This is a genomic window from Thermoanaerobacter sp. YS13, assembly GCF_000806225.2.
Classification (GTDB): Bacteria; Bacillota; Thermoanaerobacteria; order Thermoanaerobacterales; family Thermoanaerobacteraceae; genus Thermoanaerobacter; species Thermoanaerobacter uzonensis.
This window is the reverse complement of record NZ_JOOI01000002.1, coordinates 450172-507043: the sequence shown is the minus strand read 5'-3', so window position 1 is coordinate 507043 and position 56872 is coordinate 450172. Positions and strand designations below refer to the sequence as shown.

Here is a 56872-nt window from a genome sequence, read left to right as displayed (position 1 = left end):
TATCAAAGCAAAGCTTAAAGCTCTTTTCATGTCTTACCTACCTCCTCAAAATTTATTTTCACTCAAAAGACAAAGCTCCATATTTTATCTATTTCCTTATTAATGCTCTATTAATGCTCTCAACCACTTTGTACTGTAAATTCAGCTCCCTTGCGTACTTTTTAAAATCTCTCGCTGGCCTCACAAATACTGTCAAAAACTCATAAGGGAACTCCTTCATTCTTACAAACTCTCCTTCTGTCCCTCTCGATAGCACAACTATTTTTGTGGCATTATCAAGCGCAGCTTTAACAATTTCATTAAACTCATCTGGAAGGTCAAAAATTATCACATCAAACCTGCTTCTTGCAAACTTCACAATCGCATCAACATCGCCTTCTTTAATATTTTTTACAAGGCTTACTTTAGGCGGAGACTGAAGTACAGATACATTTGAGCTATACTCAATTAAATTTTCAAAAAAGCTCTCTTTTGTTCTTTCTTTAAGCCACATTCCGATGTGGGGGAGGACGGGAAGGTCCAGCATAAAGCTTAAATCCGAACCCCCATCACGAAAGTTTAAATCTATTACAAGCACTTTTATGTCTTTATCTAAACTTTCAAGAAGAGTTTTCACCAAAGTGGTTTTCCCTACACCGCCCTTAAAAGAATACACCGCAATAACTTCCTGCTTTAAAGGCAGTATTTTCCCTTTTCTTTTTTCTTCATCCAGCTTCTTTACTGCATATCCGTTAAAGCTGTCTTTTACTAAATCGCTCACAATAAAATCGTACTTTTTCTTACTCAGCATAACCTCTGCGCTCTCTATAGATAAAGCTACATCAGCATCTTCATAAATTTCTTTTGCTTTTTTAATGTATTCCCTATCATTTGAAACAATCAGCACCTTCATCTTACATCCCTCGCTTTTGCTATGCCTGTAACAGTTATATCTCTTGAAGTTTCGTACATCTCTCCTGAAACCGAAGCAGTGACATAAATATATCTGTTTTTGACAGCTATACTTACATCTTTAACAGGTATGCCTAAATCTTTAAATGTATTTAGAGCTAAAGAGTAAGCCTTATTTGCGTCTATGACCAAATCTCCTGTCTGAGTATACTGCATGTCTACAGCAGATACTGCAATATTTAAAGCTATCTCATCGCACACCTTAACAAGCTCCTCCCTTGCACCAACTCCTCTTGAAATGCTGAGATTGGCGTACAAAAGAAGGAGAGATGCCACTACCAAAAACACCATAAAAAGAAGGACAGCATCTCCTCTTTTGTCCTGAAAAAATCTTTTTAGAACACTCACGGCGTATCACCTATCCTTAAAGAGCTTTTACCCACAAGAGTCTTATGCTGCCCTCCCAAAAGGTAGAAAGTATACCTCACTTCTACTGTGAGCATGTCATTTTTAAGTGATGTAATAACAGAAAGCCTGTCTCCTATTTTCCATCCAGTTATTCCATCCCCAAAGTTTACTACAGCCATCTGAGCAGTCTGCTCTGGGGTGTCTGACTTAATTCCTATTCTTGCTCCTTCGAAAGCTGCTTCATTCACCAGCGTCTGCATGTTGCTCACAACAGAAATATTAGCTATAGAAGCTACAATAAAAAGAAGAATAGGAATAAGGGCAGCTGAGGAAATTAGCTGTGAAGCTGCCCTTCTGTCTTTTAAAAACTTTCTTATCATCTTAATCACTTGCCCTGAACGGCATTGGAGAAGAAGTTTGAAGCGTAGTCCAGTGCGTGCTGCACCATGTCTACAATGCTTGTTCTGAAAGTAGGGGATATAACCGCAAGCACACCCACAACAATTGCCACCATACCTATTGTTGATAAAAGGTTGTGGTCTCCCTTTCTGTCCTTTAAAAATTTCATCACTATCTCTTCAGCTTTTGCTAATAAAGCCTTTACCATAAAATATCTACCTCCTCAAAAAAATTTTTATTTAAAACAGATTAAAGAAGCTTCTCAAAGACAGAACAAAAGGCAGTGCAAATATGATTAAAACCGGGATGAAATACCCCAGAAAAATAGGGAAGAACAGGCTGTTGTCAAGCACAGCAGCCCTTTCAATCTTCTGGTTGTAGTTTTTCTCTTCAACTTCTTCTAAAAGCTCTTCTAAATTTTCTCTCATATCTTTTACTGACTCATACTCTCCTGTTACAGCCTTTACAAATCTTTTAAAGTGGTCATTTAAGCTTTTATCTGCTGCAAAAGTCAGCGCATCTTTTAAAGAGCTTCCTGTATCAATTCTCACCTGTGCCTCATAGAGAAGGTCCCTTACCACCCCCTTTCTGGTCCTCACAATGTAGCCTATTATGTTGTCGATATTCATTCCCACCTCCAGTCCGCTTATGAATATCTCTAAAGCAGCAGGGAGCTCTTCTTCTTTATAGAAGCTTCCCCTGTAGCTTTCTATGGGGCTTCTCCAGTACTGGTAAAACATAATAGCTGAGCCTGCAAACACAGATAAAAGAGCAAAAACATTTGCTCCATTTACTGCTCCTATTACTGTTAAAACAAGAAGGCCTCCTAAAATTAAAGCAGCAAAAGAAAAAAGCTCAAGCACATCCTGAGCTTTAAAGGAAAGTATCTTCACTCCTCCTACTGCTTTAATTTCTTTATCCCACTTCTCTATCATGTCCTGCTTTATCCCAAGCCTTTGAAGGTACTTTTCTGAAACAATCCTTCTCATAGCTCCATCTCCTTATCTATTCTTTTCAGGATATAAAGTGTTGACACAAAGTAGCTTAAAGCAGTGTAAGCGATAACTATCTTTCCTACAGGTGTAGAAAAAGCCCTAACAAAATCAGGACTTACTGACATGGTGGAGACAATCATAAAAGCCATCATGCCCGCAAGGGAAACCATCAGGGATTTCGCCTGCACTGTCATGGAAGCAACCCTATTGGCCATCTTAATCCTCTCATAAAGCTTTTTAGCTGTTCTCTCACACACTCTGGACAGGTCGGACTTCATCCTTACAGCAAAGATTATGCTGTCAGCCCATGCCTTTATATAAGTGCTCTCCACATTCTTAAGCTCTTTCAATGCCTCTTCCAAATCTTCTCCCAGCTCAAACTTCCTTACAACCCTGTCTGTGTGCTCTTTTAAAGGACTTTCAGCTTCCTCTGCTGCCTTTATAAAAGCTCCTGCAAAGCTCGGCACCATTTTAAGATATGCGCCGAGCATTTTAACAAAATCTCTAAACTGCTCCTCAGTCTTTCTTATTCTCCTTCTCCCCCAGTAGTCAAGAACATAATCTAAAAGGTAGTAGAGCATAACAGGAAGTGACAGGCCAAGCAGGGTGAAACCCTTCAAGCTCAGAAACAAGGCTGATACGACAGAAAATAGAATAAACCACAAAAATACCTCTTCTGCATCTGCCTTAATACCGCTCTTTTTAAGCTTTCTATCTAAAGCTTCAGTAAAACTTCTTAAACCGAACAAATCCACTATACTGAGCTCATTCTTCTGCGGTGCTACTAAATGCCTCTCCAGCCTTCTTTTAAGCTTAAGCCTTCTGTTTTCTTTAATACTGTACAAAAGAATTACCACCATAAAAACAGCTGCGCCGAATAAAAAAGAGACTGCCATTTTCAATCACCTACCACATGCTTTAAAATGTAGTCTCCGTTTTCATCTATGCCCTCAATTTCAATAACTTCAGCAAGCTCTCTTCCTTTTAAGTTTCCCTTTTCGTCTTCAGCAAGCTTCAAAAACACGACAATGTCAACAGCCCTTGAAATGAGCTTTCTTATGATTCTGTAATCTAAATTCTTAAACTCCTGTATTAACATCTCAAGCCTTAAAAGGGCATCCAAGCAGGAATTTGCATGTATTGTTGTCATAGAGCCCCTGTGGCCTGTGTTTAAGGTGTGTATAAGCTCATAGGCGCTTTCAGGTGTTCTTATCTCAGTGAGAATTATTCTATCCGGGTCTGCTCTCAAGCAGTCGTTGAGTATGTCAGAATAAGTTACGCTTCTTGCTTCAGCCGTTCCCTTTCTCGTTTTGAAGTAGTAGACATAGGGTATATGAAGTTTAATCTCTCTTGTATCCTCTAAAACTGCTACTACATGCTTTTCCTGAATCTCAAAGCCTAAAGAATTAATAAACGTCGTCTTTCCAGCGCCTGTTTCTCCTGCAACCATGATGTTTTTTCTGTCTTTTACTGCTTTCTTGAAGTACTCCTGCATTTCTTTAGTAAGCCCTGCTGTTGTTTTCGCTAATTCCTCCAAAGGCACATTTAAGAGATTGTGCTTTCTAATGATTATGACGGGCTTATCAGACTCTGGAGGTATAACTAAAAGAGCTCTGGAGCCGTCATAAAGCTCTGCGTCCTGTGAGGGATTTGCTATGTTGATTGATTTATTTAAAGGAGCAAGGATTCTGTCCTGTATAACCCTCACAGCCTGCTCATTAGGAAACTCTTCTTCTGCGTCTATTTTTACTCCTGCTTTTTTGTACATTATCTTTGTGCCGTTCACATGTATGTCTGTAACTTCCGGGTCCTTAAGGTACTTTTCTATAATTCCCAAGCCGTATAGAGAAGAGTAGAGCATTTCTGTGTACTCCATAAGCCTATCCAGTGCAAAAGGGTATCTCTTTCTGAGATATTCCTTCACTTCTTCTCTCAGTATCTCCTTTATATTCGGTTTGCCGTGGTGCTTCATCATGACTTCCCTTATCTCATCTGTCATCCTCTCAACATCTACCGCTCCATCATTTATCTTTCTGCTTAGCTCTCTTAAAGCCATTTAAAAGCCTCCTCCATAAAGATTTTTCCTTTTTTATCCCGAAAAGTATATCCTTCAGCTTCTTTACATGTCTTATTATCTTTTTGTCTTGATACTCAGATAAGTTTCTAAAAAAGGGGATAGAATAAATAATTGGAATTCCTAAATCTACAGCCGTGAGATATTTTTTCTTCTTTTTTGCTTTGTTTACTACTGCATATGCTTTTTCTATATCGAGAAATCCGTGAAGCTTTAAGTACTCAAGTATTCCGAGAGTCCTTGAAACTGCCGATACATCATCTTCTAAAACAAATAAAACTCTGTCAGCTTTTAAAAGAGCAGCAACAGTAACTTCAGAAACCTGAGGCTGTAAGTCCACCAGTACATACTCATACTCCCTTGAAATGTCATCAAGGAGTTTTTCCATGTCCACATATTTCAGGCTTTCCTGCATGTCTGGAAATCCGCCGACTATGACGTCAAACTTTTCTCCCTGAGGCCTCTGAAGGCAGGCTTTGTAGTTTCCCAGACATGCATTGACTATGTTTTTTTCTTTGTCTAAATCAAGTAAAGACACAAAATCACCGGGAGAAAAATCACATTCTAAAACACATACTCTACTCTTTTCACTTAACACTTTTGCAAGAGCTAAAACAACAGTAGTTTTTCCAACACCGCCTTTGGGGCTGAATACTGTAATAACCATTTTCATCACCTTCTTACAACCTTGAATGAATTGAGCTTCAAGTACGGCACAAGCTGTGCTGCAGAGTTTAAGTCTGCGTTGAGAATTAAGCTTGCCTTGTCAGAGTCTTCCTTCACAACCGAGATTACCTTAAAGCCGTCAAGAACTTTAGAGCCCGTCTGGTCAAAAACTATAAAGCTCACTGTATCCCCTGACTGAAGTGTTTTTGCTTCTACAAAAGTTACAGGAACTGTCATTACAGCATGATCGGGACCCAAGGATTGAGCATCTTTTGAGGTTAAAATTTCAAGTGGAATAAAATCTCCTTTCACTCTTCCTTCTTTCACAACTTTTCCCACAACATCAGATAAGCTTCTGGCATAGTTAGGATTAACTACCGAAGCAGGCACATCAATTATTTTTACTGCATCCTCTGAGATAACAGTGCCTGCAGGTATGTCTTTTTCCACAACAACCACTTTTTCTGTCTTTTGAATATTCTGCATAAACACAAGCATAAAAGCTGCAGAAACAGCAGCTGTTATTAAAGCAATTTTAATAATCCTGCTCATAAAGAACCTCCTTTACTAAAAGCTGTTCAATTTTTAATAAGCCTTCGTTTAGGTCGGTGCATCTGTAGCTTTCGCCTAAAAATTTTGCTATGCCTTCTATCTGCTTTTTTGCGGTTTCTATACTTTTTGCAAAGCTTTCAATTTTCAGTTCACTGCTAGTTAAATCCGTCAGCAGATAGCTTACATCTCCAAAGTTTCTGGGCTTTTCAAGGACCTCTTTTACTTTTTCAGCTGTTACAGGATCAAATACCAGGTCATATATTCCCATTATGAAAAGTTTTGCTGTGAGGTCTTTATTAATGCTTTCTCCTGCAAGGAAAATAACCCTCCTTCCTCTTTTTCTCACCTCAAAAAGCAGATTTTCTGTTGGTAAGCTGCCTTCAAGAGCCTCGGAAAAAATCAGGGTATCAAAATTAAAATTAAAAACAGCTTCCCTGTAGTACACTGCTGCAGTATTAGGAAGTACATCAGAAAGCTTTTTGTCCAGCGCTTCGATTCCGGTTGCAAGAAGTATCATACTCATCTCCTCCTTCATCCATCGTCTTCTCTTTTCATTGACCGCTCCAGCAGTTTTTTCTCCAGTTCTTCTACGTCATATTTTCTCTGAGAGTAGCTGTTGAAGTAGTTTTTAGGCACAAAAAAGCCACTTCCATCTGCTTTTCTCACAGCCTCCATCACAGATTTTTCTTTGATGTAATTTTCAATTATCTTTTCCAAAAAATTAACAGGGCTTCGTATGTTCCGCCCTTTCATTTTCCTTAAACAGACTTTTATATCTTCCTCTGTCAGCATGTACTTTTCTTTAAGTTCCTTTATAACCTCACTGTCAAAATCATCTGACTGATTGACTGACTGATTTAGAGTCTGTCCGTCAGTCAGTCCATCACTGTCTATCTCCATATTATTTGACTGACTGACTGATGTAATCTTATGATGTAATCTACTGATGTAATCTATTGATATAGGGAGCTCGGGATTTACCATCTCGGGAGATGGACTTTCCCTATCTCCAGAGATGGACTTTTCCAATCTCGGGAGATTGGGATTTACCATCTCCGGAGATGGACCCCTCTCTCCTTTTACAAAAATATCTGGCTGCATTGCTTTCTCATTCTTTATCTCCGGCTTTACAAACTCAGGTTCTCCTTCTACTTCTTTGTGGGTGAGCTCATCCAGCAGTCTGTCGACAAGTTCGTTGTTTCTTACATAGTAGGTCACATTTTTCTGCTTGTCTATAAAGCTGCAGTAGAACTTTTCTTCTCCGTTTTTGATAAAAAGTCTTCCTTCCTCCTTAGCTTTTAAAAACTCTGTCTTTGAATTGTACCTCACACCAATCCTATCAAAAGCAGTTCTAAACTCCTCAACAGAAAATCCCAGCTCTTCTACCCAGCTGTCGCCGGGAGCATAAGAAGGATGGTCCGGAGCCGGCTCAAGAAATTTATAAAAGCTGTTGTAGTTATACCTGTCAAACCAGTACTCCAGCTGCTCAAACAAAATTGCGGCAGTAACAGAGCCGGTTATCTTTCTGTATTCCGGATGATAAGGAATTATCCTGCTCGCTAAAGCAGCAGCTCTATTTCTCCTCTCCATAAAAAACACCTCACGGGTAGTTATTTTTATACTTTTCTCCAATAGCCATTACCTGGTCTACATACCACCATGCGTGGTTATAGTGCCATACCGCATATCTTAAAGCCTCATCTTTATTAAACCCTTTCCTTAAATAAACATCTCTATTTGCCGCTAAATATCTCGCAGCAGTGAAAACTGCATCTTCAGGCTCAAAAGGACTTCTTATTCCATTGTTGTTGCCGTCTACAGCATACTTGTCAAATGTACTTTGCAGAAACTGCATCATACCTACAGCCCTTGTTTTTAGCTCCGGCAAATATGGACCTATTTCATTTGGATTAAAACTTGATTCTCTAAAAGCTATTGCTGCAAGCACATACCACGGAATGCCGTATTCTTTTCCTGCTTCTTTAAACACAGGCAACAAATCTTCTGGTATTTTACCGGGTTTTGCCGCATATTCTCTGCTTGCATTGGTGCCCAGCAGCCACTCTAAGTTTTGATCGCCTTTCATAAAAGCAATTCCTGTCTCCAGAATAAGTTTTCTGTCGATATTATCATTCATTACAACACTTCCTGCCGGCACATTTATATCTCCTAAAGGATTTACAGGAGTTCCGTTTATTCTTACTTCAAAATGCAGGTGAGGCCCTGTAGAAATACCTGTGCTTCCGACCAGTGCTATCTTCTGACCCTGCTTAACAGCTTGTCCAGACCTAACAAGCACCATTAAGCAGTGAGCATAGAGGGTTGAAATTCCATCATTATGGTCAATTATTACGGTATTACCGTAACCTCCATAAGAACCAGCTGCTCTTACGATACCATCGGCAGCTGCAACAATTTCATCTCCCGTATTTGCTGCTATATCAATACCTGTATGCATCTTGTATGTTTTTAACACAGGATGGAACCTCATCCCAAAAGGTGAAGTAACTGTATGGCTTGAAGGAACAGGCCACAGAAGCTTCCCTCCAGAAAACTCAATGGTTTTAGTTTCTCCTTCATAACTACCGTAAGAGCTTGTTTTAATTTCTCTTGCTATTACAGCATCAAGTTTAGAATAGTCTTCATAAAACTCCATCCCCTTCAAAGCCATATATGTGTGAGATTCATTTCCTTTTATATCGGTCACTTCTTGATACTCAAACACATAAATCCCTTCATAAGTTCTTGCCTGGGTGAGTAATTTAACTGGTACGTAAATGACCTCCTCCTTAGGATTTACGTTTCCATCTGCATCAACTTCAAATCCAGTCCTCACAATTTTTTCAGTATAATCCATATACTCAAATTCCGGCTTAAGGCCATCAGCTATTCTTTTAACCCTTGCCATATCAACGTCTTTTCTCCAGCCGTTTGCATACTCCTCAACAGCGTAGACAAGTCCCCACGGCAGCTGAAAATTTTCTTCCTGTTTGTACTTTGACACAGCTTCCGGCTTAATGCTTTCAACATACTTCTTCACCTTTTCTTTCCCTTCAGCCGTCTGTTTAGGAGCTGCACCAAAAATTGAAAGAAGTATAAGTATTACCAAAATCATTATTGTCAAGTAAGGCAGAAAAGTAAGGAGCACAGGTTTTACAGCTTTCCACAGGTATCTTGATATTATGTTTTTAACTGCGTTTTTAAGAATCATAACCAGGTTATCCATATATATCCTCACCTAAAGCTATATTTTTATTTAAAATTTCATAAGATTTACGCCTGAAAAATTCCTGGCAGGTTCCCGAAGGGGTTCTGTCAGTAATTTTTCAGCATATGTTAAAAAAATGAATATATCCAAAAATCCAGTTCAAAAAGGATATAATTTCTTTGAAATAAGATCTTACAGCCATCTCTGCCTTAATTAAAAAGCTTACTGCTTTGTCGAGTAGATAAAAAATCACCAGAAACCCTACAATGCCAAAACCACTTCCTTCATATGATTCCGCCTTTTGAAATATAGGCTCATCCCATTCTTCAGCAGCTTTCACAACTGCTGCTCTCTTAAGGTATTCTTCATAATCCTCTCTTTCATCCATCACATTAAACCCTCCCATATTCCGCTTTTAACACCTAAAAAATCAGGCAGGGAATAAAGATATATCCCCTGCCTAATTTCGGGGCTTAAAAGCCTTTTAAAAGCTCAGCTTCTCCATCTAAATGCATCCGTATTTGATGTTAAAACTGCCGGAGCAATGAGTGAAACCGCATGGAGGCCGTATCTTCCAACCGCTCCTCCTATCCTACTTCCTACCTCACTTCCCTTATAACCATACACGGATCCTAAAATCATTCCTCCTGCTCTACCCAGCGCTTCAGCCGCATCTCTTTCATTCAGTATTTTTTCCATTCCAACAGCCTGAGACAGTCCTCCAATAAAGCCGGTCCCACTCTCCTTACCCCTGCTGTACGCATCCTTTACTAAAGCTCCTGCCGTAGCAGGAGGAGCAGTTATAACTTTACCGGCGAAGCTGCCGATATTTCTAAAGTGTTCTGTCACATCCACTCCCATTGTTCTTAAAGGTATAGAAGCTGCACCGCCTATCAGTGCACCAACAGTACTTCCAACACTGGCGGCCGTAGTTCCCACTTTAACCCCAAACACTGCAGGACCTGCTGCCGAAGATAAAGTCGGTGCTGCTGAATCGCTTCCTGAAGGAAAAGAAATTTTTGGGGCTGCAGCAGTCTTTGCAATATTTGCAAGCCCTACAAGCCCCGTAAGTCCCAAAGTTGCTGCTCCTGCCCACTTCTCTTCATTGACTCCCAGGAATTTAAGCCAGCCCTGAAGCAGGTCCCGTATGACGTTTGCAGTAGGTATCAAGCACACCATCCCAAAAATCTGCGCCCACCACGGCGAAAAATCCGTCGAAACCCCAGCTTTTATGAGTACTAAATACAACGACAGAACTAAAGCATGTGCTGCCTGCATAAAAGCGTTTGAAGCAACTTCTCCCATTACAACCCCTATGCCTTCTTTCCTTCCCGATATTGTCCAGCTCCATGCTACAATTGGTGTAAGTACAAACATAGAGGTCAGCACAAACTTTCTTATCAGATACAAAAAGTTAAAATAAAGAAGGATGCCGATATAGCCCAGCTTGACAATAGCAGTTGCAAGAACATTCCCCGTTTTAATATCATTTATATCAAAAGTACTTCCTACTGCTCCCATACTCTGAGCAATACCGTGGAATAAGTCGACAAGAGCATTGTTTGCCTGAAACATGAGCCTTATAAAGTACGGCATAAAAAGTATTATGAAAAATGCATATATCACACTTAAAACACTCTGCATGAAGTTTATTCTTTTGGACGGATTAACACTGGATGTCATAAACCTGTACCCCTGGGCAGCTACTGCAATTAAAAGGAGCACCCACACAGCATCTCTTATTCTTATATACCATGTCATCACAATATTCCACTCCTGCGGGCTGTAAGGTGCCAGCTCACCGTAGGATGTGTTGAATATAAGCTCATCAAAACCTTTAAGTCCTAGAAGCTTAATCGCCTCATAAAGTCCATTTATCGGTGCAGCAATGAGCTCTTCTATAAGGCTTCCCTGGTCCTCCTGCGGCTGCGAGGAACTTGAATTTGTAACAGAAGGTGTTTCAGCATAAGCAGCTGCATTGAGCAAAAACACAAAAAGTACAAATAAAACAAACAGTCTACTCATTTGGATTTGTAGAAATGAGCTTCTTCTCATAATCGCTTGCCACCACCTTAACGGCAGTTTTATTTTTGCCGACCAAAAACAGCGCTTCGCCAACCCCGCAGGAGGTTAGAAACTCCCTTTCACCCTGTGATAGGTGAAACACCTCCTGCACTGAATCTATGTCGGTCGGTGCCTGCTTCATTAAAAATACAGCCGCCAGATTTGTTAAAACCGCTTTTCCTTCTGATGAATTTGAAAATTCTATAAAAGACTGACTCGCAACAGTAAGAGAGGTGTTTCTCTTTCTCGCCCTCCTTGACAAATTCTCCAGAAAATATGCTGTGTCTTTGTACTTCATAAACATCCACGCCTCATCCACCACAACCCTTTTCTTCTGCTTTACATCCTTTTTCACAAACTTCTCCCACACCCAGTTTGTTATAACATACATGGCATATGTCCTTAGAAACTGATCCTTTATGTCGAATATATCAAAATTAACAAGATATGAATCTTTCAACGAAACATTTGTCTGTCCGTCAAATATGCCCAGGGTGCCGCCCTTCAAAAAAGGTTTTAAAACAGCAGCAATTCTCTCTCCTCTTGGATTTTTCTTAAGCCTTTCAACAAAGCTCGACAGGGTAGGCATTTCTTTTTTCTTCTTAAAGTAAAATGCTCCATCCTCTACAGCATTTTCTACATATAAAGAGCCCGGGTCTTTATTTATTCCTCTTGCCTCATACTCCTCCCTTGCTGCTTCCTCAACAGCAGCTAATTCCTCTGCTGAAATCCTGTCCTTCATAACTCCTTCCACTATCATTCCAACCAAAGCCTTTATCTCGGATATTTTTTGAATTATATCAACATACTTTGCTCCGCCTTCATCTTCCTCTTCTTCAAGGTCAAAGGGATTAATTATGTTTTCTGCATCTGTGCTTATCTTAACAATACTTCCTCCCATCTTCTGCACAAGGCGGTTGTACTCCCTATCAGGGTCAACAAAAACTGTTCTTATGCCTAAAAGCGCTCCTCTCATAGACAGAAGCTTAACCAAAAAAGACTTGCCTGCTCCGGAGGTTGCGAATATCCCCAAGTTGTAGTTTGTCATAAATGGCGGTCCTATAAAGTTGTCAAAAATTACAGGGCTCCCAGTAAAAAGATTTACTCCAAGCGGTATCCCCTTCTTGTGGGAAAACTCCGGAGAAGCAAAAGGAAAAAGTGATGCAGCAGCACCTGTATTAAAATTTCTTGAGAGATCTTCACAGTGATTTTCCAAGATAGGTACAAAGCTTTTAAAAGCTTCGCTCTGCCTCAGAAACATTCTTCTTGCTCTTATGCTTTTACCTGCCAGAACCTCTTCCAGAATTTTTGAGCTCTTATCGAGCTCTTCCAGCGAATCTGCAGAAACCGAAACAATAACTGTAACGTAGTAGAGCTTATCTCTGTTCATCTGTATGTTTTCTCTCAGTCCTTCAAGGTCCTGCACTGCTTTTCTCAAAAGCCCAAGCTCATATATACTGCCTTTTTGCTCGTCCAGCATGTACTGGGACTGGTACTGGGTAATCTTTTTTGTGAGCTGATTTACAGCATCTCTCGCATCGACAGGCGCAACGTGAACCGATATATCGACATTTCCAAGAAGCTTCGCATCTTCCAGCCATCCAACATAGACAGCCTGCGGAAAATCCAAAAGCACATACAATCTGAAAAACTTCTTGCCCACTTTTAAATAGTCCTTTTCTATTAGGTAGCCGTCAGGCGAAATCATCTCTACAACTGTGGGAACTCTCTTGAAAAGAGTTAAGTCCTCCTTAGAAGATTCTTTATTGTTCTTTTTTAGTTTCAGCACTTAACCTGACCCCCTTTTTGTGCAGCTCTAAAGCCCCCGCTTTAATAAGAGCATTGACTTTAATACTTCCATCCCTGTTAAGCACAAAAAACATGAGCTCCAAAAGCTCATCAGTACCTAAAACTCTCGGCATGAGTCCGCACTTAGCAAGGCCTTCAGCAACCATATGCACTCTCCTCATTAATTCTCCTCTTGCTCTATTATATTCTCTTGAAGAATCATTATAAGGAACAATTACATAAGACTCTGTAGTAATGGTCTGCTTTGAAAAGTATCCAAGAAACTCCTCCAGCTCTCTCTCGTACTCTATCATTCCATCGGGAAGAAGCTGAAGCCCTTCTCTAAATTCCGCTACTGATTCAGAAACATCTACAGGCTTAACGACTGTAAAAAACTGAAGTGGAAAAGATAAAGAAAGAAGTAAGTTCATAAAAGCAGCTTCAAGGCCTTCCTGCTCTTCTTCCGAGAGAAGAGAAAAATTTACAGGGTCGGCTGTTACAACCGCCCTGTACCTACTGCCTTTTAAAATTAAAAGCCCATCTTTTATATCTTCAATGTCTAAAAAGTCTGCACTGCTTTTCTTTTTAAAAAGCATTATTTCCCACCTCCAATAAATAGGTACTCTTTTTGAGAAAGTAGAAACCTCAAATACATTACAATATACCTATCTATTTCTACATCATCTTTTTTAAAAAAAGCCATAAATGCTCCTGCCGCTGAAAAAGCGATCCATACAATTACTGCAGTAAATAAATCTTTTGAAAAATATTTTGTAAAGAAAACCGCGCCAATTCCTATACCAACAATAATAAATATCATCTGCCTAATAGAAAAATTCCCGCCGAATATTTTTTCTTCTCTTTCTAATTGAACAGGCACTTCAAACATTCTCACACAAATCACATCCTACTACGGCTTAAAACCGAGGATTACACCTGCGAAAAATTTTGCACCAACTACCACTATTCCTCCTAATATAGACCAGAAAAGACCCATCATCGCTTCTGTTCTCCTGCTGGGATTATGTCCTGAAGTGTAAAACCTGTATCCGTTTACTGCAATAAAAATTACTGCTATAACAATACCTACATCCATTACAAAGTTTGCAATCTTCCACAAAAATGCACTTATTTGCGCCTCATCAACAGGCGTAATTCCATTCATAAGCCTACCTCCTCATTAAAAAATTTCACCTTGATCCCATTTTCTTCGGCAGTTTTAACCTCAAGCCTGCAGCCTTCACTACTTTCCCAGTTACCAAACACCCACACTTCATCGCACTTTTTCAAAACATCTGTGCACAGCTTCAACACCTCCTTCCTATCCTCCTCATTTTTATCATTATAGAACTCGCCAAATGCATGAACAGGAGAAAGCGGCACTACTTCTTTGAAGTTGTTTCTTATAAACCTAAAAATTTTATCAAACTTAACCCTATTTGCTGCAGGATTAGCGCTGTAAGGGTGACAGATATACACAAACTTACTCAATTTTGCACCTCCTTTAATATGCTTAAAATGAGTACAATTAAAGCTCCCAAAACTATCCCAAAGAAAACACCGGCTGCTAGGCCGGCAGTGTAAAGCATATTCAAGTTTTCATCTCCTTTCATAAAAATCTTCAATAAAATAGAAAAAACCGGGCTTATTAAACGCCCAGTTTTTTGCTTAACTCTTTTATGCGGTTGTCATGATATACTGTCTTAACTGTTAGATTATTTACATCCAGCTGAAGCATGTCAATTTTGCCACTTATCTCATCAAGTTTTTCATGCAAAAGCTGTCTGTCATCGAATAATGCCCTTACTTTATCGCTAATTTCGGTATCTATCTTAGTACCTAACTTCTTTACATCGTTTTTCACTTCGCTTACTTCACTTTTTAATCCGTGGATTTCTTCTTCTACCACTTTTAGTCTTTCTTCTACAATACCAATTCTCTTTTCTACTACAGTCATTCTCTCTTCTATGGTACCTATTCGTCCTTCTACAGCACCTATTCTTTCTTCTACCACATCAAATCTTACGTTAAAGTCATTATAAATTTTCTCTAAAAGCCCTAGAATTTTATCTTCATTATTCATAAATAATTCCTCCACCTGCTTTACATGATTATAAGTCTGTTACACCTAATCTTAGATATATTTCAACCATTTAAAGTTTTGGTTATATTTCTGCTAACAGTTTTTACACCTACTTTGCCCGTTTTTTTATGTTCTTGTTTCCATTCTATGATATTTTTAAAAACAATTCAAGTCCTTATTTTAGCAAATCCCATATAACTAACTTCCATTATTTTAAATTTTTTAACATATATGCCGATAAAATATGTAGATAAAATAGGGATGTGCAAAATTAATAAAAATAATCACGAACAAAAGCCAAAATATGTATGACATACAATATATAGTAATTAGGACTGACAATCGAACATAAAGAAAGTGGTAAAGGAAAAGAAAAGACAAAAAGAGGAGCTAAAAAAGGGCATAAATATCCTGTAGAAGTCAAATGTTAAAAAATGGTATGAAATAGATTCAATAAAAATTAGGCCGATTGCATCAAAGCAACAAGAGATCTAAACTCATCATATTTGCCCAATTTAATAGCTACAATAGCGACAGTAAGCAAAGTAATATGGCCAAAAGTATTAAGGTTGCTGACAGAATTAATATTTCTGACATAAGCTTTTTCAAAATCCAGAGCTTTAAAGCGGGAATTATATCTTTCTGATTCAATCCTCAATTTATAGACAGCCTTAAAATATAGGGAGTCTCTATTAATAGAGGACCTATAATCAGAAGATATAATAGCATACTTAGTACAGCCTCTATGCTTTTTGCCATTAAAATATTTAGGATGCTTTATAGGGCAGGCAGAATCATTCTTAGAATTACAGAACTTGCAAACAAATTTTTGCTTAATAAAACCATCAAAATATTGCTTGCCATCTTTAAGCATTTTAATACCCGCTTCGCAGACCATATAACCATCATCAGTCAGAGGGGGATTTTTAGAATTACGCTTGTTAAGAGGAATAAAACAATGACCATGGAGAGTATCTCTAACATAATTATAGAGTTTCTTAACGTCATAACCTTTATCAGCGATAAAATTAGTACCAGTCAGTTTAAACCAATTATTAGTATCAGCAAGTAAAGACAAAGCGACATCAAAATCAGGGACATCAGCAGGAGTAGTAGTTTCAGCGATGGGTAAACCAGAGATAGCATCAACAATAATATGATTTTTATAGCCCCAATAAAACTTATATCGTTTATTAGAAGAATCATTAGAAGCAGAATAAACTCCTAATTTACAATCCTTATCAGACTTAGGCTGATTATCTTTAGAAAATTTATTTTTACAAAAAGACTTAGGGTTATTTAACTTAGTGTTAGCTTTAATAGGGGTAGAGTCCATGGAAATAAACTCACCGGAGATAATACCCATATTTTTGAGGATATTGACCTGATTTTGAAAAATAGAGGTCAAATAATCATGAGAGAAGTCATTAATAAAACGGCGAAAAGTCCAATAAGAAGGAAGAGGTTTAGAAATGTCGAAGCCACAAAGATGAGCAATGATAAGATTATTGCGGAGATAATCTAAAAGGTCAGAAATTGTGCCGAATCTTTCAGCTTTCATGACAATAAAAGCTCTAAACATTGCATGATGAGAATAACCCTTACGGCCAGGACTAGAGGAAGGGAATTCAGGTATTGAAGACAGGTCAAGATTTTCAAACATAGAAGAATAGAAATCAATTTTAGACTGAGAGGTAAAGAGTTCAGGTATATTTAAAAGTAATTGAAGCTGGTACATGTAGGATTTCCTCCTCCTTAAGAAATATTTTCATGCTGTATATATAATAATTCGACAAATGGGAGGTGAAATCCTACATAAAAGATAAAAAATTCAAGAGTGATAGAAAAAAAGTATGTCTCCAGAATCGCTTAAATGAAGGCTTTTGAATTTTGCACAAGCCTAGTAGATAAAATTGTATGGAGGGGAAACAATATATGAAAGAGTTAATACCTTCTTTGGTCATTCTCTTTTGTCCTTTTTATCCAGTAAAATCAAAACATACTTATTTTTCACTTTCTAGAAGAAGGATATATATTTCCATACTATTTTTGGTTTTTGTGATAGAAATAAGTATTTTTACCTTAGTCATTATAATTTTTAGTGGAATTTTGAAATCAACTTTATGTAGATTTATAGCAATCGTATTTACAATTTTTCTTTTGGTAATTTTTTTTACTGCTATGTCTAAACTTGAAAATTTCTCCAATTATCTAAAGGAACAAGATAAAAAAGAAATAAGAAAAAATATAAGACAAAAACTTAGCGAAATAAAAGCGCGTAAATTAAATGTAATAAATTTTCTTATAACTTTAAAAGAAGAAAATAAAGTAATTAAAAGGACGTTAGAAGATAATAAGGAACCGATTCTCACAATAAATCTTGTAAATACAGTATTAGGTGTTGTGGTTGGATATTATCTGCATAATATTAAGGAGATTGCAGTTTCATCTTTGATTTTTGTATTAATTATATTCTTTATTGTTTATTCTTACCTCATCCTGGATATTACTAAAACATCAAAGTTGTATTTAATTGAATTATACAACTACCAAATTAGTTACGCCAATCGCTTAATTAAAATGTATCGGAAATAACCTATGTTTCAGTATCACTTTATTCTCGTTTTTTTCTATTTTTATTTTGAAAATTTTTTCTATGTAGTCCGTAGCCAAAAAGACTTCACCATTTTTTACCAATAGGGAGTCGCTTAGGTTTATTTTTTCTTTGTTGGTAGTTGCTGTTTTTTTCTTTAAGTCAAAACAAATGTTATTGTTTTTTCCGCTTTCTATTAGTATTTTATCTTCTTTTTTTACAATATTTTCTTCTTTTATTCCGCTTGCTAATGTTATAGCTTCAAGTGGCAAATAAATTTTTGAATCATAAATAAAAGGCGCTTCTTTGAGATATACCCTTTTTGTAGATTGTCCCAAAATAAAATTCTCATTGCTTATAGGCCTTATTCCTATATCCGCAACATTAGAGTTTAGATAAAAATAACTTGGCGTAGGAGTAGTAAAAAAATACAACGTCCATATAACAAACAATAGGAAAGTAAGTGGAGCAACTACAGTAACAATAGGGTCTGTAATATTGTAAGACAAATCTCTTTTCATATGTTCACCTCTTTCGATTTTCTAATGCGTTGATACTCTAAACTGCTTCAACACATTTTTATGCACGTACACCGACCTGGGCAGGTCCGCAGGCCTTTTGCCGGCACTTTCGTTGAAGATAAGTCTTTCTTTTTGTTTGTTATAATCATAGTGAGTTATGCATAATTTTATAAGAACGTCATCGCTGAGTCTGCCTTTTCTTGAAAGAGATGCTACAGCTTCTCGATGGTCTTTTAATACTAATTCATAATCTTCATCATACTGCTCTCTTTTCTGCTTTTTATACTCATTTCTCCATTGTCTAGCTTTTTCTTGATTTTCTTTTTTGCGGCGTTCTTTTTCTTGATGATATTCTGGAAATTGCTTTAGCATTTTAGTAACAGCTGGCTGTGACACACCAAGCTGCTGCGCTATTTCCACTAACTTAAATCCTTCAAGATATAGTTCGAGGGCTTTATTTTTTTTATCCATCATTCCACCTCTCAGGTTATATTTTTTGTTCCGTATTTTGGGCATACTGCGGCTATATACTATGTCTTTATCATCAGTTTCCACCCTTCTCCGGCTTTTTCTATTCTAATTTGTGCTATTTTCATAAGAGCTTCAGCTATTTTAAGAAGTACATCTTTATTTTTCATTGGTTTAAATTCAATCCACATTATCTTCTTCCTCCCATGGCAATTACTTTACTGCTGCCTTTTTCTTCCTCAAACTTCTTCTGCATCCACTCTTCTAAGCCTCTCCTAGGTATGATTATTTTTCTGCCGTGTATTTTCATAGCAGGAAAATCCTTATGTTTTGCAAGCTCATACATATAGCTTTTGCTTACGCCCAGCACTTTTGCTGCTTCATCTATTGTATAAGCATCAAGTAAGGATAAAGGCTTTTGTTCTTCTTTATCTTTTTCTGCAGTGCCAAGAAGCTGCATGATTTGCGCTATAACGTCCGTAATGTCAACTTCAAATTTTATTGTTATTCTGTTATCCATGATTTTTTCCCTCCTTATGTAAAATTGGAAGAAATAAGGTTATAATAAAGGTATGAAATTGACTTTATTGTCTTCATTCTTTTTCATTAACTACAGTTAATACATCTGGTAAAAGAATTAGTTTATCATAATCAATGCCATTATTCTTACAGTAAACAATAAGTTTACCGAGAAATTTTGCACCAGCATTACTATTGCTTTCTAATATTCTATAAAGTTGTGCTGGACTTACATTAAGAGCTTTTGCCATTTTGTTATAATTTCCGTTAAATTTTTTGATTAATAACTCTTTTAGAGCTGCTTTATTGACATTCATTTTTTCATCTCCTTGTGTTTACTGTAGTTAATGTTGCTTACAGTTAATACTATACCACATTTATTACATACAGTCAATACTTTTTTATAAAAATCCTTTTACATTATTGATTGCAGTCAATACTTAGTATAAAATCTTAAACAAGAGGTGCATAAGAAATGGGTAATTTTAATAAGAAAAAGTTTGCTGAGCTACTAGCATTAGCAAAAGGTAATAGATCTATAAACCAATATGCTTTACAATGTGGCGTTAGTTCAGCACATATTTCTAGGTTGTTAAGAGGATTAGTTGATACTCCTCCAAACCCTGAAACAATAAAAAAATTTGCCAGTAAAGCACAGAATGGCGTTACATATGAAGAACTAATGGAAGCTGCTGGCCATATTAATTCATCCTCTCAAGCTATCAAGCAAGATCAACCAAATGAATGGCAGCCAAAGCTTACAGAAAAAGATAAAAAAGACATTGCTAAAACTCTGGAAGAGTGGATGAAGGACCTCACAAGCGCGGAAGGGCTGGCCTTCTTTAATGGTGAGCCGGTGGATGAGGAAACTAAGGAATATCTTAAAGATTCTTTTGAAATGATTTTAAAACATGCTAGATTAATGAATAAGAAAAAATATACTCCTAAGAAGTATAGAAAGTAATCCCTGAAATGAAGGTGATGCAATTGTTAGTGTATACCAAAGATGAAATACAAAAGATAACAAAAAAACTTATCAAAAGAACTAACTCTGCTAACCCTTTCAAGATAGCAGAAAATCTAAACGTTAATGTTATAGAGTGTGATTTAGGCAGTATTTTAGGATACTACAAATACCACAAGCGTAATAAGTACATAATAATTAATCAAAATCTTGACGAAGCATTGAAGCTGATTGTCTGCTCTCATGAGCTCGGACATGCAGTTTTACATGCTCGTGTTAATACTCCATACCTAACTAAGTTTACATTATTTTCTGAGAATCGAATTGAAAAAGATGCTAATATATTTGCTATGTATGTTTTACAGCATTTGGGTAAGTGGAATTATTATGTATTTATTAACATTCTAAAACTTCCTGAGACAATAATAGAATTGGACAGGGAGGCATTACTGTGAGGGGGCATATCACAAAGCGGGGTTCAAAATGGAGTATTGTTGTCGATGTAGGGCGTGATGAAAACGGCAAAAGGAAGCAAAAGCGTTTTTCGGGCTTTAAAACAAAAAAAGAAGCTGAAAAAGCCCTGCAGGAAATTCTTTATAAACTTGAAAAAGGAGAATTATTTCTGTCTAAGATTACGCTTGGAGAATTTTTGGACGAATGGTATAAAGAGCACTGCTTACCCAGATTAGCTCCAAAAACATTGAAATCTTATGAAGAACTCATTAATTTATATTTTAAACCATACTTAGGTAACATCGAATTAGCTAATTTAAAACCTTTAGAAATTCAAAAATATTACAACAAGCTCAAAGAATTAGGCTTATCCAATACTACTATTAATTATCACCACAGAGTTTTAAGATCAGCGTTAAACCGAGCCGTTAAATGGCAGTACATAAGCAAAAATCCGTGTGATCACGTAGAACCACCCTCGAGAGATAAAAAAGAAATGACTGTGTGGAGCACTGCTGCTGCATATAAAGCTGAGGAAATATTTAAAGATTCTCCAATTTATATACACTTAATTCTTGGATTATATGAAGGACTGAGAATAGGTGAAATCTGCGGATTAAAATGGGAAGACATCGATTTTGAGAAAGAAGAAATGATAGTAAGAAGACAAGCTCAAGTTGTAAAAGGAGAATTAATTTTTAGAGAACCCAAGACTGAAAAGAGTGTAAGAAAAATACCACTAATAAAAAAAGTAATTGATGCACTGAAAGAAGAAAAAAGAAAACAAGAAGAAAATAAACTGCTGTTTGGGGATAAATATGTAAAAGAGTATGACGGGTACATAAGTGTATGGGAAGATGGAAGATTTAAAGAACCGGGTTATGTAAGCAAAAAATTTCATAAAATGCTTTTAAAACACCCGGAACTGCCTTTAATAAGATTTCACGATCTAAGACATTCTTGTGCAACTCTTTTAGTTCAAGCAGGTATACCAATGAAGATAATTTCTAAAATATTAGGACATTCACAAATTGGCATAACAATGGACTTTTATGCAAATATTACTATTGAAGCAGAAAAGGAAGCAATCAAAAAATTTGAAGACTTTTTAAAAGAATAAGAAGGACACCAAAGGGTTATTGTGTCCTTCTTATTTGTGTGACCATTTTGTGACCAAATTTAATTTTGAAGTTAAAAAAATGGAGCTGGCGAAAGGACTTGAACCTTCAACCTGCTGATTACAAGTCAGCTGCTCTGCCTATTGAGCTACGCCAGCACCTTTATTAGCTATCCAATTGCCCTGACATCTATATATTATACTTAGAGCAACAGTATATGTCAAGCTTTTTTAAAAAATTTTTTGCAAAAGAGCCTCAATCACTTCATCAAAAATCCCTTAAAACAATAGTCTGATTTCTTTCTGGTCCTACAGAGATTATGGCTGCTTTAATGCCTATCAATTCTTCAATTCTTCTTATATATTTTTGAGCATTATAAGGTAAGTCGTCAAAAGTTTTTGCTCCTTGTATATCTTCTTCCCACCCGTCAAATTCTTCATATACAGGCTCACATTGAGCCAAGTCCTCAAGACTTGCGGGAAAATCTGTTATTATTCTGCCATTAAATTTATATCCTCTACAAATTTTTATTTTTTTAAGCCCTGTCAGGGTATCAAGTTTTGTCAAAGCAAAATGTGTTATGCCAGATACTCTTACAGAGTATTTAAGAATCACAGCATCTAGCCAGCCACATCTTCTGGCTCTTCCTGTTGTAGTGCCGTATTCATGGCCTTTTTCTCTTAAAAATTCACCATTTTCATCAAAAAGCTCTGTAGGAAATGGGCCTTTACCAACCCTCGTAGTATACGCCTTCACAACTCCTATAACTTCATCAATCATCGTGGGTCCTATACCAGCCCCCACTGTTACACCGCCTGCTATAGGATGGGAAGCAGTAACATAAGGATAGGTACCCAAATCTAAATCGAGAAGTGTCCCCTGTGCTCCTTCAAATAAAACTTTTTTGCCACTTTTTATTAAATCGTATAAAAGCACCGTTGTATCAGTAACAAAGGGTTTTATTTTTTCAGCATACTCCAGGTATTTCCTGTACATTTCTTCAAAGTCAAATCCCTCTGCTCCATATAGCTCCTTAAAAAGTTTGTTTTTCTTTTCCACATTTCTTCTAAGTTTTTCTTCAAAAACTTTGGGTTTTAGAAGGTCACAAACCCTTATGCCTATTCTCTCTGACTTATCCATGTAACAAGGACCAATTCCTCTTTTCGTTGTCCCTAAGTCGTTTTTCCCTTTTGAAATCTCTTCAAGTTCATCTTGCTTTATGTGATAAGGAAAAACGATATGGGCTCTATCGCTTATTTTTAAATTATCTACGCTAATTCCCTGTTTTTGTAAATTATCTATCTCTTCAATCAAAGATGCAGGGTCAATTACTATGCCATTACCTATTATGCAAATTTTTTCAGAGTACAATATCCCAGATGGAATTAAATGAAGTTTGTACTGGATACCTTCTTTTTCAACAGTGTGCCCCGCGTTGTTTCCTCCTTGGTATCTTACAACTACATCTGCCTTTTCCGCAAGGTAATCAGTAATTTTCCCTTTCCCTTCATCTCCCCATTGGGTACCAACTATAACTAATGTTGACATAATTATTCTCCTTCCTTATTTAACTCTTTCCAATATTTCTCTTGCAACTACAACGCCAGATACAGAGGCTTGTGCTAATCCTCTTGTAATACCTGCTCCATCTCCCGCCGCAAATAGATTTTGAATTTGCGTTTCAAATTTGTCAGTAAGTTTTACACGTGAGGAATAAAACTTTACCTCAACACCGTATAAAAGCGTATGTTTAGAATATACCCCTGGAGATACTTTGTCCAAAGCTTGCAACATCTCAATTATTGACTGCAAAAATCTATAAGGTAACACCAAGCTTAAATCTCCTGGCGTTGCATCTTTCAAAGTTGGTTCCACAAGACCTCTCTTAATCCTTTCTGGAGTAGAACGCCTTCCCGCCAGTAAGTCCCCTAATCTTTGCACTATCACTCCATCTCCTAACATATTTGCAAGTTCTGCTATATAACGTCCATATTCTATGGGTCTATTAAAAGGATGGGTAAATTCTTTGCTAACAAGTATTGCAAAATTTGTATTATCTGTTTTTATATCTTTGTAGCTATGTCCATTTACTGTTTTAATTCCGTTATTATTTTCTATTACAACTTTACCATAAGGATTCATACAAAAAGTCCTTACTCTATCATCAAAGGACTTAGAATAATATATAAATTTCGATTCGTATATTTCCTTTGTTATATCTTCCATAACAACAGCAGGAATTTCTACTCGCACTCCTATATCGACAGCGTTATTTTTTGTTTCCAATCCAATTCTGTCAGCTTCTCTTTTGAACCATTCAGCCCCTTCTCTTCCAGGTACAACAACTATATATCTCCCGTAATATTTTTCTCCTTTTTCTGTAACTACACCTTTTGCCTTACCATTTTCTACAATTATCTCAGCAACAGGTGTCTCTGTTTTTATCTCCACCTTTTGCCCAATATAATCTCTCATGTTTTTTATAATGTCAAAGCATTTTTCTGTACCTAAATGTTTTATCACTGCAGGAATCAATTTTAAATCTGCAGCTTGAGCTCTTTTTTCTATTTCTCTGATTTTTTCTTTATCTGTACCGTGAACTTCTGTTGTCCCTCCAAATTTTACGTATATACTATCAACATAATTTATAAGATCGTTAAGCTGCGACTTAGGCATGTATTCATCTAAAACTCCACCAAACTCTGACGTCAAAGTCAGTTTCCCATCACTAAATGCCCCTGCGCCCCCTATTCCAGAAGTAATAGCGCAGGGTTTACAATTAGCACACTTTGAACCATAGGCATTAATAGGACAAATTCTTTTTTGTATATCCTTCCCTTTTTCTAACAGCAATATGTCTAATCCATCTTTTTTACCGATTAGTTCCAATGCGGTAAAAAGTCCCGCAGGACCTCCTCCAACGATAATGACGTCGTACACTCTCATAAAGATAACCCCTTTTACTTAGTATGTGAAAAACAAAAACCCGTAATATATATTACCAGAAAAAAAAGCATAAATCAATTAAAATACGAATTTTATTTTTGAAATTATATTAAAAGTTCGCTTTTGTCCACAAAAATTTTTACTATATAATCTTATAAAACAATAAAAAATAAAAGACAGGCTTTTTTAGCTCTGTCTTAGTTTCAGTTTTATACTGAGACAACAAGTTTTGATAATATATTTTCAAGAGCACTAACTGACTTTAACAGATTTTCCGAACTTTCTTTTATCTCCTCTATAAACTTCATGTGCTCTTCTGTAGATGCAGCAACTTCTTCGGTGGAAGCAGCAGTCTCTTCTGACACTGCTGTAATATTTGCTATAGATCCTATTATTTCATCTTTATACCTTGCAAGTTCCATCATCGCATTATTCAACATATGTATATTTTCAGTAATAGTATCTATTGAATTCTTAATCTCATTAAAAGCAGCATATGTAGTCTCCACTTGATGTGCCTGGTCATCCGCAATTTCTTTTACCAGATTTGCTTTTTCAACTGTCTTGTCTGTCTTTTGCTCTATTTCACTTATAATCTTGGCTATTTCACTGGCAGCTTGTCTCGATTGCTCTGCTAAATTTCGAACTTCTTCTGCAACGACTGCAAATCCACGACCAGCCTCACCAGCTCTTGCTGCTTCAATAGCAGCATTTAAGGCAAGCAAATTGGTCTGGTCTGCAATTCCCGTTATCACTTCTATAATCTTTTCAATATGGTGAGAATTTGCTTGCAATTCATTTATCGCACTAACAACTTCGTCAATTGACTCTTTTGTAACATCCGTTTTTTCTTTCAAAGAATTTACTGTGTGCATGCCATTTTGACTAAGCTTATCAGCATTTATAGTAGACTCTTCTACGGCTTTGAAAAATTTAGCGGAATCATCAATACTATTCCCAATATTCTGCACCATATCGGCCGCATTAGAAGTATCTTTTGCTTGTTCAGAAGCTCCATTTGCAATCTCTTCCACTGCCTTAGAAATTTGTTCAAAAGTCATATTCCCTTGTTCGATCGATTTAAAAAGGGCATTTGCTGTATCTTTAGTGGTTTGAGCAAAAGTAGAGACGTCTTTTAAAATTGCTCTAACATTTTCCATCGTCCTATTAAAAGTCATTATTAATGTACCAATCTCATCTTTTCTCTTTAAATCTACATTGGCTGTAAAATTTCCTTCTTGTGCTTTCTTAAGTTCTTCAATTAATTTTTTAATAGGTCTTGTAATATTTAATGAAATAATTACTGATAAAATTAATGACAAAGCAAAACTAACACTCGCTACTGTAATAAAGACATGCATTACTTTATCGTCAACCGCAAAATAATAAATAGCCCCCACCGGTATGGCTGCTACTATAAGAAATGAAATAATGAGCCGCCAAAATATGCTTCTCATATGTCTTCCCCCTTTTATAGATTATGTTTTCACCCCACCACCCTGCTACTTCAAGACTTTATCTACTAATAAATTTAAGGATGTATTCAAACAATACTCCCCCAAGGTAAATTCCTATAATACCAGCTATTCCTGGTAATACATTTGGAGCAGGGAGTGGCAATTTTAAAGATGAAAAAATTAATCCTACAATCATTCCAGTAACTAATGCCAGCAACGTCTCTTTCACATTAACACCTCACTTTATTTTTATCGGTATTTTTATTATTTACTTTAACTAATTTTATATTATATCACATTTTTTTGTTATTTGTCAGACGTCTAATCACTTTTTAGAAAAATAAGATGTATACAGCATTAATGAATCGACCTCTTTTGCAATTTGCCTCCTAAAACATCGTAGACATCATGTATGGTAACAAAGGCTCCTTCGTCATGTTCTTTCACAATCATTTTTAACTTAGCAATCTCCAAACGGCTAACTATAGCATATAAAATTCCTTTTGTTCCTTTAGTATAACCACCCTTCCCTTCCCAAAATGTAACACTTCGTCCTAAACGGGCTATTATAGTTTCCGCAATCTCATCTGCTTTCTCAGTAACTATCATAACAGCTTTCGCTTCATCTAAACCCTCTATAGTCAAATCAATGACCTTAAAAGCAATAAAATAAGTGATGAGAGAATACATAGCTCTATCCCAAGTAAAAACTATTCCAGCACTTCCCAAAATAAAAATATTGAAAAATAATACAATTTCTCCTACAGAAAAACCACTCCATTCTGAAATTACCACTGCCACAATTTCTGTTCCATCCATTGAACCTCCATATCTTATTACAAGCCCTACTCCAATTCCCAAAATGATACCTCCAAAAACAGAAGCCAGCAAAGTATCACTTGTAAGAGGAGGGATTTTCTCTAAAAAAGTGACCCCAATAGAAAGAATCGTAACAGCAAAAAAAGTAGAAATTACAAAACTCTTACCTATTTGTTTATAACCAAAAACTAAGAAGGGAATATTTAATAGAAAAATAAAAGCTCCAAGAGGCAATTTTGTCAAATAACTTAACATGATAGAAATACCAGTTATACCACCATCAATTATATTATTAGGTACTAAAAATATTTCTAATGCTACTGCCGCAAGAAAAGCTCCTACAAAAATAAAAATATAATTTTCAAGTTTTTTCATACTCCACCTCCAAAGTTTATTCCTAATTTCAATTATAGGTAATAACATAGTTGCTGTAAACCTCTTGAATATTCCAAATGCCTGGTTAAGTCGAGATTTTTAAAACATATAAAAAGGTCCTACCATGAATATAGGTAAGACCTTTTTGATCGTTATTTTTCTCTTTGTGATACTGTCGCTGCTTGTTGGAGAGGATCCCATACCGAGTTATACGGAGGCGCATAAGCAAGGTCCAAGGCCTGAAGGTCATCAATAGTCATACCGTGGAAAAGAGCTGTAGCGAGAACATCAATTCGCTTGTCTACCCCAGCACCTCCTGCAATTTGTCCTCCTAAAAGCTTGCGGTTGTCTTTATTAAAGTGGAGGCGAATAGTCAAAACTTCATCTTCCCAGGGATAATAATGACTTATAGGTCTTGCCTTAATAGAAACAGTCTGATATGGAAGACCTAAAGCTTGGCATTCCCTTTCCCCTAAACCGCTTCTTGCAATCGTCCTATCAAAAACCTTCACAATCGCTGTACTGACAATACCTGCAAATTTTGCATCTCCGCCCGCCATGTTAATTCCAGCAATTCGCCCTTGTTTATTAGCCGTTGTCCCCAAAGGCACATAATCCGGCGCATTTTTTATGCGATGAAAATGGGTAGCACAGTCCCCTGCAGCAAAAATATCTGGAATATTTGTTTGTAGGCGTTCATTTACAAGAATCGCACTTCGAGGACCTAATTCTATACCAGCCTCTCTGGCAAGCTCACTAACTGGGCGAACTCCTATAGAAATAATGACTAAATCGGCTGGGAAAGAACCATTTTTTGTCACAACAGCCCGTACGCCTTTTTCACCCCCTTCTAACCCCACAACTTCTTCATTTAAATGAATTTCTACCCCATGCCTTTTAAGAGCATCCTGTGCAATTTCAGCAATAGGAGCATCAAAAGTCGGAATAAGCTGAGGAGCTAAATCCAAAACAGTCACTTTAAACCCTCTCGTATGTAAGGCTTCTGCTGTTTCTAAACCAATATATCCCCCACCAATTACCACCGCTTTATTAGGAGTATGAGTTTCAAGCCAAGACAAAAGTTTTTCCGCATCTCCCATTGTCTTCAAAGTAAAAACTCCAGGCAAATTTTTACCTTCCCATGGCGGTACAATCGCTGCACTTCCTGTCCCAATTAAAATCACATCATAAGGCACTGTAATTTCATCTTTTTCTTCCCGGCGATATACACGAATCTGCTTCTTTTGAGGTATAATCTGTGTAACCTCATGATAAAGCTTTACATCGATATTATAGCGAGTGTAAAACTCTTCAGCTGTTCGGGCAATAAGCTTTTTCTTCTCAGGTACTACTCCTCCCACCCAGTAGGGAAGGCCACATTGAGCATAAGAAATGACATCTTCCTTTTCAAAGACAAGAATTTCTCCTTCAGGGTCCTGTCTTCTAATTTGAGAAGCTGCACTCATTCCAGCAGCATCGCCACCAACAATTACATAACGCTTGGCCATTTTTTCTCCTCCTTTTTTGCACTTATGTCCATATTTCCATTATACTCTTACCTGCTTATTTTTTCAAACCAAAAGCTTCTTGAAGTTTAATTTACCCACTTTGATAACATTTCAATCTTTTTTAATACCCTCTCTTTTTCTTCCCCTTCTAAAATAACCGGTTTATAGTCATTCCTATCTTTTTGTGAAGAAATAGAAACAGGTATTATGTTCATCTCTACTTTTGCTATTTCTCTTTTGTCATTAAAAAGAAAAATTTGTTGTAAAATTATAGAATCCTTATCTTTTGGATTTCTATTACCTCCGAAAGAAAAATTCCCAAGAGAATATGCAATATACCTATCTTTATACTTCTCTATTCCCTGTAACACATGGGGATGATGACCAATTACTAAGTCTGCCCCTTCATCTATTACAAAATGCCCTAAATCCCTTTGAATCTTATTTGGATAGTATCTATTTTCTTCCCCCCAGTGAAAACTGACAATCAAAATATCTACACTGGGCCTCAACTTCTCAATATCTTTTTTAATTTGATTTTTAGTCCATTTGCTATTGTCAAAACCTGTATACCCTAATATTCCAATTTTTATCCCTTTTACAGTCATAATATACTGATACCCATATCCAAAATACCCAATTCCTCCTTTCTTTAAGGCTTTTATAGTGTCTTCAAAGCCTTCTTTCAAATAATCAAAAGTATGATTATTTGCCAAATTTACAACTTCTATACTCCCTTCCTTTAAAATCCGCGCATAAGAAGCTTCTCCTTTAAAAGCATATTCCTTATTAGCTTTTTTCGTTGCAGTAGTAAAAGTTGTCTCCAAATTTGCAATTGTCAAATCGTCTTTCTTTAAAATGTTTTTTACATTTTCAAAAAAATATCCATAGTCATAATTATGCTTTTTTAACTCGTCATCAAAGGTACCAAATTTACCATAGGACTCATCAGAGCCCAAAGCACAATCCCCTACTGCACTTATAACTATTTTTGTATAATTATCCTCTTTATGAATATCCTCTTGAGGAAGACTTTGTGGCTTTTTTTCCACAATAAATTCCTTTAAAAGAGTTTCTGAAATACCCAAATTTTCTGCCGTTAAGGGAATAGCAATTATGCTTACTATCAAAAAAATAAAAATTAAAATTTTAGTCACTGTTTTCCCTTTCATATCCACTGCCCTCTCCATAATATCCTGTAATAATTTTACACATTCACATAAAATAAATCAATACAAAAAAGAAACCACTTATTGTGGTCTCCTTAAAATATTAATCTTCCAAACCCAAAGTCTTTGCAAACTCCTCTTTCGCCTTTTCTAAGAGAGATTTCGCTTCTTCTAAACTTTCCATATTCATAACCATAAAGTAAAACTTCACTTTCGGTTCTGTGCCTGAAGGCCTTGCATAGACCAAAAGCCTATCCTCAAACTCCATTTTTAAAACATCCGAAGGAGGAATTTGCCCATGTCCTTTTAAATAATCTATCATCCCTGTCAGTTTATGTCCCGCAAGACTTTCAATTGGATTTTCTCTCAGCCTTTTAATTATTATCCTTATCTTTTCTACTCCTGCTTCTCCTTCATACACAGGAGAAAGCTGCCCTTCAAGATAATACCCGTATTTTTTATAAATCTCTTCTAAAGCGTCCACCAAAGTCATACCCTTTTGCTTGTAATAAGCTGCCATTTCACAAGTTACCATTATTGGAGTCCCAGAATCTTTATCGTAAACAAAATCACCTATATTGTATCCATAGCTTTCCTCATAGGCAAAAAATACAGTTTTGCCTTCAGCTCTTAACCTGTCAGCCTCATTGCAAATCCACTTGAATCCAGTCAAAACTTCAGAAACCTCAACCCCGTGGGCTTTTGCAATTTTAGCAAACAACTTTGAAGATACAATAGATTCTATAACGGCCGGATTTTTAGGCATTCCTTTTTTTGAATACATCTCCAACAAGAAATTCAAAAGTAATATCCCCATTTGATTGCCATCTATTCTCACATAATCTCTCTTATGCTTCACTAATACCCCCATCCTGTCTGCATCAGGGTCAGAAGCTAGCACTATATCTGCATCAAGCCTTTTCGCATCCTCTAGAGCTAGCTTAAAGGCTTCATCAAATTCGGGATTTGGATAATTTACTGTAGGAAAATTTCCATCAGGTACCTGTTGCTCTTTTTGAATATAAATATCAAAACCCACTTTTTCAAGCAGTGGTGGCACTATCTTTACGCCTGTTCCATGCAGTGGCGTATAGACAATATTTAAATCTTTTGAAGAAATTCCAAAAGAATAAGAAAGTGCTTTTTCAAAATATGCCAAATCAACTTCCTGATCTACCCTTACAACAAACCCTTTTTTCTTTGCTTCCTCAAAAGGTATCCTCTTTATTTCACCAAAAGATTTTATCTCCTCATATTCTTTTATAATCCTCTCATCATGAGGCGGTATCACCTGCGCTCCATTTGACCAATATACCTTGTAACCATTGTATTCGGGAGGATTATGACTTGCAGTAATCATTATACCGGCTGTTGTCTTTAAATATCTAACAGCAAATGACAAAAGAGGAGTTGGTCTAAAGTCGTCAAACAAATACACCTTTATGCCATTTGCGGCAAGAATTTCTGCTGATTCAATTGCAAAATCCCTTGAAAAATTTCTTGTATCATAAGAAATAGCAACACTTTTTTCTCCTTCGACTGCCCTATTTATGTAATTTGCAAGAGCTTGTGTTGCCTTACCTACAGTGTAGAAATTCATCCTATTTGCTCCAAGCCCCATAACGCCACGCATACCTGCTGTGCCAAATTCCAGGTCTTTAAAAAAAGCATCCTGTATTTCAGATTCATTCATTTTCCTTAAAACTTCTTTATCCTTCTCTAAAATTGAAGGGTCATTTAACCATGCCTGATATCTCTCCATCGTTTCCTCCATCACAACCACGCCTCTCTATAATGTTTTCTCTTTAAAAAATATAAATTTCTTTTTTTATTGCAGATTTGTAGCTTTACTTTCATAGCCTAATTAATACAATAGTTTTTTAATATTTGTTAAGTGTTTCCTATACATTTTTATTTTAACTTATTTAATTTAAAGTGTCTATATTATTTATTCGCAATAAAAAACCAATTTCAATTCCACTATGGTTATATTAAATCTGTCTGAAACAGTTTGTGGAACGAGCAGAAACACTAATTTCACTTCCCTATGGTTAGATTAAATCAGAAGCAGCAGTAAGATTTTTTACTTCAAACAAAGAGAAATGTCGATGAGATTTATACTTTTATATACCTATAACAAGGAGATATTGGCTGAGCTTTTGTGAGATACAGGAAAAGTGAAATTGATATAGCTATATTTAATGAGCATATGAACAAAGATGTGGGTAGATGGATATTTAGGGACAAGGAAGATTGGGAAAAATATTTAAAAGCATACCCATTTGTTAAGGTACTGTGAGGTGAGATAATGGTTATGGATATAATTGAACATATTAAGATGGAAGCCGAAACTTTAGATAATTTAGAAGAAGAGGAACCTGATTTTTTTGCAGTGAGTTATTTATTAAATTTTCTTGATATTCTGCAAGAAAAACAGTTATTAAATCTGCCTGAAAGCAAAGAGTTACAAAAAAAGGTATTAAAATATGCTGGTAAACTTGCACCTTTTGTAAAAGGCCGCCAAATGGTGAAACAGCCAATATCACTTCCTCCAATACACAGTTTACACCTTTACCTAATATATTCTATAAAAACCTTAAAAATCCTCCAAAATTTCCTGTAAAATTTTATAAAAAAAACTGATACCTAAAAATAGGTATCAGTTAAAATGTCAGCTCTTGTCGTTTTATTTTTCTAATTCCTCTGTTAATTTAATTATTTCATCTATTATGTTGCCAATATACTCAATTGTATCCAATAATGGCTTCTCTGTAGTTATATCTACTCCTGCCATTCTTGCCAGTTCCACAGGAGTTTTTGTACCGCCAGCTTTTAATACCTCTTTCCAGTCTTCCAAAGCTTTTTGTCCTTCTTGTAAATATCTCTTGTTTACTTGTGTAGCTATAGTAAGTCCTGCACTGTAAGTATATGGGTAAAGTCCCATGTAATAATGAGGTTGTCTCATCCAGGTAAGTTCTGCTCCCTCATTTATTTTTACAGCATCTCCCCAGAACTTTTCTAAAACTTCTCTTTTTAATTTATTTAAAATAGGTGCAGTGACAGAACCACCTTTATCAATTATCATGTATACTTCTCTTTGATAAGCTGCTTCTAATAGATGGGTCACAAAATTGTGATAATAGGTTCTCGATATCAAGGTAGAAAGTATCCACCTTCTCATCCTTTTATCCTTATTATTTTTCATCAGATAATTAGCCATTAAAAGCTCATTCATTGTAGAAGGAGCCTCTACAAAATACATAGATGGTCTAGAATCAAATATATTTTGATGCTGGTGAGCTAAATAAAAATGTCCTGCATGACCTAATTCATGAGAAAGAACAAAAACTTCTCTCATTTTGTCAGCCCAGTTGATTAAAATATAAGGATGTGAACCATAAGGTGAAGCGCAAAAAGCTCCTGTAGTCTTCCCTTTGTTTTCGGCAAAGTCTATCCATCTTTCATTAAATGCCCTTCTCACCATTCCCCTGTAATCTTCACCAAAAACTGATAAACCTTCTTCTATGTACTTTTTAGCTTCTTCAATGGTTATAGATGGTTCAAATTCAGAGTCTACTTCCAATTTTAGATCAGCAAAAGTCATCTCTTCTATCCTATGTATTTTTTGCAAAAGCTTTGCAAATTTCCTCATATGAGGTGCTAACTGTTCCATTATCAAATCAATTTGTCTATCGTACAGTTCTCTATCAACTTCCTGATGGAACAAAAGACTGTCAATAACAGAATCAAAACGCCTTAAAGTTGCTATAGTCTTTTCCTTTTGCACCTGCGTCTGATAAACTGCTGCTATGGTGTGTTGGTATTCTCTCAATTTCTTAGAAAAAGCCTCAAAAGCAGCTCTTCTAATCTTAGTATCTTCTTTATATTCCCACTTTGTTTCAAACAAAGAAAAACTTAAAGGATACTCTTTCCCATCGACTGTAAAAGTTCCAAAGTCCATATCTGCCAATTTTGCCATATTGTAAATATGTTCAGGTGCCTCTAATATAGCTGATAATGCTGATAAAGCTTTTTCAACCTCTGGATGAAGAGCATGTTTCTTTTTTCTGAGTATTTTTCTAAGATAATTTGCATTCTCTTTTGATTCTTCTATAGCTTGATTAATTATTTTTTCATCTAATTCTATAATTTCTGACTCTATAAAACTTATCCTGCTTTCAATATCAGAGGCTATATTAGAAAATTTCATTTGTTTCTGTAAATTTTCTGTGTTTGTTTGGTCCACTGAAACAGCCAAATGAGCATAGGAACCTACAAGAGTAAGCAATTGGGCTAATACCTTTAATTTATCCAAGCAGTTGTTAATCGTCTTAGAAGTATCAATTTTGCCTTTAAACTCTTCTTCTAACTCCATTGTAAGTTCTTGCGCCTTCTTTATCGCCTCCTCATATTCCTCCTCCGTTTTGAAAATCCCTGACAAATCCCATGTCAATCTTTCATCTACATCTTTTCTCTCTAACAAATGTGTACTCAAGAAAAATTCCTCCTTTTTAATATTTTTAGGTCCTTGCAGAATCCCAAAATCCTTATGGATTAAAGGCTCATACTGTATCCTTTCAATAGTAATTCCTTTATTTACAAATAGCCCTTTACTTATCCTTCCTTAATTATATTATACATGTAAAAGCAGATATTTCCAAAGAAAACTTCAAAACTCTTTAAAAAAATGATAAAATAATTGTTAAACAAATAATCTTACAAGGAGAGATTTATATGGATTTTGGCCTTAAAGATAGGGTAGCATTTGTAATGGCTGGAAGCAAAGGCCTTGGAAAAGCAGTCGCTTTAGAACTTGCAAAAGAAGGAGCCAATGTCGCTATAATCTCAAGAAATGAAGAAAACCTTAAAAAAGCAGTCGATGAAATAAAGTCGGCAACAGGAAAAGAAGTTTTAACAATTGTAGGGGATGTAACTCGTAAAGAAGACATTGAAAGAGCTGTAAAAGAGATGGTAGAAAGATTCGGCACGATTCACATACTCTTTGCAAATGCAGGAGGACCTCCTGCAGGAGGATTTTTTGACGTAAAGCCTGAAGACTACTTAAAAGCCGTTGAATTAAACTTAATGAGCACCATATACGCAGTATATGCAGTAAAGGATTATATGATAAACCAAAAATGGGGAAGAATAATAGCTTCCACATCAATATCCGTAAAACAGCCTCTTGACAATTTGATCCTCTCAAATGTCTCAAGAATGGGAGTAATCTCATTTATAAAATCCATATCAAATGCATTAGCACCTTTTGGAATTACTGCAAATGCCGTAGCCCCCGGTTACACAATGACTGAAAGAATAGAAAACTTGCTTAAAGCGAGAGTCGAAAAAGAAGGCATTACCTTTGAAGAAGCCCAGAAATCAATGATTGCAGATATCCCCATGAAAAGATTAGGAACCGTTGAAGAATTCGCATCGACTGTTTTATTTTTGGCATCAGAAAAAGCTTCCTACATAACAGGAGTGGTACTGCCAATTGATGGTGGATTTATAAAAGGACTGTAAAAAATAGGTTGACTATTATTTCACATGGTATAATATAAAATAAAAATTAAATATCCTCTTTTATCATGAAGTATGTGCAGGTAGTAGGAAAGATGGCGAGTTATAGTATGCTTTTGAGTCTTCCTCAAAAGTAGACTATAATAAGTCATCACGAAATTTAATTCCGAAACCTGTACAGAAAAATGCTAAAAGAGGCTGGGGTTCGCTTTGGTCCGCTGGGCCAAAGATAGACTATGCGGAAGCATGGTTTAAGGTGAGTCTTCAACTAAAAGTTGAAGGCAAAGCCTGGGCACTCTACCCTCTTTACCGGTAGAGTGTTCAGGCTTTTATTTTTAATCAAAAGGGAGGAATGGGAAATGTATAAAAAGGTTTTGGCGATTTTGACATTAATAGCTCTGACCTTCACTCTATTTTTAGCCGGATGTGGAAACACAACTACAGGAGAAACGACTTTACAAAAAGCTTAAAAAACTGGAGAGATAAAAATTGGATTCGCAAATGAAAAACCTTACGCCTATAAAGATGACAACGGACAGCTGACCGGAGAAGCAGTGGAAATAGCAAAAGTAATCTTTGAAAGGCTCGGCATAAAGAAGATACACGGCGAATTAACAGAATTTGGCTCTTTGATTTCGGGCCTTAAGGCGAAGCGCTTTGATTAAAATAGACAAGATATTAAACATTTTGCTAAGATTAGTAGATGCCTCAAAAGTGACAATTTCTTTAACAATTGTTGCAGCTTTATTAGCCTCGGCAATTGCTTTTATTTCAGGAGTTTTATTACTAAATAGGCATAAAATAATTCGATTTCTTGTCCGCACTTACGTTGAAATATTCAGAGGGACTTCATTGCTTGTCCAACTTTCAAACAAAGGAAACAAAAAACAAAGGGGACGGTTCCTTTTGTCTTAAAAAATCAGACAAAAGTCGAGTAGAGAGCCACTTTACAGCGGCTCCCCCTCACAGAACCGGACGTGCGCTATTAACGCATCCGGCTCTTCATATCATCTTTTACTTTTATCGTAGCTATGAGTATATACTTACATAGATTTTTGGTGTTGCTAATGGAAATTTCATCAGAAGTTTTTCGTATTTATCCCAGTTTAATCGATGCTTTTGTGACCTTCTTTTTAGCGTCTTGAATAATTGTCTCCTGGTCAAATAGAAGAAACTACCTATACTTTTACTGTTATCTGTGATTCCATAGTATCTGTAGTGTCCAAGCAATTTTATGTTAAGTCGCTTTATTAATTGATTTACTGGCTCATGCATATTTTCTTTGAGCCACTTTTTCATCTTGGCGACTTTATTTATAAATTTCTTTTTGCTTGTCTTCCTTTTGACTCTGAATTTGCCGTTTTGACTTTTGCTACAATAGTGTGTAAATCCTAAAAAGGTAAAGGTCTCTGGTTTCCCCAGCCCTCTTCTTTTTCTACTCTCTTCGGCAAATCTTCCAAATTCAATTATTCTTGTCTTCTCTTCTGCTAATTCAAGTCCAAATTCTTTTAGCCTCTTCTTAAGACTTTTATAAAATTTCTCTGCATCATCTTTATACTGGAAGCAGCATACGAAATCATCTGCATACCTTATTTCATAGCTTTCTCCTCTACATGCTTTCTTTATTCTTTTCTCGAACCATAAGTCTAGTACATAGTGAAGATATATGTTCGCAAGTATTGGGGATATGTGTCCTCCTTGGGGTGTTCCTATATCGCTTTCATAGTATTTACCTTCTTCCATTACTCCTGCTATTAGAAATCTTTTTATTATCCTTAGAAAGTTCTTGTCTCCTATCCTATGCTCTAAAAATTTCATCATCCATTCGTGGTCTACATTGTCAAAGAATCCTTTTATGTCGGCATCTACTATGTAGCTTACTTTCTTTTCCTGTATTATGTTGTTTAGCTGTCTTAGGGCATCATGTCCGCTTTTATTGGGCCTAAATCCATATGATATGTCTAGAAACTCTGGTTCGTATATTATGTTTAGTATATCTGCCATTATTCCTTGCACAAGTTTGTCTTCATATGCTGGTATCCCTAATGGCCTTAATTTGTCGCTCCCTTCTTTGGGTATATATACTCTCCTAACTGGCTGTGGCTTATATGCCTGTCTTTTCATCCTTGCCATTAGGTTCTCTATGTTCTCTGTTAAGTTCTCTCCGTATTCTTCCTTTGTTATTTTGTCTATGCCAGGTGCTTTGTTTCCTGTCATTTTCTTGTGCTGTTGTTTTAGTGTCTCTTCATTTATGAAGTGCACTAGTGTCTGTAGTTTGTCTCTTGGATGTTTTGCTACGACTTCCGCTATCCTCGTTAGTTCTGTTTCCATCTCTTGTTACACCTCCAGTGTGTTTGATGTTTCCCTTATGAGGTCGATGATATGTTACAGCCTTCCCTCCCCTGTCATTACTCAGTTTCATCAGTACTATGCTGTAATCCGACTTCCTGCTAACCTTCCGATATCCTTGTATTTTACACTTGTTTATCGTACCCTTTCTGGGAGTTGCAGGACCTCCTGAGTTCCCTATGCGTTAATATTGTATAACATGCCAAGGCCTATGACCCCGAGGAAGCATTGCTATTCTCGCCATCCCAAATATCAATGTTTTGCCTTCTGCCGGTTCCACAGCATCGGCCTTCCTGTCTAGGGATTTCGGGGCTCAACACCTTCAATCTTTCGATTTTCGGCCTGCTATCTCCTTTGCCTACGCTTAGCTATATATGTCACCATATATACCCCAAGGCTAAGTACCGGTTGCTGGCTAGGCTTTACCGGGCAGGATTCGCACCTGCTTTAACGCATGAGCTTTTCTCAGCGCACGGAACCGTCCCTTTTGTTTGATAAATGCATAATTAAAAACATTAACATATGCTATTTAAAACCAAATATTTTATTTGATAAAAAATTAAACATCCGCCATAATATTGTAATTTGATATTTAATCCTCATCTACCAGGAGGAATAAATGTATTAATTAAAACATATAATGGTGGAACATTTGCTACCAAAACAAGAACTATTATTCGTGGTACGATGTCGCTGATATTTTTTTTTAGTAAATACTTGTAATATCTATAAACTAAAATGTTATTAAGTATTAACACTGTAATTAACAGAAACCTAAAAAGAATCATAAAAGCACCCTCTTAAAATTGAACTCTATTAAAATAATAATCACAATGATTAGCGTCTTGTTTAGCATTGTAAAAATATATTGCAGCACTTACCACTCCACCTGCTCCTGCAAGTAATCCAATTATAGTTCCTATTCCTACCGTTTCCACCCCTGCAATTGCCGATGCCACTATACCTGCAACTATAGCACCTGTTGCAGCAATTGCAGCATACTGATTTCTAATCATTGAATCAAGATTACTTTCGAAATTGTATAAATCATTCTCATTGTGTGAATTTTCATACACACTTTTAGCACTTTTGGGTGTATACAAATTCCAGACATAATCATTTTGACCTGTGTATTGAATCACATTTAATCCATATCCCCACCAAAGATCCTTTTCATCTAATAAAATTAAATATAAAGGGGTTATAATAGAATTATCAATTGTTCCTTTAATTCCTTGTTTGCTAATATTATTAATTTTGGATTCCAATTTATATTCTTTTTTCTCACCTGTATTTTTCCCTATTTCTTTAATATCAAATTCACCAGTATCTTTATTATATGTAACAACCGTTAACTTATCTTTCTCCTCTACAAACACTTTTCTTATACTGTTATTATCTTCAACTATTTTTACTGTATATTTATTTCCTTCTATAATATACGTTTCAGAGGAAATTTGTGATTTATTAGCAATTGCTTTATCCGCAGCAAATACCATCTCAAAGGATGAGACAGTAAGAAGCAGCAAAATTAAAAATAATGAAATTATTTTTTTTACCATATTCTTTCCTCCCTATTTCAATATTTTACAATTTCACTCAATCAAGCTTCAAAAGCTCATCTTCCCGCTAAATTAAGACTCCATCATCACCACCTTCACAAAAATAATTTAAACTTTTTTCTTATATAACAGCATCACCTCCCAGGTATTACAGAATGCCATCTTATTAAATCTTCCTCTCCTAATGGTGCAATTGTGCCTGTATTAAAATATAAAGAAGACAATGAAATAGTAAATGCTAAGATTATAATCATTAATTTTCTTTTCATTTTTCTATCCCCCTTTACATATCTTTTCCTTAACTATATAATATATGGTAAAGCAAATAATTTCAACCCGATTTAAATCGGGGTGGGGTGTTAAACCATGAAAAAGCACTGTGCTATGCTGATTTGGGTGTAAAAACCTGCATAGAGGCTGGAATTTTAGATGGCTTGAGCCTTTTATACTTCAGAAAGGGAATTGAATTGCAAAATATCACCTTAAAAGAGAAAATTACAAAGATTCTCTTATAAAGGCAATGCATTTGTTTGAAATATTTGGGCAGGAAAAATTAAAAGAAATGGCTATAAAAAATTGAATCAGCATGGAGTGTTAAAAAATAGATATGTAACACAAAGCAAAAACCAAAAATAATTTTTAGACTTTTTAGTCAATTCGAGGGATAAAAATATCATTACAGCATCTCTTTAAGCTTTTCTATATCTCTAATTATTATTTTCTGCCTGTCAAGATGTATTATCCCCTCTTTGTCCATTTGACTTAAAATCCTTGTGACGTTTTCTCTCGATGTGCCGACTATGTTGGCAAGGTCTTGCCTATTGAGATTTAAATCTAATAAAATTCCTTCTTTTGTGTTTATTCCTCTCTCTTTTGCAAAAGTGAGAAGTACAGAAGCCGTTCTGCCAATGGAATCTCTTAAAGCGAGATTTTCTATTATGACAGCTACATTTTTTAGCCTTTTTGCCATAAGTTTAATAATGCTTAAGGCTATTTCGCTGTTTTTTAGTATCAAGTTTTCTATGTCTTGATTTTTAAGCATAATCACTTCGGAGTCCTCTATAGCCTCTGCAGTTGCAGGATATTCTCCACCGACAAATAGAATAGACTCAGCAAATACGTCTCCTTTTTCCATTATTTTAATAATGTACTCTTTCCCGATAGAAGATGTTTTTGATATTTTAACTTTGCCAGATTTTACAAAATATATAGCTTCTCCCTTTTCCCCCTCCATGAAAATAATAGACCCTTTTTTAAAAAAGTTGATAGTTGAAATTCTATGTATCTCTTCAAGGGATTTATCCTCCAGCTCATTAAAATAAGGAACTTTTTTAAGGTAATCAAAATCAGCCATAATGACTTTCATCCCTTCTCAAAAGTAAACTAAAGATTATTCCGTTCTATATTTATCAAGACTTACAAATTTTGTATACTGTGCAAGCCATAAAAGTTCCACTGTCCCTGTGGGCCCATTTCTGTGTTTTGCAATTATAACTTCTGCTATGTTTTTCTTTTCAGAATCTTTATGATAGTAATCATCTCTGTACAAAAACATTACTATGTCAGCGTCCTGCTCTATTGCTCCAGATTCCCTCAAATCGCTTAAAATAGGTCTGTGGTCTGACCTGGTCTCAGGTGCGCGTGAAAGCTGGGATAAGGTAATTACTGGGACGTTTAATTCTCTTGCCAGGCTTTTTAATGACCTTGATATTTCTGAAATTTCTTGTTGCCTGTTTTCTGCCTTCCCTCTCCCTTGCATAAGCTGCAGATAATCTATCATCACCAAGCCTAATCCTTTTTCCAGTTTGAGGCGCCTGCACTTCGCTCTTATGTCCATTACTCCAATCCCAGGAGTGTCGTCAATGTAAATAGGAGCTTTAGAAAGAGGAGTCATCGCGGCTGCCAATTTCATCCAGTCGTCTTCATCAAGATTCCCTGTCCTAAGCTTTTGGCTATCTATATTGGCAGTAGAACAGATGAGCCTGTTTACCAGTTGCTCTTTTGACATTTCCAGGCTAAATATGGCAACAGGAAGGCCTGTCAAAAGAGCTGCATTTTGAGCGATATTTAAAGCAAAAGAGGTTTTTCCCATTGAAGGCCTTGCTGCGACTAAAATAAAGTCAGAAGGCTGAAAGCCAGCAGTTTTTAAGTCAAGGTCAGGAAAGCCAGAGGGAATTCCCGTAAGCTGTCCTTTGTTTTTGTAAAGTTCCTCTATTTTATAAAATGTATTCATCAACACATCTTTTATAGGTGAAAAATTAGTAGTGTTTCTTCCTTGAGCAATATCAAATATTTTTTGTTCTGCTATGTCAAGAACAGTTTCTACGTCATCCCCTTGATAACTTAACTCCATAATCTCTGAAGAGGCCTCAATGAGCCTTCTCAATGTGGCTTTTTCTTTTATAAGTTTTGCGTAGTAAGATACATTAGCAGTGGTGATGACATTGGAAGACAGGCTTGCTATATAATCAATTCCGCCAACAGCCTCCAGCATGTTTCGCTTTCTAAGTTCATCAACTACTGTCACAAGGTCAACGGGGATGTCTTTTTCAAACATCTCCATCATTACATCGAATAATTTTTTGTGAGATTCTTTATAAAAGTCGTCGGCTTTTATTATTTCAGAAACGTCTATTATAGCATCCCTAGATAAAAGCATTGACCCTAAAACGGATTGTTCAGCTTCTATGTTTTGGGGAGGGATTTTGCTCCACTCCATCCTTTATTCCCCCTTGCTTTAATTACTCTGCCACAACATCTATCTTCACTTTTGCTGTAACTCCTTGATAAAGTTTTATGTCTACATAATAGGTACCTGTAGTCTTTACAGTCTCATCAAAAGATATTTTCTTCTTATCAATGTCAAAGCCTTTTTCTTTTAAAGCCTCTTCCACGTCTTTTGAAGTTACAGAGCCGAAAAGTTTACCATTTTCTCCTGCTTTTACTTTTAAAACTAAGCTTAAATTTGAAAGCTTTTGTGCCATTTCTTTTGCTTCCTCTAATTCTTGCTGTCTCTTTTTCTCTTCTGCCTTTTTCTTTTCATTAAGCACTTTTATGTTGGACTCTGTAGCCTCTATGGCAAGTCCTCTTGGAAGGAGATAATTTCTCCCATATCCATCGCTGACATTTATAACTTCTCCTGCTTTTCCCACATTTTTAACATCTTTTACTAATATGACTTTCATCTGTCTTCACCTTCCTCTTCAAAATATTCTTTAATAGCATTTTTTAAGTCTTGCAGTACTTCATCTATAGGCTTTTTGACCTGAGCTCCTGCAACAGTTAAGTGTCCTCCTCCACCAAGCTTTTCAAGGATAACTTGAACATTTATGTCTCCAAGGGATCGTCCGCTAATGGCAACATCTTCTTCTCTTTTTAAAATAACAAAAGAAGCTTGTACTCCCTTTATTGTAAGAAGCTCATCAGCAGCCTGGGCTATGATGAGATTGTTGGCATTTGGAGGGCTAACTGCTATTGCAATGCCGTTATCCAGTATCTCGGCATTTTTCACTATTGAAGCTTTTATTATGTAAGAATCTAAGTCATTTTGGAAAAGCTGCTTAACAGAGGTTGTATCTGCACCTTTTCTTCTCAAAAAGGAGGCTGCTTCAAAAGTCCTGGAACCTGTTCTAAAAGTGAAATTTTTTGTATCCACTGATATTCCTGCCATTAAAGCCTCAGCTTCTATAGGCTTTATATCAATCTTGTCTACTATATATTGCAAAATTTCTGTGACTAATTCGCTAGCAGAAGAAGCATAAGGCTCTAAATAGACAAGTAAGGCTTTGTCAATAAACTCTTTCCCTCTTCTATGGTGGTCTATAACAACTATTCTGTCTATAATATCTACAATTTCGGGATAAGTAAGATAACTAGGTCTATGGGTATCAACAACTATTAAAAGGCTGTTTTGATCCACCATGTTTTTAACTTCACCGCTTTTTATAAATAAATCTTCATAGCCTTTTGTGTTTTGTATTTTTTTTACCAATTCATCTATCGCTACATTAGATTTATCTAATATTATATAGGCTTTTTTGCCTAAAGACATGCTGGCTCTATACATGCCAATTGCAGCACCTAATGAATCAAAGTCCATAAAGTTGTGTCCCATTATGAAAATGGCAGAAGATTCTTTTATGAGCTCTTTTATGGCATGGGCAATTATTCTCGCCTTTACTTTTGTCCTCTTTTCAACAGCTTGTGTTCTTCCTCCATAAAACGAAGTTTTATCTCCTCTTTTTATTACTGCTTGGTCTCCTCCTCGCCCTAATGCTAAATCTAAAGCGCTAGAGGCATATTCATTTAAGGCTAAAAAGTCATTGGCATCTGCTCCAATTCCTATGCTTAAAGTTAAAGGGATTTTTATCTCTTCTCCAATTTCTCTCACTTTGTCCAATATTTCAAATTTATTTTCTTCTAAGCTTTTTAATCCTTCCTCTTTGAATACAACAAAGTATTTATCATCATCATATTTTTTCATAAAGGCTTTTATTGAGGAAGCCCATTCTGAAAGTTTTTTTTCTATTTCTGAAGAAACCACCGCTTTTTTAATATCTTCTATTGCCATCATCGCTTCTTCGTAGTTGTCAATTATTATATGCCCTACCACCGGTCTATCGAAAGCTAAAGATTTCTTAAGCTGAATGTACTCAGTGTTATCAAGGAATAAAAGAGTACAGCTTAGGTCCTTCCTTTTTTTCCTTTTTGCTTGAGAATCTACTTTTAACACGGAATAGTACCGGCCATTGAACTCTATTTGGTTTTTTTTGTCATCTATTTTGTTTCCAGCATATTTTTTTATCAATTTCTTTATCTCTTCATTTTCATTAAAGACCTGAGAATAGCTTAAATTATACCACAGGATTTCTCCGTTATCATTTAAAATAACGGCAGGAATTGGCATCTTTGCTAAAACGCTTTTTGATGCCTTGTCAACATTAAAAAATATATTTTCTATATATTTATCCAATTCTAATCGCTTTTTCTTTACGCCATAGTATTCACTTAAAAGCACATAAAGAAAAATGATTAATGAAACAGAAGCAATTATCTCATTGTAGTAAAACATTAAAGCTATTAATAGAGCTGATAGCAAAATATTTATCACATTGACAGAAGAAATTATTTTATAAAATTTCTTATCCACAAAAACACCTCTCGTTTTCTAACTCATGTATTTTCTTAAATCCATGCTGGTATCCACAATACCTATTACGGTAAGTAGCCAAGAGGTAAGAGGAAAAAGAAATAAAAATACAAGGATTAAGTTAGCAGCCAATGATTTCATCTTCAATCTATGGATTAAATAATATTTTACTACCGCCAAACCTCCTAACGTAAAACCTAGAGAAAGTAATACCATTATATTAGTAGTTATTGCTTCAGGTTGCTTTATAAAATATTGATATAGCAGCGCTCCAATAAAAATCCACCCTGTGATATAAGGCATTTTCCATTCTGCAAAAGGAGGAAGTGCATCTACGTAAACTCTTTGAGTTTTTAAGACTTTGTATATAATTACATAATTGATTAAAATGACAGCCACAACTGTAATTATTATAGATGCAGGTAAAGTCACCTTTAGCATTTCTTCAATCATTAATAAATTGCTTTTTATAGCTGAAAAGTTTGAATGACCCTGATAAATAGATAATACCTCTTTTGTGCTCATATTAATTGCCTTAAAAAACTGATCAAGCACATTTATTTTGAAGGTCGCTTTTATTAAATACAATACTATAACTATCCCAAAGATCGACACAATAGAAGTATCAATAAGAATTTCACTAGCTTTACGTTTTTTCGATATTAAATAACCCATAACAAGTCCTTGAAAGGCAAAAAATAAACTTATAAAAGCTGTACCTATGTCTGTAAAAATTACATTTACAATTAATACAGCAAAAGATGATGCAATAGCATAAGATTCAGAACTTCTTATACAAGTTATAGCAATTGGAACTGGTATCAAAAAAAATAGCACAAATAGGGGTGGAATATACACTCCTATTAATGTCATTACTACAGCCATTGCCGTCATCATTGCCGCATTAGTAAGTTTTCGTAAATCCATTAAATCAATCACTCCTGTTTTCTACCTTTTATGTATCTTTGTAGCTCAGAAAAATTATATTCTCCTTCAAAGTTTTTATCAATAATTTGAAGTTTGAGTTTTTTTTGAAGCGCTTCATCTATTTCTTGAAAGTCATAACCTAATTTCTCTCCTAATAAGTAGGTAAAAATTAAAATATCACAAAGATTGTCTATTAATATTTCTCCATCTTCATCTTCGTTAAAAGCTTTAAAGAGAGAATATACTTTTCCTAAAAGGTTTATTTTTAAATTTTCAATGCTCATAATATTTTTGGCAATCTCAAGATTATTTTTCATACTTTTATTCCACCTTTATTTTTGACAGCTTTTTTAAATAGTAAACTAAAAGAGGGCATCGCCCTCTTATTATTATATCATTATTCTACTGTATATGGTAGTAGTGCAATCTGTCTTGCTCTTTTAATAGCTTTTGTAAGTTGCCTTTGGTGCCTTGCACAGTTTCCTGTAATTCTTCTCGGCAGAATTTTTCCTCTTTCTGTGATGTATTTGCGGAGTCTTGCTACATCTTTGTAATCAATTTTGTCTATATTATCTGTGCAAAAAGCACAAACGCGCTTTTTCACTTTTCTGCCCCTTTTTTTAGCAGCTGCGTTATCTTTCGCTGTTGTATTAGCTGTTGTCATCCTTCAACCTCCTTTTTAAAAAGGTAAATCATCTTCACTCTCTATAGGTGTAAATCCCTCAAATTCTTCCGGTATATCTTCAAATACACTATCAAAGTCTTCATCGAAATCTTTATTTTCTTCAGCATTGCCACTGCTGCCAAAACCAGATTTCGGCTCTAAAAATCTCACGTCATCTGCTACAACTTCAGTAACCCAATGCCGATTGCCGCTATTATCATCCCATGTTCGGGTTTGAATGCTTCCAGTTACCGCTATTAACCGGCCTTTTTTTAAATTGTTAGCGCAAATTTCTGCCAGTTTTCTCCAAGTTACGATGGGTATGAAATCTGTAGGCCTTTCTCCGTTTTGACTGACATAATTCCTGTTAACCGCTAATGTAAATGTAGTAACAGGAACCATGTTAGCACTATACCTCATCACAGGGTCTTTTGTAAGACGGCCTATTAAAATAACTTTATTTAACATTTTTAACCCACCTTTTTATATTAATAAACGATCATTCGTCAGTTCTTATTATTAAATATCTCAAAACGCCATCTGTGATCTTATAAACTCTCTCCAATTCCTGAGAAACCCTTGAGTCGCTGTTAAAGTTCATCAGTACATAATATCCCTCAGGCTTTTTGTCAATTGGATAGGCTAATTTTCTCTTACCCCATTCATCAAAATTGGTTATTTCTCCACCATTTTCAATGATGAGGTTTTTAAATCTTTCTATTAAGCCTTTTCTTTCCTCTTCACTTAAATCTGGAGAGAGAATGTACATTGTCTCGTATGACCTCATCTTTTCACCTCCTTTTGGACTAAACGGCCCTAAAAAGGGCAAGGCGGCAATCCATATCCATATTCTATCATTGTCCCGAGGGATTTTCAACTGTTTTTAAAATTTTTTTGATGCCCTTTTCAAATTTAGCTCGCGGCATCAAAACCATTCTTCCGCATTTTAGGCATTTTATGCGAATATCCATGCCTACTCTTAAAATTTCCCATTCGTCAGAACCACAAGGATGCTTTTTTTTCATCTTTACAATATCTCCTACATGGAGTTCTTTGGGCAAAGCAATCACCTCAATTAATTCTTATTTGTCAAGATAATATTAGTGCGGGGATAAGGAAAAGAAATATTTTTTTCATCAAACATTTTTTTTACTCTGTACCTTATATCCCTTTCTACTGCCCATTTTTGCATAGGCTGTGTTTTCGCATATAGCGTTATTAAAAGTTTTGAATCTTGCATATCTGTTATCCCCAGTATTGAAGGGCCTTCTATTAAATCATCTCTTGAATTTTTTATATCATCACATATTCGTTGTAATCCATCAATGATTTTATCCACATCCTCTTCCAAGGGAAATCCTATGTTGACAACAGCCATCATACTATCCTTTGTGAGGTTAGATACCATTTTTATTTCACCATTTGGTATTATGTGTAGCCCATCTGAAAAACCCCTTATTTTCGTGATTCTAAGTCCAATTTCTTCTACAGTTCCAGATATACCATTTATTGTAACATAGTCTCCTACAGAAAATTGGTCTTCAAATATTATAAAAAACCCCGAAATAACGTCTTTAACTAGATTTTGAGCACCAAAACCTATAGCCAAACTGCCAATTCCGGCAACTGCCAATATCGATGTCATTTCTATGTTGAAAATTTTTAGTATTGAAGCAGCTGCTATGAAATAAATGACATATCTCAATATATTTTTGGTAAGGGATATTAAAGTGCCTATCTTTCTTTCAGGAAGCTGTATTTTTGCTTTTCTATGCAATTTGTAAAACCTCGATATAAGCATGTCCCCTATTTTTATACCTATAAAAGCTATAACCAAAATTTTTATGATATCGAAAGTTACTTTTAATATTTTTATATCGTAAAGACTTAAAAATTTCTGGTATAGTTGAACTATTGCCTCCATCATATCACCCGCTTTATTTCCTTTATATTTTATATATTACACAAGTAAGAAGGGTTTTTCAATAATTAAAACCGGAAATTACCTGTATTTAATTTTATATAGTTGATAAAAATATATTTGTAAGACTTATCAATTCAAGAAAGGAGAAGCATATGGAATTAATAAATATTGAAGACAAAAGTGCTGTAGGGCATTTTTATAAATTTTTCTTTAACTACTTAACAGAACTATATGATTATCAAAAAGATATAGTTTTGCTGTGTATAGGGACTGATAGGTCCACAGGGGATAGCTTAGGGCCTTTAATTGGTCATAAACTAAAGCCTCTTCTTAAAGGAAAAGCCCATGTTTTTGGTACTTTGGAAGAACCACTACATGCAAAAAACATACATCAGGTTTTAAAGTACATAAATTTAAATTATGGACGTCCTTTTATGATAGCGATAGACGCTTGTTTGGGATCTTTAAACCACGTAGGTCACATTTCTGTTGGAAAAGGACCTATAAAGCCTGGCGCAGGGGTTTCAAAAGACCTGCCTCCTGTAGGAGATATGTTTGTTACAGGAATTGTCAATATCTCTGGTTTTATGGAATACATAGTGCTTCAAAATACAAGACTTAGAACTGTAATGAAAATGGCAGATATAATTTCTATTGGGATATTTAAATCAATAAATGAAATATATGAACAAAATAAGATAAGGGCTTAAACTCAAGCCCTTTCTAATTTTATTTCAATATTTTTCAAATCTTTGTTTTTGATAAACTCCTCTATCACCTCTATAATTGGCTGATATTTTTCATAAAAGACTACTATTAAATCTCCTGTTTCAGCATTGTACATAGCCGCCCTTAATGCTTCTGTCTCTTTTAAAATAGTTTTTATTTTTTTCCTATCTATACCCCCTTTTATTGCACCTTGTTCTAATAATTTAGCTACTTCTCCCGGTTTTCTACCTCTTAAATCCAAATCTTCCTTTATATATATAAAGTCAAATCCTTGACCACAAATTTCTCCTACTTTTAATATGCTTGAATTTATTCTATCTCCTGGAACTCCAATCACACCGATAAGCCTGTTTGCATCAAGTTTTTGTGCTGCTTCTATTACACTTTTTATTCCTGCTATGTTGTGGCCATAATCTACTAATACGCGGAAATTGCCCACATTAAATAAGTTAAACCTCCCAGGATTGTGTGTAGTGTCACAATAAAATGTCTTTATGCCTTTTGCAATGATATTTACAGGCACTTTTACTCCATAAGAAGCAGCGATAGCTGCAAGAGCATTTTCCACGTTGTACAAAACTTTCCCTGACAAAGCTGCAGGAATCTCCTCTATCTTTACAACAGGAATTATTTGCCCATTCGCTATAACGATGACACCGTCTTTAACATATACTGCGATTCCACCTTTTTCTATATGTTTTTTTACAGTAAGGTTATTATCGTACATTGAAAAATATATTATTTTCCCTTTTGCCCTTTGGGCCAAATAAGGGGTCATCGGGTCATCAGCATTTAAAACACTATAACCGTCTACCTTTACCGCTTCCACCACCAATGCCTTAACAAAAGCCAGGTCTTCTAAAGTCTCTATCCCATCACTTCCAAGATGGTCTTCTGAAATATTGGTTATTACCCCTACATCTGCCAAATCGTAACCTAAACCTTCCCTTATAATACCTCCCCTTGCTGTTTCTAACACTGCAGCATCTATGTTTTTATCAGCAAGACAAGTTCTTGCACTTTTAGGACCAGTATTGTCACCTTTGTAGACACAGGTGTCATCGATATAAATGCCGTCAGTACAAGTCATTCCTACAGTATAGCCATAGGTCTTTAAAATATGAGCTGTCATCCTGGTGACTGTAGTTTTCCCGTTTGTACCCGTAATAGATATAATAGGTATGGTAGCTTTGCTTCCTTTAGGGAAAAGCATATCTACAATCGCTTTTGCTACATTTCTAGGTTTACCTTTGCTAGGATAATGGTGCATCCTTATGCCCGGAGATGCATTTATTTCAATTATTGCTCCATTTTCTTTAGTTAGAGGCTTTTTTATGTCCTCCATTGTAATGTCTATACCAGCTATATCAAGACCAATGGCTTTTGCCGCTCTTACAGCAATTTCTATGTTATATGGGTGAATGTCATCTGTTTTGTCTATTGCAATTCCTCCTGTACTTAAGTTTGCGCTTTCCCTTAAAAACACTTTTTGCCCTTTTTTGGGGATCTTTTCTAGCTCAAATCCTTGTTTTTTAAGGGTCATTTTAGAAATCGTATCTATTGTGAGTTTGGTAAGGGGTTTTTCATGGCCTTTTCCTCTTAAAGGATTTTTATTTTCTATTTCTACTAATTCTTCAATAGTATGAATTCCATCTCCTATCACATGGGCAGGAATTTTTTCAGCTACCGCTACTACTTTTTCACCTACAACTAATACTCTGTAATGTTTTCCCTTTATATGTTTTTCTACAATAACAAGGTCACTGTAAGCTTTGGCGTTTCTATAGGCTATACTTACTTCTTCTTTATTGGTTATGTTTAAATGAACTCCTTTGCCTTGATTTCCGTTGTAAGGTTTTATAGCGACAGGATATCCAATTTCTTCCGCAATAGCAATCGCTTCTTCTTCATTGTAAGCAACATCTCCTTCCGGCACAGGAAATCCATGGTCTCTTAAAATCTGCTTTGTCAAGATTTTATCTGATGCTATGTCTACAGCAATGCAACTAGTATTTTGTGAAATTGTACCTTCAATCATTTTTTGATATTTCCCATAACCTAACCGCAAAATACTTCCATTTCCCACCCTTGTAACCGGGATTCCCCCTTTTAAAGCTTCATTTTTTATAGCCATTGTGCTAGGCCCTAGTTCTATCTCAGCAATTATATTGCGTATTCTTTCTAGCCTTTCTTCTAAATCAAATTCTTCCCCCTGTATAAATTTATTTACCATTTCAACCGCTAATTTCCCAACTCTTATGCCACACTCTTCTAATCCATATTCATAAATTATATAATACAAATCTCCTTCTATATTTCTCGCCCTTCCAAATTTTACATCATATCCTAATATATTTTGTAGTTCCAAAATTATATGCTCTGTCACATGGGGTAAATAGGTGCCTTCCTCCAATCTTTTTAGAAATCCCCCTTCATATCCGTAAGAACAACTATGTTTTGATAAGTTAGGAAGCCGTTTTATCAATCTCTCATTAAAGTTGGGTATATCTTTTGTAGGAATATCCAATCTCTCTATATCTACTACCATTTTTATTACAGGTCTATGGCTGTATATATTTCTCCCACGATATACCCTTATATCTTTAATAATCATACCTTATCCTCCTTGAGCTTGACTTTGGGTATCCATTTTTCTAAATCATAACCATAACCGGATGGCAATATGTGAAGTATAACATTGGTGAGGGCTAAAATTTCATTAGGACTTGATTCAGAAACATTAGAGTGTTTTAGCTTTCTTCCCTCCACTACTGTAACAGCATTTGACCCTATTACCCTAAATTCATTTTCTTCTACAACTATGGCAGTATCTTCATCAATCCCTATTCCGAGATTGTTTGGGTTTTGAGCAATTGCTGCAAGAAGCCTTCCAATGCGCCCTCTTTGTGCAAAATGTTGGTCAATTATTACGTCTTTTAATAAACCTAATCCAGGAGCCATTTTGATAGTGCATTTCCTGGGAGAATCTTCATCATTTCCCTCCACAATCATAGTTTGGGACATCACCGAAGCCCCTGCACTCGTACCCACAATCAAAGTTCCTTCTTTGTGCAATTGTTTTAACAATTTATCTATGCCACTTCCTCCCAAAATACTGGTTATCCTCAATTGGTCACCACCTGTAAAAAAAACGCAACTGCAATCTTCAAGTATATTTCTTGCATAGTTTATTTCTTTGTCTTCTCTTGAATTTATATTTACAACTTTTACATCATTTGCCCCTAATTTTTTAAAAATAGAAATATACATATTGCCCACTTCCACAGGTTTTTCTGTGGCTGTTGTCATTACAACTATTCTACTCTCTCTTCCCCCCGCTAAACCCACAACTTCTTGCAATATTTCACATTTGTTCTCTTTGTCTTCTGCTCCTCCTATGATAACTAACTTTCCTTTTACTTTCTCCGCCATTTATCCGCCTCCAAAAAATAATAAACTCTCAGGTTTCATAATTTATTATTCCTGAGAGTTTAACGCAATATACTCTATTAAATTTACAGAGTGCATAATTTTATTGCATCTTTCTCCACTTTTATTTCCAGATTTTTGATATATAATATTTCACCATCGACAGTAACAGGTACTTCTCGATCTGCCTCTATTTCTACTTTTTTTGCTCTATAAACTTCTACAATTTTAAGTTTAGTATGGGTTCCAAAAAGAACTAAGGGCAATAAAACCAATAATTTAATCTTACTTATTTTGTCAACAATCATGACATCTAAATAGCCATCGTTAGGATCGGCATCCGGCAAAAGCTTTAAGCCGCCTCCATAATAGCTTAAAACTCCCGCTGCAAAAATTGTTATTTCTCTATTTAACTCTTTATCATCTATTCTTATTTTTACAGAATAGGGCTTGTATTTAAAAAGGACATTTAAAAGGGCAGTTAAATAAACCCATATTCCAGATAAAAACTTTTTAAACCGCACAGCCATTGCCGCTGTTTCAGAAGCAATGCCTGTGCTTGTAATATTTCCAAAAGTTAATATATCGTTTATCACAGCTCCGTCTATAATTTTAATATTACCCATTATAAGCACATCAATAGCCTTTTCTAACTTTTTAGGTATATGGAAAAATCTTGCAAAGTCATTTCCTGTCCCTACAGGAATAATTCCTAGTATAGCTTGTGTACCTTTTATTCCATTTACTACTTCAAGTACAGTACCATCTCCTCCTACTGCCACCACAAGTTTAAATCCACTAAGAGCTGCTTTTCTCGCTAATATTTTCCCTTCCCCTGCATATTTTGTTATAAAAATTTTGTAATCGATTAATTTCTTTTTCATAATCCTTCTAATTTCTGGAATCTTTCGATAGGCCCTTCCTCCACCCGCCACTGGGTTCACAATAAACGCAATCAAGGTTATCACTCCCTGTTTTTTACAAAGCTTTTCTTTTGGCTCTTTCTATAGCTTGTACTTCTTCAGCAGAAAGAGGATATTTAGATTGCCCTCTTTCAATAGGTTTTGCAAAAGTAGCCGTCTCATTCCTTCCGTATATTCCAGACAAAACAATACCATTGTCATTGCTATCTAATAGGGCAATAGAAAAGCTTAAGTCAGAACCCACATCAGGAAAAGCATTATACCGCACTATTCCCACTTTTTTAATTGCTGTTTTTCCTTCTTTGTCTAAAGAATTTAAATCAATTCTTAACTTGTCTAATTTGTTTTTTATCTCTTCATTCTCTGTAAGGATTCTAGAAAAAATATCAAAGACATCTCCTTTTCCCAATGTTTTAATTACCTTATTATAAATCCTGTTTACTCTTAAAAAATTCCCATTAATTACAAGTATTAAAATTAATTCTATAATTGATAAAACTGATAAAAACAGGATAATCATCGTAGCATTTTGAGAAATAATGTCTAAAAAGTTTTTCATAAGTTTCTCCTCCAATTCGTTAGAATGTTTTCCGCGAAATTATTTCAATAACTTTTATAGCTTTTTCTACTTCTTCTTCAGTGTTAAAATAGCCAATTCCAAATCTCAAAGTGCCAGTCTTTAGTGTGCCAATTGTTGAATGGGCTAATGGAGCACAGTGTAATCCTGCTCGAGTAGCTATGTCAAAGTCTCTATCCAAAATATAACTTATTTCTCCTACATCTCTATCTTTTAACGTTATTGAAACTACTCCAACTCTTTCTTCTATTTCGTGTGGACCATATATTTTAACTTCTTTTATTTGCTCCAATCCTTCTATCAACATTTTAGTAAGCTTTCTTTCATGTTGATATATAGCATTTACACCTATGTTTTTTACAAATTTCACTCCTTCCTTTAGTCCTGCAATCCCTGGAGTATTAGGAGTACCACTTTCTAACTTGTCTGGCATCAAATCAGGTTGATACATTGACTCTGACTTACTTCCCGTTCCCCCTTCTTCAAGAGGCAATACATCTATACCTTCTCTTACATATAATCCTCCTGTACCTTGAGGGCCGTACAATCCTTTGTGGCCAGGAAAAGCTAAAAGGTCGATGTTTTGTTTTTCTACATCTATAGGCAATATTCCAGCCGTTTGGGCTGCATCCACCAAGAAAATTAAATTCATTTCCCGGGCAATATTTCCTATTTCCTCAATAGGCATTATTGTACCTGTCACATTGGAAGCATGGGTTATGGCAATCATTTTTGTTTTTGTTGTAATTGCTTTCCTTATATCCTCAGTGTCAATCTTTCCTTCCTCATTTGCTTTTACGATTGTAACTTCTATCCCCTTTTCTTTCAACGCCATAAGAGGTCTTATCATAGAATTATGCTCCATACTAGAAGTTATTACATGATCACCTTCTCTCAAAAGGCCCTTTAACGCAATATTCAAAGCTTCTGTTGTATTAGATGTAAATACCACTCTCATAGGGTCTTTAATATTGAAAATGCTGCATATCTCTTGCCTAGCTTCAAAAATAACCCTTCCTGATTCAAGTGCCATTTTGTGTCCGCCTCTTCCAGGGTTTCCGCAGTTTCTTAAAACTTTCTCTACTTCCCTATACACTCCATCGGGTTTAGGCCAAGAAGTAGCAGCATTATCAAAATAAATCATAGTCCTATCTCCTTTAAATTAAATCTCCCGATATTATAATATATGCAAACCTCCTCTTAGAGTTCTAACTATATTTTATATTTATTTTTTCACATTAGCAACAAAAAACTAATTAAAGTGTGTGGCAAAAGTTAATAGGTGAATAATATGCTGACATTTTGCACGTACCTAATTAAATTCCTCGCTTTGCTTTAAAAGTGGTAAAATTGCTGCAAAATTGGATAAAATTAAAAGCCTCCATAAAAATAGGAGGCTCACTTTATTGACAAAGTTAAAAAATATTCAAAGGAGATATTTTGCATCGTTGCTCCGATGTTCCAAAGCGACAAAACTAAAGCTCGACCTTCGGGCTCCGGCAGGGTACCAGGCACATTCGACCTCCTTGTCTTAGTGCCCGCCTCCGCCATCCATGGCTTCGGCCTTGCCTCCACTCTCAGTCTTGCTAAGTTTTGTTAGCGCTTTGTAACAAGTCGCACCAATTGCAAAATATCTCCTTTCCGAAAGTTTGTCTACAGTCTGAAAAGCCTCCATAAAAATAGGAGACTTTTTATCCTTTCCCATAAAGGATTTCAATAATTCTTGTCAAATCTTCCTCACTGTAATATTCTATTTGTATAATTCCTCTATCTTTACTTCTTTGTGATATCTTTACTTTTGTTCCCAAAAAACTGCATAAATTATCTTCTATTTCTTTAATATGTACATCTATTTTGTTTGATTTTGTCTTTTGAGAGTTTTTTTCATTTTTTCGTAAAAGATTTTTCACCAAGCTTTCTGTTTCTCTTACGTTTAAATTTTCTTCAGCAACTTTTTTTGCTGCCTCATACTGTAAACTTTTATTTGGTAAAGAAAGTATAACTTTTGCATGACCTATTGTTATATCTCCTTCCACTAACATTTCTTGTACTCTATCGTCGAGATTTAAAAGCCTTATGCTATTTGCAATTACCGAACGGCTCTTGCCAATTTTTTTAGATATCTCTTCTTGTGTAAGATTAAATTGGTCTATCAATGCTTTATATGCTTTTGCTTCTTCAATGGGATTTAAATCTTCCCTTTGCAAATTTTCGATCAAAGCTATTTCCATGACCTGTAAATCATCAAAATCCCTCACAATTGCTGGTATCTCAGAAAGTCCTGCAATTCTGGCAGCTCTCCAACGTCTCTCCCCTGCTACTATCTGATATCCAGAATCCACTTTTCTTACTATAATTGGCTGAATAACTCCATTTTGTTTAATAGATTCTGCTAATTCTTTTAAACTATCTTCATCAAATTGTTTTCTCGGTTGGTATTGATTGGGATGAATATAGGCTATATTAATCGTTTCTACACCTTGGGGTTCCTCTGTTCGATATTCCGGTATAAGAGCTTGTAATCCTCTACCTAACCCCTTTTTGCCCGCCATTTCACCACCACCTTCGTAAATTTTTATATTCCTGCCCTTTCTATCACTTCTACTGCCAATTCATCATATGCCTCTGCTCCTTTAGAACTAGGGTCATATATAGAAATCGGTTTTCCAAAACTTGGTGCTTCACCTAGACGAATATTTCGTGGAATAATTGTTCTATAAACTTTGTCTTTAAAAAATTTTTTCACCTCATCTACCACTTGTATAGATAAATTTGTCCGAGCGTTAAACATTGTAAGAACTACACCCTCTATTTCTAATTTAGGGTTCAGATTCTTTTTTACAAGATTAATTGTATTCATAAGCTGGGTAAGTCCTTCCAAAGCATAATATTCGCATTGAATTGGAACAATTACTGAATCAGCAGCAGTAAGAGCATTTATAGTCAAAAGTCCAAGTGATGGAGGACAATCTATTAATATATAGTCAAATCCATCTTTAATTGAATCTACAGCATTTTTTAATTTATACTCTCGTGAAAGCATAGGAACTAATTCGATTTCTGCTCCTGCCAATTGAATAC

Annotated in this window: 67 protein-coding genes, 1 tRNA gene and 1 pseudogene (2 of these 69 running past the window's edge); 9 read left to right on the top strand and 60 right to left on the bottom strand. The window is 35.6% G+C overall.

Annotated elements, in window-relative coordinates; translation table 11 throughout:
- The 23 genes and pseudogenes from THYS13_RS10340 to THYS13_RS10235 all read right to left on the bottom strand — a co-directional run.
- Positions 1 to 30, bottom strand: partial view of a hypothetical protein gene (locus THYS13_RS10340; RefSeq protein ID WP_042834448.1) — the beginning only. The gene continues 558 nt to the left of window position 1, outside the view; 30 of the gene's 588 nt are visible here — the first part of the coding sequence; its start codon is at positions 28 to 30; the stop codon falls past the left edge of the window.
- Between the two features lie 58 nt (positions 31 to 88).
- Complete coding sequence (locus THYS13_RS10335; RefSeq protein ID WP_235603346.1) at positions 89 to 892, bottom strand: AAA family ATPase; 804 nt, start codon at positions 890 to 892, stop codon at positions 89 to 91.
- Positions 889 to 1299: a hypothetical protein gene (locus THYS13_RS10330; protein ID WP_042834447.1), complete on the bottom strand. Its 411-nt coding sequence runs from the start codon at positions 1297 to 1299 to the stop codon at positions 889 to 891. Before THYS13_RS10330 ends, THYS13_RS10335 begins: the two co-directional genes overlap by 4 nt.
- On the bottom strand, positions 1296 to 1679 hold the full coding sequence (locus THYS13_RS10325; RefSeq protein WP_235603343.1) for a TadE/TadG family type IV pilus assembly protein: 384 nt from the start codon (positions 1677 to 1679) through the stop codon (positions 1296 to 1298). Before THYS13_RS10325 ends, THYS13_RS10330 begins: the two co-directional genes overlap by 4 nt.
- Before the next feature lie 5 nt (positions 1680 to 1684).
- Complete coding sequence (locus THYS13_RS10320; protein ID WP_042834446.1) at positions 1685 to 1906, bottom strand: hypothetical protein; 222 nt, start codon at positions 1904 to 1906, stop codon at positions 1685 to 1687.
- Between the two features lie 31 nt (positions 1907 to 1937).
- Positions 1938 to 2687: a type II secretion system F family protein gene (locus THYS13_RS10315; RefSeq protein ID WP_042834445.1), complete on the bottom strand. Its 750-nt coding sequence runs from the start codon at positions 2685 to 2687 to the stop codon at positions 1938 to 1940.
- Positions 2684 to 3589: a type II secretion system F family protein gene (locus THYS13_RS10310; RefSeq protein WP_042834444.1), complete on the bottom strand. Its 906-nt coding sequence runs from the start codon at positions 3587 to 3589 to the stop codon at positions 2684 to 2686. The genes THYS13_RS10315 and THYS13_RS10310 overlap by 4 nt, the downstream gene beginning before the upstream one ends.
- Positions 3590 to 3591: 2 nt before the next feature.
- The gene (locus THYS13_RS10305) at positions 3592 to 4749 is read right to left on the bottom strand and encodes a CpaF family protein (protein ID WP_042834443.1); all 1158 of its coding nucleotides are present in this window, start codon (positions 4747 to 4749) and stop codon (positions 3592 to 3594) included.
- Positions 4715 to 5434, bottom strand: a complete 720-nt coding sequence (locus THYS13_RS10300) for an AAA family ATPase (RefSeq protein ID WP_042834442.1) — start codon at positions 5432 to 5434, stop codon at positions 4715 to 4717. Before THYS13_RS10300 ends, THYS13_RS10305 begins: the two co-directional genes overlap by 35 nt.
- A gap of 5 nt (positions 5435 to 5439) precedes the next feature.
- Complete coding sequence (locus THYS13_RS10295; protein WP_042834441.1) at positions 5440 to 5985, bottom strand: SAF domain-containing protein; 546 nt, start codon at positions 5983 to 5985, stop codon at positions 5440 to 5442.
- The gene (locus tag THYS13_RS10290) at positions 5969 to 6502 is read right to left on the bottom strand and encodes a hypothetical protein (RefSeq protein WP_042834440.1); all 534 of its coding nucleotides are present in this window, start codon (positions 6500 to 6502) and stop codon (positions 5969 to 5971) included. The genes THYS13_RS10295 and THYS13_RS10290 overlap by 17 nt, the downstream gene beginning before the upstream one ends.
- 14 nt (positions 6503 to 6516) lie before the next feature.
- Positions 6517 to 7575, bottom strand: a complete 1059-nt coding sequence (locus THYS13_RS10285; RefSeq protein WP_042834439.1) for a hypothetical protein — start codon at positions 7573 to 7575, stop codon at positions 6517 to 6519.
- 10 nt (positions 7576 to 7585) lie between these two features.
- The gene (locus tag THYS13_RS14950) at positions 7586 to 8071 is read right to left on the bottom strand and encodes a lytic transglycosylase domain-containing protein (RefSeq protein ID WP_369819227.1); all 486 of its coding nucleotides are present in this window, start codon (positions 8069 to 8071) and stop codon (positions 7586 to 7588) included.
- An 84-nt stretch (positions 8072 to 8155) separates the two neighbouring features.
- Positions 8156 to 8545, bottom strand: a pseudogene (locus THYS13_RS14945) (M23 family metallopeptidase); the annotation flags it as partial.
- 766 nt (positions 8546 to 9311) lie between these two features.
- A complete protein-coding gene (locus THYS13_RS10275; protein ID WP_235603386.1) occupies positions 9312 to 9581 on the bottom strand; it encodes a hypothetical protein in 270 nt (89 codons plus the stop codon).
- Between the two features lie 104 nt (positions 9582 to 9685).
- Entirely contained in the window at positions 9686 to 11248 is a 1563-nt protein-coding gene (locus THYS13_RS10270; protein WP_042834436.1) for a hypothetical protein, read from the bottom strand.
- The gene (locus THYS13_RS10265) at positions 11211 to 13046 is read right to left on the bottom strand and encodes a VirB4 family type IV secretion system protein (RefSeq protein ID WP_042834435.1); all 1836 of its coding nucleotides are present in this window, start codon (positions 13044 to 13046) and stop codon (positions 11211 to 11213) included. Before THYS13_RS10265 ends, THYS13_RS10270 begins: the two co-directional genes overlap by 38 nt.
- Entirely contained in the window at positions 13021 to 13641 is a 621-nt protein-coding gene (locus THYS13_RS10260) for a hypothetical protein (RefSeq protein WP_042834434.1), read from the bottom strand. The genes THYS13_RS10265 and THYS13_RS10260 overlap by 26 nt, the downstream gene beginning before the upstream one ends.
- Complete coding sequence (locus tag THYS13_RS10255) at positions 13641 to 13934, bottom strand: PrgI family mobile element protein (RefSeq protein WP_235603384.1); 294 nt, start codon at positions 13932 to 13934, stop codon at positions 13641 to 13643. The genes THYS13_RS10260 and THYS13_RS10255 overlap by 1 nt, the downstream gene beginning before the upstream one ends.
- A 21-nt stretch (positions 13935 to 13955) precedes the next feature.
- Positions 13956 to 14210: a pilin gene (locus THYS13_RS10250; protein ID WP_042834432.1), complete on the bottom strand. Its 255-nt coding sequence runs from the start codon at positions 14208 to 14210 to the stop codon at positions 13956 to 13958.
- The gene (locus THYS13_RS10245) at positions 14207 to 14536 is read right to left on the bottom strand and encodes a DUF4406 domain-containing protein (RefSeq protein WP_042834431.1); all 330 of its coding nucleotides are present in this window, start codon (positions 14534 to 14536) and stop codon (positions 14207 to 14209) included. The genes THYS13_RS10250 and THYS13_RS10245 overlap by 4 nt, the downstream gene beginning before the upstream one ends.
- A 157-nt stretch (positions 14537 to 14693) precedes the next feature.
- Positions 14694 to 15128 carry a hypothetical protein gene (locus THYS13_RS10240; protein ID WP_042834430.1) on the bottom strand — a complete coding sequence of 145 codons (435 nt, stop codon included), beginning with the start codon at positions 15126 to 15128 and terminating at the stop codon, positions 14694 to 14696.
- Between the two features lie 460 nt (positions 15129 to 15588).
- A complete protein-coding gene (locus tag THYS13_RS10235) occupies positions 15589 to 16866 on the bottom strand; it encodes a transposase (protein WP_042833663.1) in 1278 nt (425 codons plus the stop codon).
- Between the two features lie 197 nt (positions 16867 to 17063).
- Here THYS13_RS10235 and THYS13_RS10230 point away from each other — a divergent pair, with 197 nt between their 5' ends.
- Positions 17064 to 17723 carry a hypothetical protein gene (locus tag THYS13_RS10230; protein WP_042834429.1) on the top strand — a complete coding sequence of 220 codons (660 nt, stop codon included), beginning with the start codon at positions 17064 to 17066 and terminating at the stop codon, positions 17721 to 17723.
- Here the strand turns inward: THYS13_RS10230 and THYS13_RS10225 are convergent.
- The 5 genes from THYS13_RS10225 to THYS13_RS10210 all read right to left on the bottom strand — a co-directional run bounded on the left by THYS13_RS10225 (position 17700) and on the right by THYS13_RS10210 (position 19546).
- On the bottom strand, positions 17700 to 18242 hold the full coding sequence (locus tag THYS13_RS10225) for a stalk domain-containing protein (RefSeq protein WP_042834428.1): 543 nt from the start codon (positions 18240 to 18242) through the stop codon (positions 17700 to 17702). The genes THYS13_RS10230 and THYS13_RS10225 overlap by 24 nt on opposite strands.
- Before the next feature lie 21 nt (positions 18243 to 18263).
- Positions 18264 to 18713: a terminase gene (locus tag THYS13_RS10220; protein WP_042834427.1), complete on the bottom strand. Its 450-nt coding sequence runs from the start codon at positions 18711 to 18713 to the stop codon at positions 18264 to 18266.
- Positions 18714 to 18772: 59 nt separating this feature from the next.
- On the bottom strand, positions 18773 to 18901 hold the full coding sequence (locus tag THYS13_RS14815; RefSeq protein WP_255356310.1) for a hypothetical protein: 129 nt from the start codon (positions 18899 to 18901) through the stop codon (positions 18773 to 18775).
- Positions 18901 to 19230, bottom strand: coding sequence for a helix-turn-helix domain-containing protein (locus tag THYS13_RS10215; protein WP_042834426.1), 330 nt, complete (start codon positions 19228 to 19230; stop codon positions 18901 to 18903). Before THYS13_RS10215 ends, THYS13_RS14815 begins: the two co-directional genes overlap by 1 nt.
- A 73-nt stretch (positions 19231 to 19303) precedes the next feature.
- Positions 19304 to 19546, bottom strand: a complete 243-nt coding sequence (locus THYS13_RS10210; protein ID WP_042834425.1) for a hypothetical protein — start codon at positions 19544 to 19546, stop codon at positions 19304 to 19306.
- Between the two features lie 158 nt (positions 19547 to 19704).
- Here THYS13_RS10210 and THYS13_RS10205 point away from each other — a divergent pair, with 158 nt between their 5' ends.
- The 3 genes from THYS13_RS10205 to THYS13_RS10195 are packed head-to-tail and all read left to right on the top strand — an operon-like array spanning position 19705 to position 21766.
- Positions 19705 to 20193: a helix-turn-helix domain-containing protein gene (locus THYS13_RS10205; RefSeq protein ID WP_042834424.1), complete on the top strand. Its 489-nt coding sequence runs from the start codon at positions 19705 to 19707 to the stop codon at positions 20191 to 20193.
- Positions 20194 to 20222: 29 nt separating this feature from the next.
- Complete coding sequence (locus THYS13_RS10200; protein ID WP_235603382.1) at positions 20223 to 20648, top strand: ImmA/IrrE family metallo-endopeptidase; 426 nt, start codon at positions 20223 to 20225, stop codon at positions 20646 to 20648.
- Positions 20645 to 21766 (top strand): site-specific integrase, encoded by a 1122-nt coding sequence (locus THYS13_RS10195; protein WP_042834422.1) that lies wholly within the window; start codon positions 20645 to 20647, stop codon positions 21764 to 21766. The genes THYS13_RS10200 and THYS13_RS10195 overlap by 4 nt, the downstream gene beginning before the upstream one ends.
- An 80-nt stretch (positions 21767 to 21846) precedes the next feature.
- Here the strand turns inward: THYS13_RS10195 and THYS13_RS10190 are convergent.
- The 9 genes from THYS13_RS10190 to THYS13_RS10150 all read right to left on the bottom strand — a co-directional run bounded on the left by THYS13_RS10190 (position 21847) and on the right by THYS13_RS10150 (position 31800).
- A tRNA-Thr gene (locus THYS13_RS10190) sits at positions 21847 to 21922 on the bottom strand.
- Between the two features lie 109 nt (positions 21923 to 22031).
- Positions 22032 to 23312, bottom strand: coding sequence for an adenylosuccinate synthase (locus THYS13_RS10185; RefSeq protein WP_042834421.1), 1281 nt, complete (start codon positions 23310 to 23312; stop codon positions 22032 to 22034).
- A 15-nt stretch (positions 23313 to 23327) separates the two neighbouring features.
- On the bottom strand, positions 23328 to 24710 hold the full coding sequence (locus THYS13_RS10180) for an NAD(P)/FAD-dependent oxidoreductase (RefSeq protein ID WP_042834420.1): 1383 nt from the start codon (positions 24708 to 24710) through the stop codon (positions 23328 to 23330).
- 209 nt (positions 24711 to 24919) lie between these two features.
- Positions 24920 to 26167: a methyl-accepting chemotaxis protein gene (locus tag THYS13_RS10175; RefSeq protein WP_042834419.1), complete on the bottom strand. Its 1248-nt coding sequence runs from the start codon at positions 26165 to 26167 to the stop codon at positions 24920 to 24922.
- Positions 26168 to 26225: 58 nt separating this feature from the next.
- Positions 26226 to 26396, bottom strand: coding sequence for a XapX domain-containing protein (locus THYS13_RS10170; protein ID WP_042834418.1), 171 nt, complete (start codon positions 26394 to 26396; stop codon positions 26226 to 26228).
- A 128-nt stretch (positions 26397 to 26524) separates the two neighbouring features.
- The gene (locus tag THYS13_RS10165; RefSeq protein ID WP_042834417.1) at positions 26525 to 27361 is read right to left on the bottom strand and encodes a YitT family protein; all 837 of its coding nucleotides are present in this window, start codon (positions 27359 to 27361) and stop codon (positions 26525 to 26527) included.
- A gap of 152 nt (positions 27362 to 27513) precedes the next feature.
- Complete coding sequence (locus THYS13_RS10160) at positions 27514 to 28869, bottom strand: FAD-dependent oxidoreductase (protein WP_042834416.1); 1356 nt, start codon at positions 28867 to 28869, stop codon at positions 27514 to 27516.
- A gap of 86 nt (positions 28870 to 28955) precedes the next feature.
- A complete protein-coding gene (locus tag THYS13_RS10155) occupies positions 28956 to 30041 on the bottom strand; it encodes a CapA family protein (RefSeq protein WP_042834415.1) in 1086 nt (361 codons plus the stop codon).
- Positions 30042 to 30141: 100 nt separating this feature from the next.
- Positions 30142 to 31800, bottom strand: a complete 1659-nt coding sequence (locus THYS13_RS10150) for a phospho-sugar mutase (RefSeq protein WP_235603341.1) — start codon at positions 31798 to 31800, stop codon at positions 30142 to 30144.
- A gap of 546 nt (positions 31801 to 32346) precedes the next feature.
- Here THYS13_RS10150 and THYS13_RS10145 point away from each other — a divergent pair.
- Positions 32347 to 32661 (top strand): hypothetical protein, encoded by a 315-nt coding sequence (locus THYS13_RS10145; RefSeq protein ID WP_235603339.1) that lies wholly within the window; start codon positions 32347 to 32349, stop codon positions 32659 to 32661.
- Between the two features lie 63 nt (positions 32662 to 32724).
- On the opposite strand, the gene pepF is transcribed toward THYS13_RS10145, so the two are convergent.
- The gene (gene pepF / locus THYS13_RS10140) at positions 32725 to 34533 is read right to left on the bottom strand and encodes an oligoendopeptidase F (protein ID WP_042834413.1); all 1809 of its coding nucleotides are present in this window, start codon (positions 34531 to 34533) and stop codon (positions 32725 to 32727) included.
- Positions 34534 to 34772: 239 nt separating this feature from the next.
- Between pepF and THYS13_RS10135 the strand changes: the two genes are divergently transcribed.
- Positions 34773 to 35561, top strand: coding sequence for an SDR family oxidoreductase (locus THYS13_RS10135; RefSeq protein ID WP_042834411.1), 789 nt, complete (start codon positions 34773 to 34775; stop codon positions 35559 to 35561).
- Positions 35562 to 36040: 479 nt separating this feature from the next.
- Complete coding sequence (locus THYS13_RS14940; RefSeq protein WP_201035689.1) at positions 36041 to 36223, top strand: transporter substrate-binding domain-containing protein; 183 nt, start codon at positions 36041 to 36043, stop codon at positions 36221 to 36223.
- 364 nt (positions 36224 to 36587) lie between these two features.
- Here the strand turns inward: THYS13_RS14940 and ltrA are convergent, their stop codons facing one another.
- The 4 genes from ltrA to THYS13_RS14810 all read right to left on the bottom strand — a co-directional run bounded on the left by ltrA (position 36588) and on the right by THYS13_RS14810 (position 39738).
- Entirely contained in the window at positions 36588 to 37889 is a 1302-nt protein-coding gene (gene ltrA / locus THYS13_RS10125; RefSeq protein ID WP_042834409.1) for a group II intron reverse transcriptase/maturase, read from the bottom strand.
- Between the two features lie 617 nt (positions 37890 to 38506).
- Positions 38507 to 38695, bottom strand: coding sequence for a hypothetical protein (locus THYS13_RS10120; RefSeq protein WP_042834408.1), 189 nt, complete (start codon positions 38693 to 38695; stop codon positions 38507 to 38509).
- A gap of 12 nt (positions 38696 to 38707) precedes the next feature.
- Positions 38708 to 39469, bottom strand: a complete 762-nt coding sequence (locus THYS13_RS10115) for a geobacillin-26 family protein (protein ID WP_042834407.1) — start codon at positions 39467 to 39469, stop codon at positions 38708 to 38710.
- Positions 39470 to 39603: 134 nt separating this feature from the next.
- A complete protein-coding gene (locus THYS13_RS14810) occupies positions 39604 to 39738 on the bottom strand; it encodes a hypothetical protein (protein ID WP_255356309.1) in 135 nt (44 codons plus the stop codon).
- Positions 39739 to 39825: 87 nt separating this feature from the next.
- On the opposite strand from THYS13_RS14810, the gene THYS13_RS13930 reads away from it, so the two are divergent.
- Positions 39826 to 39984: a hypothetical protein gene (locus THYS13_RS13930; protein WP_369819219.1), complete on the top strand. Its 159-nt coding sequence runs from the start codon at positions 39826 to 39828 to the stop codon at positions 39982 to 39984.
- 161 nt (positions 39985 to 40145) lie between these two features.
- Here THYS13_RS13930 and THYS13_RS10110 read toward each other — a convergent pair whose 3' ends face one another.
- The 11 genes from THYS13_RS10110 to THYS13_RS10060 all read right to left on the bottom strand — a co-directional run bounded on the left by THYS13_RS10110 (position 40146) and on the right by THYS13_RS10060 (position 48136).
- Complete coding sequence (locus tag THYS13_RS10110) at positions 40146 to 40823, bottom strand: Crp/Fnr family transcriptional regulator (RefSeq protein WP_042834406.1); 678 nt, start codon at positions 40821 to 40823, stop codon at positions 40146 to 40148.
- A gap of 36 nt (positions 40824 to 40859) precedes the next feature.
- Entirely contained in the window at positions 40860 to 42188 is a 1329-nt protein-coding gene (gene dnaB, locus THYS13_RS10105) for a replicative DNA helicase (RefSeq protein ID WP_042834405.1), read from the bottom strand.
- 22 nt (positions 42189 to 42210) lie between these two features.
- Positions 42211 to 42654, bottom strand: a complete 444-nt coding sequence (gene rplI / locus THYS13_RS10100; RefSeq protein WP_042834404.1) for a 50S ribosomal protein L9 — start codon at positions 42652 to 42654, stop codon at positions 42211 to 42213.
- A complete protein-coding gene (locus THYS13_RS10095; protein ID WP_042834403.1) occupies positions 42651 to 44618 on the bottom strand; it encodes a DHH family phosphoesterase in 1968 nt (655 codons plus the stop codon). The genes rplI and THYS13_RS10095 overlap by 4 nt, the downstream gene beginning before the upstream one ends.
- An 18-nt stretch (positions 44619 to 44636) precedes the next feature.
- Positions 44637 to 45545: a YybS family protein gene (locus tag THYS13_RS10090; RefSeq protein ID WP_042834402.1), complete on the bottom strand. Its 909-nt coding sequence runs from the start codon at positions 45543 to 45545 to the stop codon at positions 44637 to 44639.
- An 8-nt stretch (positions 45546 to 45553) separates the two neighbouring features.
- Positions 45554 to 45862: a MazG-like family protein gene (locus tag THYS13_RS10085; protein ID WP_042834401.1), complete on the bottom strand. Its 309-nt coding sequence runs from the start codon at positions 45860 to 45862 to the stop codon at positions 45554 to 45556.
- Between the two features lie 80 nt (positions 45863 to 45942).
- Entirely contained in the window at positions 45943 to 46209 is a 267-nt protein-coding gene (gene rpsR / locus THYS13_RS10080) for a 30S ribosomal protein S18 (protein ID WP_042834400.1), read from the bottom strand.
- A gap of 15 nt (positions 46210 to 46224) precedes the next feature.
- Positions 46225 to 46677, bottom strand: a complete 453-nt coding sequence (locus tag THYS13_RS10075; protein WP_042834399.1) for a single-stranded DNA-binding protein — start codon at positions 46675 to 46677, stop codon at positions 46225 to 46227.
- 31 nt (positions 46678 to 46708) lie between these two features.
- Entirely contained in the window at positions 46709 to 46996 is a 288-nt protein-coding gene (rpsF, locus tag THYS13_RS10070) for a 30S ribosomal protein S6 (protein WP_042834398.1), read from the bottom strand.
- A gap of 67 nt (positions 46997 to 47063) precedes the next feature.
- Complete coding sequence (locus tag THYS13_RS10065; protein ID WP_042834397.1) at positions 47064 to 47270, bottom strand: DUF951 domain-containing protein; 207 nt, start codon at positions 47268 to 47270, stop codon at positions 47064 to 47066.
- Positions 47271 to 47284: 14 nt separating this feature from the next.
- Positions 47285 to 48136, bottom strand: coding sequence for a mechanosensitive ion channel family protein (locus THYS13_RS10060; RefSeq protein ID WP_042834396.1), 852 nt, complete (start codon positions 48134 to 48136; stop codon positions 47285 to 47287).
- A gap of 149 nt (positions 48137 to 48285) precedes the next feature.
- On the opposite strand from THYS13_RS10060, the gene yyaC reads away from it, so the two are divergent.
- Entirely contained in the window at positions 48286 to 48843 is a 558-nt protein-coding gene (gene yyaC / locus THYS13_RS10055; RefSeq protein ID WP_042834395.1) for a spore protease YyaC, read from the top strand.
- Positions 48844 to 48845: 2 nt separating this feature from the next.
- On the opposite strand, the gene cphA is transcribed toward yyaC, so the two are convergent.
- The 7 genes from cphA to THYS13_RS10020 form a co-directional block, all read right to left on the bottom strand.
- On the bottom strand, positions 48846 to 51476 hold the full coding sequence (gene cphA / locus THYS13_RS10050) for a cyanophycin synthetase (RefSeq protein ID WP_042834394.1): 2631 nt from the start codon (positions 51474 to 51476) through the stop codon (positions 48846 to 48848).
- A complete protein-coding gene (locus tag THYS13_RS10045) occupies positions 51473 to 52294 on the bottom strand; it encodes a cyanophycinase (RefSeq protein WP_042834393.1) in 822 nt (273 codons plus the stop codon). Before THYS13_RS10045 ends, cphA begins: the two co-directional genes overlap by 4 nt.
- Before the next feature lie 83 nt (positions 52295 to 52377).
- Positions 52378 to 53250, bottom strand: coding sequence for a diacylglycerol kinase family protein (locus tag THYS13_RS10040; RefSeq protein WP_042834392.1), 873 nt, complete (start codon positions 53248 to 53250; stop codon positions 52378 to 52380).
- Between the two features lie 19 nt (positions 53251 to 53269).
- Positions 53270 to 53773 (bottom strand): DUF4446 family protein, encoded by a 504-nt coding sequence (locus THYS13_RS10035; protein ID WP_042834391.1) that lies wholly within the window; start codon positions 53771 to 53773, stop codon positions 53270 to 53272.
- Positions 53774 to 53792: 19 nt separating this feature from the next.
- A complete protein-coding gene (locus tag THYS13_RS10030) occupies positions 53793 to 54935 on the bottom strand; it encodes an aminotransferase class V-fold PLP-dependent enzyme (RefSeq protein ID WP_042834390.1) in 1143 nt (380 codons plus the stop codon).
- A 547-nt stretch (positions 54936 to 55482) separates the two neighbouring features.
- A complete protein-coding gene (locus THYS13_RS10025; RefSeq protein ID WP_042834389.1) occupies positions 55483 to 56343 on the bottom strand; it encodes a ParB/RepB/Spo0J family partition protein in 861 nt (286 codons plus the stop codon).
- A gap of 23 nt (positions 56344 to 56366) precedes the next feature.
- A protein-coding gene (locus THYS13_RS10020; RefSeq protein ID WP_042834388.1) for a ParA family protein crosses the window boundary here: on the bottom strand, positions 56367 to 56872 show its 3' portion. The gene runs 262 nt beyond the window's last position; only the last 506 of its 768 coding nucleotides appear in the window; the start codon falls outside the window, past its right edge; it ends in the stop codon at positions 56367 to 56369.

Coding starts and splice junctions, on each gene's coding strand:
- THYS13_RS10320 (WP_042834446.1), bottom strand. CDS start 1,906: ATGGTAAAGGCTTTATTAGCAAAAGCTGAAGAGATAGTGATGAAATTT.
- THYS13_RS10310 (WP_042834444.1), bottom strand. CDS start 3,589: ATGGCAGTCTCTTTTTTATTCGGCGCAGCTGTTTTTATGGTGGTAATT.
- cphA (WP_042834394.1), bottom strand. CDS start 51,476: ATGATTATTAAAGATATAAGGGTATATCGTGGGAGAAATATATACAGC.
- THYS13_RS10045 (WP_042834393.1), bottom strand. CDS start 52,294: ATGGCGGAGAAAGTAAAAGGAAAGTTAGTTATCATAGGAGGAGCAGAA.
- rpsR (WP_042834400.1), bottom strand. CDS start 46,209: ATGACAACAGCTAATACAACAGCGAAAGATAACGCAGCTGCTAAAAAA.
- THYS13_RS10260 (WP_042834434.1), bottom strand. CDS start 13,641: ATGCTTTTTAAAAAGAAAAGCAGTGCAGACTTTTTAGACATTGAAGAT.
- THYS13_RS10110 (WP_042834406.1), bottom strand. CDS start 40,823: ATGGCTGATTTTGATTACCTTAAAAAAGTTCCTTATTTTAATGAGCTG.
- THYS13_RS10060 (WP_042834396.1), bottom strand. CDS start 48,136: ATGATGGAGGCAATAGTTCAACTATACCAGAAATTTTTAAGTCTTTAC.
- THYS13_RS10275 (WP_235603386.1), bottom strand. CDS start 9,581: ATGGATGAAAGAGAGGATTATGAAGAATACCTTAAGAGAGCAGCAGTT.
- THYS13_RS14950 (WP_369819227.1), bottom strand. CDS start 8,071: ATGAAAGGCGATCAAAACTTAGAGTGGCTGCTGGGCACCAATGCAAGC.
- THYS13_RS10250 (WP_042834432.1), bottom strand. CDS start 14,210: ATGAATGGAATTACGCCTGTTGATGAGGCGCAAATAAGTGCATTTTTG.
- THYS13_RS10155 (WP_042834415.1), bottom strand. CDS start 30,041: ATGAAAGGGAAAACAGTGACTAAAATTTTAATTTTTATTTTTTTGATA.
- rpsF (WP_042834398.1), bottom strand. CDS start 46,996: ATGAGGTCATACGAGACAATGTACATTCTCTCTCCAGATTTAAGTGAA.
- THYS13_RS10185 (WP_042834421.1), bottom strand. CDS start 23,312: ATGTCAACATTAGTTATAGTTGGTACCCAATGGGGAGATGAAGGGAAA.
- THYS13_RS10290 (WP_042834440.1), bottom strand. CDS start 6,502: ATGATACTTCTTGCAACCGGAATCGAAGCGCTGGACAAAAAGCTTTCT.
- THYS13_RS10145 (WP_235603339.1), top strand. CDS start 32,347: ATGGTTATGGATATAATTGAACATATTAAGATGGAAGCCGAAACTTTA.
- THYS13_RS10075 (WP_042834399.1), bottom strand. CDS start 46,677: ATGTTAAATAAAGTTATTTTAATAGGCCGTCTTACAAAAGACCCTGTG.
- ltrA (WP_042834409.1), bottom strand. CDS start 37,889: ATGGAAACAGAACTAACGAGGATAGCGGAAGTCGTAGCAAAACATCCA.
- THYS13_RS10300 (WP_042834442.1), bottom strand. CDS start 5,434: ATGGTTATTACAGTATTCAGCCCCAAAGGCGGTGTTGGAAAAACTACT.
- THYS13_RS10255 (WP_235603384.1), bottom strand. CDS start 13,934: ATGTTTGAAGTGCCTGTTCAATTAGAAAGAGAAGAAAAAATATTCGGC.
- THYS13_RS10315 (WP_042834445.1), bottom strand. CDS start 2,687: ATGAGAAGGATTGTTTCAGAAAAGTACCTTCAAAGGCTTGGGATAAAG.
- THYS13_RS10030 (WP_042834390.1), bottom strand. CDS start 54,935: ATGATTTATTTTGATAATGCTGCTACTTCTTGGCCTAAACCCGATGGA.
- dnaB (WP_042834405.1), bottom strand. CDS start 42,188: ATGGAGTGGAGCAAAATCCCTCCCCAAAACATAGAAGCTGAACAATCC.
- THYS13_RS10135 (WP_042834411.1), top strand. CDS start 34,773: ATGGATTTTGGCCTTAAAGATAGGGTAGCATTTGTAATGGCTGGAAGC.
- THYS13_RS10175 (WP_042834419.1), bottom strand. CDS start 26,167: ATGAGAAGCATATTTTGGCGGCTCATTATTTCATTTCTTATAGTAGCA.
- rplI (WP_042834404.1), bottom strand. CDS start 42,654: ATGAAAGTCATATTAGTAAAAGATGTTAAAAATGTGGGAAAAGCAGGA.
- THYS13_RS10180 (WP_042834420.1), bottom strand. CDS start 24,710: ATGAGAGTGTACGACGTCATTATCGTTGGAGGAGGTCCTGCGGGACTT.
- THYS13_RS10035 (WP_042834391.1), bottom strand. CDS start 53,773: ATGAAAAACTTTTTAGACATTATTTCTCAAAATGCTACGATGATTATC.
- THYS13_RS10025 (WP_042834389.1), bottom strand. CDS start 56,343: ATGGCGGGCAAAAAGGGGTTAGGTAGAGGATTACAAGCTCTTATACCG.
- THYS13_RS10220 (WP_042834427.1), bottom strand. CDS start 18,713: ATGGATAAAAAAAATAAAGCCCTCGAACTATATCTTGAAGGATTTAAG.
- THYS13_RS10225 (WP_042834428.1), bottom strand. CDS start 18,242: ATGAAAAGAGATTTGTCTTACAATATTACAGACCCTATTGTTACTGTA.
- THYS13_RS10090 (WP_042834402.1), bottom strand. CDS start 45,545: ATGGATTTACGAAAACTTACTAATGCGGCAATGATGACGGCAATGGCT.
- THYS13_RS10270 (WP_042834436.1), bottom strand. CDS start 11,248: ATGAGAAGAAGCTCATTTCTACAAATCCAAATGAGTAGACTGTTTGTT.
- THYS13_RS10160 (WP_042834416.1), bottom strand. CDS start 28,869: ATGGCCAAGCGTTATGTAATTGTTGGTGGCGATGCTGCTGGAATGAGT.
- THYS13_RS10210 (WP_042834425.1), bottom strand. CDS start 19,546: ATGAATGTCAATAAAGCAGCTCTAAAAGAGTTATTAATCAAAAAATTT.
- THYS13_RS10335 (WP_235603346.1), bottom strand. CDS start 892: ATGAAGGTGCTGATTGTTTCAAATGATAGGGAATACATTAAAAAAGCA.
- THYS13_RS14810 (WP_255356309.1), bottom strand. CDS start 39,738: ATGAAAAGAAAATTAATGATTATAATCTTAGCATTTACTATTTCATTG.
- THYS13_RS10240 (WP_042834430.1), bottom strand. CDS start 15,128: ATGAATAATGAAGATAAAATTCTAGGGCTTTTAGAGAAAATTTATAAT.
- THYS13_RS10325 (WP_235603343.1), bottom strand. CDS start 1,679: ATGATAAGAAAGTTTTTAAAAGACAGAAGGGCAGCTTCACAGCTAATT.
- THYS13_RS10205 (WP_042834424.1), top strand. CDS start 19,705: ATGGGTAATTTTAATAAGAAAAAGTTTGCTGAGCTACTAGCATTAGCA.
- THYS13_RS10230 (WP_042834429.1), top strand. CDS start 17,064: ATGAAAGAGTTAATACCTTCTTTGGTCATTCTCTTTTGTCCTTTTTAT.
- THYS13_RS10165 (WP_042834417.1), bottom strand. CDS start 27,361: ATGAAAAAACTTGAAAATTATATTTTTATTTTTGTAGGAGCTTTTCTT.
- THYS13_RS10295 (WP_042834441.1), bottom strand. CDS start 5,985: ATGAGCAGGATTATTAAAATTGCTTTAATAACAGCTGCTGTTTCTGCA.
- THYS13_RS10120 (WP_042834408.1), bottom strand. CDS start 38,695: ATGATTCTTTTTAGGTTTCTGTTAATTACAGTGTTAATACTTAATAAC.
- THYS13_RS10285 (WP_042834439.1), bottom strand. CDS start 7,575: ATGGAGAGGAGAAATAGAGCTGCTGCTTTAGCGAGCAGGATAATTCCT.
- THYS13_RS10305 (WP_042834443.1), bottom strand. CDS start 4,749: ATGGCTTTAAGAGAGCTAAGCAGAAAGATAAATGATGGAGCGGTAGAT.
- THYS13_RS10115 (WP_042834407.1), bottom strand. CDS start 39,469: ATGGTAAAAAAAATAATTTCATTATTTTTAATTTTGCTGCTTCTTACT.
- THYS13_RS10085 (WP_042834401.1), bottom strand. CDS start 45,862: ATGAAAAATAATCTTGAGATTGCCAAAAATATTATGAGCATTGAAAAT.
- THYS13_RS14815 (WP_255356310.1), bottom strand. CDS start 18,901: ATGTGGATTGAATTTAAACCAATGAAAAATAAAGATGTACTTCTTAAA.
- THYS13_RS10150 (WP_235603341.1), bottom strand. CDS start 31,800: ATGGAGAGATATCAGGCATGGTTAAATGACCCTTCAATTTTAGAGAAG.
- THYS13_RS10235 (WP_042833663.1), bottom strand. CDS start 16,866: ATGTACCAGCTTCAATTACTTTTAAATATACCTGAACTCTTTACCTCT.
- yyaC (WP_042834395.1), top strand. CDS start 48,286: ATGGAATTAATAAATATTGAAGACAAAAGTGCTGTAGGGCATTTTTAT.
- THYS13_RS10215 (WP_042834426.1), bottom strand. CDS start 19,230: ATGGATAACAGAATAACAATAAAATTTGAAGTTGACATTACGGACGTT.